The organism is Pseudomonas sp. P1_A1 (assembly GCF_056406935.1).
The window spans coordinates 333,502-391,172 of sequence record NZ_JBFTZE010000004.1 but is presented as its reverse complement, the minus strand read 5'-3'; the positions used below and the strand labels follow the sequence as shown (position 1 = coordinate 391,172).

The following is a 57,671-nucleotide window of genomic DNA, read 5'->3' as shown; positions in this document are numbered from 1 at the left end:
CTGTTTATCAGCGCCTATGCGATTTACAGCCTGTGGATTAAAACCCGTCCGGCGCAATTGTCCGCCGGATGGGCGGTGCCGATGGGCACGGTGGGCGGGATGTTCGGGGCGCTGTTTGGCAGCGGCGGCTTTCTATATGCGATCTATTTGAACAGTCGGTTACCCAAGGACGAGGCCCGGGCCACCCAGAGTGCGCTGATCAGTTGCAGCACCGTGGTGCGCTTGAGCCTGTTTGCCGTCGCCGGTGTGTATGCCGAGCTACCCTTGTTGGTATTGGCGCTGTGTTTGTTGCCGGCGATGGCGCTGGGGCTGTGGATCGGCCGACGATTGACCATGAAATTCTCCCGTGAGGCCTTCGTGCGGCTAGTGACCTGGCTGGTGCTGGCCAGCGGRATTGCCTTGATCGGGCGTTATTTGAGTACTTGACCGGATTTCGTCAGGGATTAAGCTGCCGGCCGCCCTCACAATCGGCGCACCGCAGGAACATCCATTTGACGCAGTAGGCTTGCACCATGAATTCGCAAAGCATCATCGTCCCGAAAATCTCCACACTGCCGGTACACGAACCCCGGGCCCGGGCGGTCGTGCGGTGGCTGGTGCGCAAGAACATCATTAAGGAAGAGCTGACCACCTGTGGCCGCACCGGCAATCACATGGCCCATGCCATCGCCGATGGCGCCCGCGCCGTGGTGCTGCACCCTGAAGCGCTGCCGTTCGGCGAGCCGATCAATGGGCTGGAGATCATCACCAAGCGCTGCATCTATACACCGGCCAAGGGTTTCCTCGAAGAAGCCGGCTGCGCCGAGTGCCGCAAGGAGATCGGCGAAGCGCTGTTCGAAAGCCTGGAAGACTGGATGCCGGGGCGCACCGATAACTTCACCTGCCCTGAATGCGGGCATGAAGACGACATCAACGGCTTTCTGTTTTTGCAGGAATGCGGCTTTTCCAACCTGGGGTTCATCTTCAACAATTGGCTCGAGGCCGGGTTCAAGCAGGACTTTATCGATGAGTTTGCCGATTGGCTGGATCAGCCCGTGAGTTGGGTCAAAGTCGAGCTCTAACTGTCGACACCGGTCCCCCCGTAGGAGCTGCCGAAGGCTGCGATCTTTTGATCTTCGACGGCCTCACTGACGACAAAAAGTCAAAAAATCGCAGCCTTCGGCAGCTCCTACAGGGGACGTTGTTTCTCCGTATGTCAGTAATGCCAATAATAGACAGAGTTTTACATTGAACCCGAGGGGGTGTCTGACTATAATGGCGCGCTTCCATTTTCCCGCTCGGGAGCCCCCGCGATGCTGCGTATCAGCCAAGAAGCTCTGACATTCGACGACATTCTCCTAGTGCCCGGTTATTCCGAGGTGCTTCCTAACGAAGTCAGTCTCAAGACCCGCCTTACCCGTGGCATCGAGCTGAATATTCCACTGGTTTCCGCCGCTATGGACACCGTTACTGAAGCCCGTCTGGCAATCGCCATGGCTCAGGAAGGTGGCATCGGCATCATCCACAAGAACATGACCATCGAGCAGCAAGCTGCCGAAGTGCGCAAGGTCAAGCGTTACGAAGCCGGTGTGGTCAAGGACCCGATTACCATCGAGGCCGATGCCACGGTGCGTGAACTGTTCGAACTGACCCGCCTGCACAACATCTCCGGCGTTCCGGTACTGCACGATGGCGACCTGGTCGGCATCGTCACTTCCCGTGACGTACGCTTCGAGAACCGCATGGACGCCGCCGTTCGTGAAGTGATGACGCCTAAAGAGCGTCTGGTCACGGTCAAGGAAGGCGCCAACAAGAACGATGTGCGTGAATTGCTGCACAAGCACCGCATCGAGCGCGTGCTGATCGTCGACGACAAATTCGCCCTCAAAGGCATGATGACCGTCAACGATATCGAAAAAGCCAAGGCTTATCCGCTGGCCAGCAAGGACGATCAAGGTCGTCTGCGCGTTGGCGCTGCAGTCGGCACCGGCAAAGACACCGGTGACCGCGTAGCTGCCCTGGTCCATGCCGGCGTTGACGTGGTGGTGGTCGACACTGCCCACGGTCACTCCAAAGGCGTGATCGACCGCGTTCGCTGGGTCAAACAGAACTTCCCTGAAGTGCAGGTCATCGGCGGCAACATCGCCACCGGCGCTGCCGCCAAGGCCCTGGCCGAAGCCGGTGCTGACGCAGTCAAGGTCGGTATCGGCCCAGGCTCGATCTGCACCACCCGTATCGTCGCCGGTGTCGGCGTCCCGCAAATCAGCGCCATCGCCAACGTCGCCGCCGCCCTTGAAGGCACTGGCGTTCCGTTGATCGCCGACGGCGGCATCCGTTTCTCCGGTGACCTGTCCAAGGCCATCGTGGCCGGTGCCTCCTGCGTGATGATGGGCTCGATGTTCGCCGGTACTGAAGAAGCGCCAGGCGAGATCGAACTGTTCCAGGGCCGTTCGTACAAGGCTTACCGCGGCATGGGTTCGCTGGGCGCCATGTCCCAGGCTCAAGGTTCCTCCGACCGTTACTTCCAGGACTCCTCCGCGGGTGCCGAGAAGCTGGTTCCGGAAGGTATCGAAGGGCGTGTTCCTTACAAGGGCACCCTGAGCGCCATCATCCATCAACTGATGGGCGGCCTGCGTTCCTCGATGGGTTACACCGGCAGCGCCGACATCGAAGAAATGCGCACCAAGCCTGAGTTCGTGCGGATCACCGGCGCTGGCATGGCCGAGTCCCACGTCCACGACGTACAGATCACCAAAGAAGCGCCAAACTACCGCGTAGGTTGAGGCTTCAAGCAAATCGTTAAGCAACCGGGGCTGTTCTATTCAGCCCCGAGTTGTTTCTGAATCACGACTGTTTCTGAATTACTTAGACGAGACTGAATCATGGCCCTCGACATTCACGCTCACCGCATCCTGATCCTCGATTTCGGTTCCCAGTACACCCAACTGATCGCCCGCCGCGTGCGTGAAATCGGCGTTTACTGCGAACTGCATCCGTTCGACATGGACGAGGAAGCCATTCGCGAATTCGCTCCAAAAGGTGTGATCCTCGCCGGCGGCCCCGAGTCCGTGCACGAAGCCGACAGCCCTCGCTGCCCGCAAGCGGTGTTTGACCTGGGTGTGCCAGTCTTCGGTATCTGCTACGGCATGCAGACCATGGCCGAGCAACTGGGCGGCAAGGTTGAAGGTTCCGACCTGCGTGAGTTCGGTTACGCCCGTGTCGACGTGGTCGGCAAGAGCCGCCTGCTCGACGGCATCGAAGACCACATCGACGCCGATGGCCTGTTCGGCCTCGACGTATGGATGAGCCACGGTGACAAGGTCACCAAGATGCCGGAAGACTTCCACATCCTGGCCAGCACCCCGAGCTGCCCGATTGCCGGCATGTTCAACGATGACCGTGCCTACTACGGCGTGCAGTTCCACCCGGAAGTGACCCACACCAAGCAGGGCGGTCGCATCCTGTCGCGCTTCATCCTCGACATCTGTGGCTGTGAAGCCCTGTGGACGCCGTCGAAGATTGCCGAAGACGCCATCGCCCAGGTCCGTGCCCAGGTTGGCACCGACAACGTACTGCTCGGCCTGTCCGGCGGCGTGGACTCCTCGGTGGTTGCCGCGCTGCTGCACAAGGCCATTGGCGATCAGCTGACCTGCGTGTTCGTCGACAACGGCCTGCTGCGTCTGCACGAAGGCGAGCAAGTGATGGCCATGTTCGCCGAGAACATGGGGGTCAAAGTGATCCGCGCCAACGCCGAAGAACAGTTCCTCGGTAACCTGGCGGGCGAGTCGGACCCGGAGAAGAAGCGCAAGATCATCGGCCGTACCTTCATCGACGTGTTCGATGCCGAATCCTGCAAGCTGGACAACATCAAGTACCTGGCCCAGGGCACCATCTACCCGGACGTGATCGAGTCGGCTGGCGCGAAAAGCGGCAAGGCGCACGTGATCAAGTCGCACCACAACGTGGGTGGCCTGCCGGAAGAAATGAACCTCAAGCTGGTGGAGCCGCTGCGCGAGCTGTTCAAGGACGAAGTGCGTCGTCTGGGCCTGGAACTCGGCCTGCCGTACGACATGGTCTACCGTCACCCGTTCCCGGGCCCGGGCCTGGGCGTGCGGATCCTCGGTGAAGTGAAGAAGGAATACGCCGACCTGCTGCGTCGTGCCGACCACATCTTCATCGAAGAACTGCGCAAGGCCGACTGGTACCACAAAGTCAGCCAGGCCTTCGTGGTGTTCCAACCGGTGAAATCGGTTGGCGTGGTCGGCGATGGCCGTCGTTACGCCTGGGTCGTTGCCCTGCGTGCCGTGGAAACCATCGACTTCATGACCGCGCGTTGGGCACACCTGCCTTACGAACTGCTGGAAACCGTCAGCGGCCGGATCATCAACGAAATCGAAGGCATCTCCCGCGTTACTTACGACGTGTCGAGCAAGCCGCCAGCGACGATTGAGTGGGAATGATCCCGATCTGACTGATCGTCCGTAATAACCGAAAGGCCCCGTGAATGTGAGTTCACGGGGCCTTTTGCGTATCGCGGTACGGTGTTTTCCTACACTGGCAAGCGTCCTTCGAGTTTCATGCCCATGCGGGTGAGCGCGTGGGAAAGGCTGATCAGGTTGGGGTAGGTTTTTTGATGGATGTCAGTCCAGGCGGGGCGATTGACCAGGTATTGCCCATCGGCCGTTCGTTCAACCAGAGTCTCTGTGATCAGGCCGGTTCTGCTGCGATGGATCAATGTCCAGGTTCCGTCAGATTCCTTGAAAGTGAACATTCCCTGGCGGAACAGCAGTTGAGCGATTTCGTCCGTGGTTCGTTGCAGCATGGGCATCGGCACTTGCAGGTTGATATCGGCATACAAGGTGTCGAACTCTCCATGAAAGTTAACGGGGGGCGGGCTGGCATTGCGGCCCACCTCTATGCCGTGGTCTATCTCTATATGCAGGCTGCGCTCGGGAAGTACTTCCTCGATACGCAAGCCGATACCGCCATTCATTTCACTGAGGCCGGCAATGCCTCTAAAGGTATTGGTGTTTTCCTGGCCCGTCAGCACGACCCATTTACCTGATCTGCCAAGCGCTTCATTGGCACGCATGATCGTGGTGGTGAGGTAGTTTTTTATGGATTGTTCCTGAACATCAATCAAGGACGATTCTGGATATCGGTAACTTGCCAGACAGTCGGTCGCCTGGATCCGGATACCGTTCTCGCGAGCCACCTTGACGACCTCAAGAGGGGTGAACTGCCCGGCAGGATCGCTTTGTAACTGTTTCAAATACTTTTCGAGCATGCCGTCCATCTTTGCGCTTCTGCCGAAAATATTCAGATCCATTTGATTGAAGTCATTGAGCAGGCGATGCATATAGATCGTCTTGACGCCTTGCCTGGCCAACGTCTGCATGTTCTCGATAAGGAACCGCATGCTGGCAATACGATCCTGGCTTTCTCCAATCACTAATCCCGGCGAAGCATCGAATATTTCCTGAATGAGTTCCGGGACAGTCATCGACGGCGTGATGACGGGCTGTACCGGACGTGCCGGTAATGAGGCAAAAAAGTTTTCTTTGGAGAAGAAAGCACGAGCATCTCTCAATAGAGCTGTGCGATGTCCCGCGACGAACTCTTCATAGGGTGTCACCCCTTGTATGCGTCCGTTGGGGAGGTTGATTATTTTTATGTGCGTTTCTTTCTTACCTAGCCCCAGGAAGTTGAGCGACCGCCCATTGGAGGTGTCGTACTTCGTCGAGGGCACGCGAAATGCTTCCGGTGGTCGGACATGGTCGGGAAAGCGAGAAGGACCCGGAACAGCGGCGAGGTCGTCTTTGCCACCACCCTTCAAACCGGATTTCGGCGTCAACTCCCACTCGCCATCGGCGTTCAAACGCACGGGTATCGATCCTGAGGAAGCGTGAGGGTTTGCCGGGTCGATGATGGCCCAGGTGCCACCGCCATTGATGTCGGTTTCGTAACGCACGTAATAGGCTGCGTCGTTCATCATGATGGCAGTCGAGGGGGTGGAGTTGAGCGAGTAGATGCCCTGGAACTTGCCGCTGGTGGCAAGTGGTGCCTCGCTTTCCAGAATCTCGTTACTTTGCCAGTGCTCCGGTACTTCAAGGTTCTGTGCCGGCTCCGGCTTCAGCGGGATGAACTCTTGAATTTGAGTAACTGCGTTCTCTGAACCGTCGGACACCTCCGGTCCTTGCGCACTGATCGGCTCAGCAGGATTGGTGGCCTCCCGCAGCCTGGCCATTTCGGCAGCTTCGGCGGCCTCGGCCGAAGCGCCGACCTCCTCCAGAACATCGACCTCCTTGAGCAGCGGCAGGTTGAACAGAAGGTTGATGCCAGCCAGTACGGCGCCTTTTACGCCGGCCTTGCGCTCCGCCACCGTTTTGCCGTTCACGGCCTTGTCGATGTTCAAGCCCATTGAAGCGATGCTGGCGCCAATCACCGGCAGTGCAATCGGCCAGCCGAGCAGCGCCAGCGGCCCGAAGACGTGCAGGCCGGCGCTCAGGTAACCCAGCCACATGCCTTTACGCAGTTGTCCGTTGGTCACCAGAGACAGATCGGCCTCTTGCGACATTGCGCTCTGCACATTACGGCTCAACCAGGAAAACGCGTCACCGCTGATGGTGATGTTTTTTTGATTGATCAGATGGTGATCGTATTTGCCCCACGTGCCCACCAACTGGTTCATCAGGGGCGTAATGTTGTCGTGGATCTCCTGACGCACCGACAGCGGGAAGTGGGTCATGAATTCGGTATAACGCGCGTCATCATTCATTTGCAGCAGGATCCACCAATGCATGTCCGTCAACGTCGGGTGCACGTGGAACGCTTCTGTGGCCCCCGGGACATAGGTGATTTGCCGTCCGCTACCGTCATCGATACGCAGAATATCCGTGGCGACATGCCCGGCGACGTCCAGGGCGCACACCCGCAGATCGGTTGGTGCAGAGGTTTGCGCTCGCAAGGTCTCCTGGGAGATCGGCCAGCATTTGTCAGCGGCGACGGCCCGGATGACGGTCTGAAATTCTTGCTCCTGCAGCGTACCGTTTTCCCGTGCCTCGACGGCTTTACTCAGATAGTTGCATTTGGCCAGGGTCCGGTAGTCATCGAAATGCGCGCTCCAGTAGGTGTTCAGCTTGTCCCGGTAACGGTCGCTGAAGGTCTCGTGCCAGAAATCCTTGAGCACTGCGCTGGGGTACATCCGCACTTCGTTGGTTTCGTTGTAAATGCTGGCGGTTGCGTCGGCGGTGTAAAACCCGCCATAACAGTCCAGCTGATCGAAATAGTCCTGATCAGTGACGTAGTACCGATGAATCACCAGCTGCGTCAGGGTCATTGACTGACTGGGTTTAGGGTAGTGCTCCCAACCCAGGAAGGCCTGGGTGCTGCTGGCCGTGACATTGCCAAAACGATGCCACCAGACCTGATCCGGATCCAGGTCGGTAATGCCGTGTTTTTTCAGGATTTCTGTGGCCATCACATGGGCTTCTTCGTGCAAATCGGGACAGGCAGTCACGATGACGGGCGCGATGGTCAGAAGGTGTTGTTTGTTTGCGGTCTCGGGCAGCGTTTCACTTGTTTGATCGGTAGGCATGTTCTCGCTCCTTGAGAAATGGGCTGAGAGGATTGCCCATTTGCTCAAGGGAAGTGCACTACATAGTTATGTACAAACACGATTCCGGAACGTGTAGGGTCAGCGCCGTGCCACATCCGAAAAGTAGAACTTGTCGAGGGTATGCCGCGATTCGGTGTACTCGAACTGGCGGCCGTCCTGCAGGAAGGTCTGGTTACTGACCACGATCACATGGCTCTGGCCGTCGAGGTCCAGGTGTTGTTGGTCATCCTTGCTCCGGGGCACCGCTTCGATGGTGCGTTGGGCGTAAGCGATTTGCAGTTGCAGGGTCTGTTCGATGAAGGCGTAGATCGATTGCTCGGCAATGTCGCGGGTCAGGCCGGGAATCACGTCGCTGACGAAATGGTTGATGTCCAGGATCACCCGTTTGCCGTCGATCCGCCGTACGCGTTTGATCCGCGTGATCAGGCTGCCTTCTTCAGCCTTGATGTGGTCGAGCAGCGGGCCTTCGAGGGGGATTTGTGTGAACTCGACTACCTCGGTGCTGACGTCGTTGCCCAGTCGCGGGTAAGTCTCCTGGAAGCTGACGATGCCGCCGAGCTGAAACTCGATCGGGTTGGTCGACAGCACGAAGGTGCCTTTGCCGTGGACTTTCTGGGCGAAACCGCGCTCCTGCAATTGCTCGATGGCCTTGCGCACGGTGCCGCGACTGGCCTGGTAGCTGTCCATCAATTCGGTTTCGGAAGGCAACCGGGCGCCGCGTTCCAGACGTTCGGTGGTGATGCTGGCAAGCAGATCGCTGTAGATCTGGTTGTATTTACTCATGGGGATGGCTCTGTGCCGCGCTGTGCTCAAGGTTTTGAACCTTAAGGGCAGGGTAGGGGTTTGTCCATGCGGGTTTAGGTTTCTTTGACTTCGGAGGTAGGAAAAATCGCCGTTGGTCGGGTTCAGGATAAACAAAATCAAACTCGTCTGTACGAGTTGTTGCTTTAACTCGTACAGACGAGTACTTTTCGCTTCGGCGTGCTGCCAAAAACAAAAAACTACAGCGGAAGAAAAGCATGAGCCACGATTATCCGAACATCGCCAGCGAGCTGCTGCAAAGCCTCGGTGGCAGCGACAACCTCGAGCAGGCCGCGCACTGCGTCACACGCCTGCGCCTGGCCCTCAAGGACCCGAGCCTGGTCGACAGCGCCACGCTGAACCGGATCGATCTGGTCAAGGGTTCGTTCTATACCGGCGGCCTGTTCCAGGTGGTGATCGGCCCCGGCGAAGTGGAAAAGGTCTACGCCGAACTGCGCCGTCAAACCGGTCTGGCGGCTGCAACCATCGCCGACGTCAAACAAAAAAGCGCCGACAAGATCAACGCCATGCAGCGACTGGTGCGGGTGTTCTCCGACGTGTTCATGCCGATCCTGCCGGCGTTGATCATTGCGGGGCTGTTGATGGGCATCAACAACCTGATTGGCGCCAAGGGCATGTTCATTGAGGGCAAGACCCTGCTGGACGCCTATCCGACGCTTGACGGGCTCTGGAGCCTGATCAACCTGATGGCCAACACGTCCTTCGTGTTCCTCCCGGCGCTGGTGGGCTGGTCGGCGGCCAAGCGCTTTGGCGGCAGCGAAATCCTCGGCATTGTGCTCGGCCTGATGCTGGTGCACCCGGATCTGCTCAACGCCTGGAACTACGGCAAAGCGGTGGCCGGGCTTGAGGGGCAGAGCCTGCCGTACTTCGACATCCTCGGTGTGTTCCAGATCGAGAAAGTCGGTTATCRGGGCCAGATCCTGCCGATCCTGCTGGCGGCCTATGTGATGAGCGTCATCGAAAAGTGGTTGCGGGCACGGGTGCCGAACGCCATTCAACTGCTGGTGGTACCGATCACCACCATCGTCGTCACCGGTGTGCTGGCGCTGGCGGTAATTGGTCCCGTGACCCGCCATCTGGGGATTCTCATCACCGAAGGCGTCGTCACTCTGTTCGACCTGGCGCCGATGGTTGGCGGGGCGATTTTCGGCCTGCTCTACGCACCACTGGTGATCACCGGCATGCACCACATGTTTCTCGCGGTCGACCTGCAACTGATCTCCACCCAGGGCGGCACCTTCATCTGGCCGATGATCGTCATGTCCAACCTCGCCCAGGGCAGCGCGGCACTGGGGGTGTTCTACATGACCCGCAGTGTGCGGGACAAAAGCATGGCCTCGACCTCGGCGATTTCTGCCTACTTCGGCATCACCGAACCGGCGATGTTCGGGGTCAACCTGCGCTACAAGTTTCCGTTCTATGCGGCCCTGATCGGCTCGGCCTTGGGCTGCATCTTCCTGTCGCTGAACAAGGTCCAGGCCTCGGCGATCGGCGTTGGCGGCTTGCCCGGTTTCATCTCGATCATCCCGCAGTTCATCCCGATGTTCGTGATCGGGATGGTGATTGCCATGGTCGTGCCATTTGTTTTGACCTGCGGGTTGAGTATGAAGATTGTCCGGCCTGGGTATCGGGTCGCCTGATAGATCGCATTCGTCCGTAGGAGCAGCCTTCGGCAGCTCCTACAGGGCCAGTAAATATTCAAGAGGGAATTGCGCCATGCAAGACTGGCAACATTCGGTGATCTACCAGATCTACCCGAAGAGTTTTCACAGCCACGCCGGCAACCCCACGGGGGATTTGCTCGGCGTCGTGGCCAAGCTCGATTACCTGCACTGGCTGGGTGTCGATTGCCTGTGGATTACGCCGTTCCTGCGTTCGCCCCAGCGCGACAACGGTTACGACATCAGCGATTACTACGCCATCGACCCGAGCTACGGGACCATGGCCGATTGCGAATTGCTGATCGCCGAAGCCGCCAAGCGCGGGATCAAGCTGATGCTCGACATCGTGGTCAACCACACCTCGATCGAACACACCTGGTTCCAGCAGGCCCGCAGCAGCCTCGATAGCCCTTACCGCGACTTCTATATCTGGCGCGACCAGCCGAACAACTGGGAATCCAAGTTCGGCGGTTCGGCTTGGGAGTACGAAGCCCAGACCGGTCAGTATTACCTGCACTTGTTCGACCACACGCAGGCCGACCTGAACTGGGACAACCCCAAGGTGCGCGCTGAAGTCTTCAAGATGATGCGGTTCTGGCGCGACAAAGGTGTGGGCGGTTTCCGTCTGGATGTGATCAACCTGATTTCCAAACCGGCGGATTTCCCTGAGGACAACACTGACGGTCGACGCTTTTACACCGATGGCCCGAACGTCCACGAATACTTGCAGCAGATGCACCGCGAAGTGTTCGAAGGTCATGACCTGATCAACGTCGGCGAGATGTCGTCCACCAGTCTGGAACACTGCATTCGCTACTCGCGGCCGGAGTCGAAAGAGCTGTCGATGACCTTCAACTTTCATCACTTGAAGGTTGATTACCCGAACCTGCAAAAGTGGATTCGCGCCGATTTCGATTTCCTCGAGCTCAAGCGCATCCTCTCCGACTGGCAGACCGGCATGCAGGCCGGCGGTGGCTGGAACGCGCTGTTCTGGTGTAACCACGACCAGCCGCGGGTGGTTTCGCGGTTTGGTGATGACGGCGAGCATCGGGTAGTGTCGGCGAAGATGCTCGGCACCGCGCTGCATTTCCTCCAGGGCACGCCGTTTGTGTATCAAGGCGAAGAACTGGGCATGACCAATCCGGGGTTCGATCACATCGATCAGTATCGCGATGTCGAGACTCTGAACATCTTCCGGCTCAAGCGCGAGGCCGGTGCAAGCGACGCCGACAACATGGCGGCGATCATGCAGAAGTCCCGGGACAACAGTCGCACGCCGATGCACTGGAGCGCCGGACCGAACGCCGGTTTCAGCGCTGTCGAACCGTGGATCGGGGTGCCGGCCAATGCCGCGCAAATCAACGTCGCCCACCAACTCGACGACCCGGATTCGGTGCTGCATCACTACCGTCAGCTGATTGCCCTGCGCCGCAGTGAAGCGCTGATGTCCGATGGTGTGTACCGACAGTTGTTGCCTGAACACCCGCAAATCTGGGCGTACGTGCGTGAAGGCAATGGTGAGCGTTTGCTGGTGCTGAATAACTTTTATGGCACACCGTGCGAAGTTGAACTGCCGCCGGAGGTGATCAGCGAAGCGATGGCACAACGTCTGGTGATCAGCAATTACCCGGACTGTCCGCCACGACATCGGCAGGTCTTTTTACGGCCCTATGAGTCGTTCGTTCTGCACCTGGCCAACATTTAAAAGCACTGTTTCGAACAACACGCAGAACACTGCGCGGGGGAGTTTTGCGCGCCGGTTTTGCTGCATCACACAATAAAAATAATGAGGTGGTTCTTGAAAACAACAATAAATCGCAGTCTTGTAGCGGCGGGCGTGTGCCTGGCATTACCACTGTCAGCCCAGGCGCTGGAATTCGCCGGCTACTTGCGCAGCGGCGTCGGGACCTCGGTTAACAGCGGTAAACAGCAGTGTTTTCAACTGCCGGGAGCGCAGACCAAATACCGCTTGGGTAACGAATGTGAGCAGTACGCTGAACTTGAATTGCGCCAGGATCTGTACACCCTGGACGATGGTTCGGTGCTCAGCGTCGACGGCATGGCATCGCTGTATAACCAGTACGACAAGGGCCTGACGTTCAATGGTGACAACGGCTCGGTGCGCATGCCGCAGATGTACGCGCAATGGTCGAACATGCCCAGCCTCAATGGTGGTTCGCTGTGGGCCGGTCGGCGTTACTACAAACGTAACGACATCCATATTTCCGACTTCTACTACTGGAACCAGAGCGCCACCGGCGGCGGTATCGAAGACGTGCTGATCGGCGATCTGAAGTACAGCTACGCCTTCTCGCGCAAGGACAACCTGTACCAGAAGGACTACATCAACCGTCACGATTTCAACGTCGCCGGCTTCAACACCAACCCTGGCGGTGAGTTGGAGTTCGGTTTGAGTTACATCGATAAACCCGACAGTCGCGACGCTCACCGTGGCTGGGCGATCACCACCCAGCATGTGCAGAAGGGCTTTCTGGGCGGCAAGAACAAACTGGCCTTTCAGTACGGCGAAGGCCCCGGCACCGGGTTGGGCTATACCGGTAACGTGAAGCTGGACGACAGCAGCAAAAGCTACCGGGTGGTGGAGTTCTTCGACTGGCAAGTGACACCGCGTTTCGGCGGGCAGGTCGAGGCGGTCTATCAGAAGGACATTCGCCCGGACGGCGCCGACCAGAACTGGATTTCCCTCGGGATTCGCCCGGCCTATGCGATTACCGAGCAGTTCAAACTGGTGACCGAGCTGGGTCACGATCAAGTTGAAGCCACGGGTGGCACACGCAAGCTGAGCAAGTTCACCTTCGCTCCGACCTGGTCGCCCAAGGGGCCGGAATTCTGGGCGCGCCCCGAGGTGCGTCTGTATTACACCTATGCCAGCTGGAACGAGGCAGCCAAACGGGCGGCCAATGAACTGGCAGCGGGTTCGGCGTTGTCCGACACGGGCGCCTTCGGCACGGCGCGACACGGTTCGAACGTCGGATTGCAGGTCGAGTATTGGTGGAAATAAACGCATAACCCTGTAGGAGCTACCGAAGGCTGCGATCTTTTGATCTTCGACAGTCTCAAGGACGCCAAAAGATCGCAGCCTTCGGCAGCTCCTACGGGTATCGCAAGCGTCTTTCAAAAGAACAAAACAGCAGGTGACGTCATGGCCACATCCCAACAATTGCAGCTGCATGCGCCACTGTCCGGCGTATTGATGCCTTTGGACCTTGTCCCCGACCCGGTATTTTCCAGTCGGGTGATCGGCAATGGCCTGTGCATCGATCCAACTTCAACGACCTTGTGCGCGCCGCTGGCCGGGGTGGTCAGCAATGTGCAGGCCAGTGGGCATGCGATCAGCATCACCGACGACAACGGCGTGCAGGTGTTGATGCACATTGGCCTCGACACGGTGAATCTGGCGGGCAAGGGTTTCACCCGGTTGGTGGAGGAGGGCGAGAAGGTTGATGTCGGCCAGTCGCTGATCGAGTTCGATGCCGATTTTGTCGCGTTGAACGCCCGCAGCCTGCTGACGTTGATGCTGGTGGTCAGCGGTGAGCCGTTCACGTGGCTGGTGCCCGAATCGGGCATGGTGGGCTGCGGCCAGCCGTTGTTGGGTGTGCACACCACAGGGCAACCGGCGGATGAAGTGAGCGCGGAGGAAGGCGAGGCGCTGTTCTCCAAACCGGTGACCCTGGCCAACCCGAACGGCTTGCATGCGCGTCCGGCCGCAGTGTTTGCCCAGGCCGCCAAAAGATTTTCAGCGAGTATTTACCTGCATAAAAAGCAGGACAGCGTGAACGCGAAATCCCTGGTGGCGATCATGACATTACAGACCGCTCACGGTGACGTGGTGCAAGTCAGCGCGGCGGGTCCGGATGCTGAAGAGGCGATCAAGACCCTGGCCGAGTTGTTGGCGTCGGGCTGCGGTGAAGCGGTGACGCCGCCGGTTGAGGTGAGCGAGATCGAGGCTTTATCGCTGAAGGTGCTGCGTGGGGTTTGCGCATCGGCCGGATCAGCGTTTGGCCAAGTGGTGCAGATCACCGAACAGAAACTGGAGGTCATTGAACTCGGCACCACACCGCAGGCTGAGCGCGATCATTTGGCCCGGGGCTTGGCCGAGGCACTGGCGGCCCTGCAACAGTTGCGCGACAACGCCGTTGGCGACGCGCAGGCGGACATCTTCAAGGCGCATCAGGAACTGCTCGAAGACCCGAGTTTGCTGGAAGTGGCTCAGGTGCTGATCAACGAAGGCAAAAGCGCAGCGTTCGCCTGGCGCGCGGCCACCGAGTCGACGGCCACCCTGTTCAAAAGCATGGGCAATGCCCTGTTGGCCGAGCGTGCGGCAGACTTGGCGGATGTCGGTCAGCGGGTGCTTAAACAGATTCTGGGTGTGCAGGATCATGCAATCGATTTGCCGGAAAGCGCGATCCTGATCGCCGAACAACTGACACCGTCCCAGACCGCCGGACTCGATACCCGCAAGGTGCTGGGTTTCGCCACGGTCGGCGGTGGCGCCACCAGCCATGTCGCAATCCTGGCCCGTGCCGCAGGCTTGCCGGCGATCTGCGGCCTGCCGATTCAAGTGTTGGCGCTGGCCGATGGCACACAGGTGTTGCTCGATGCGGACAAGGGCGAGTTGCAGCTTGATCCGGATCTGGCGGCCATCGAACAACTGCGAGCCAACCGTCAGCAACAACAGAAACGCCATCAACATGAACTGGCCCATACCACGCTCGCCGCATGCACCCGCGACGGTCATCACATCGAAGTGACGGCCAACGTCGCCTCGCTGAGCGAAACCGAACAAGCAGTAACTTTGGGCGGCGAGGGCGTCGGTCTGTTGCGTTCGGAGTTTCTCTATCTGGATCGCAACCACGCGCCGAGCCATGACGAGCAGGCCTCCACCTACAGCGCTATCGCCCGCGCCTTGGGGCCGACGCGCAATCTGGTGGTGCGCACCCTGGATGTCGGCGGTGACAAACCGTTGGCCTACGTGCCGATGGAGCGCGAAACCAACCCGTTCCTGGGCATGCGCGGCATTCGTTTGTGCCTGGAGCGTCCGCAGTTGTTGCGCGATCAGTTCAAGGCGATTTTGAGCAGCGCCGGGCTGGCTCGCCTGCACATCATGCTGCCGATGGTCACGCAGTTGTCGGAATTGCGCCTGGCCCGTCAGCTGCTTGAAGAGGAAGCGCTGGCAGCAGGGCTCACAGAACTGCCGAAACTGGGGATCATGATCGAAGTTCCGGCAGCGGCGCTGATGGCGGATCTGTTTGCGCCCGAGGTGGATTTCTTCTCCATTGGCACCAACGACCTGACCCAATACACCTTGGCCATGGACCGCGATCACCCGCGACTGGCCAGTCAGGCTGATAGCTTTCATCCATCGGTGCTGCGCTTGATCGCCGGTACTGTGAAAGCTGCCCATGCCCATGGCAAATGGGTCGGTGTGTGCGGTGCCCTGGCTTCGGAACATCTGGCGGTGCCGTTGTTGCTGGGGCTTGGCGTGGATGAGTTGTCGGTGAGCGTGCCGCTGATTCCGGCGATCAAGGCGGCGGTTCGCGAAGTGGACCTGCTGGACTGTCAGGCCATCGCCCAGCAAGTGCTGGGGCTGGAAAGTGCCGGGCAAGTGCGCGAGGCATTACGCCTGCACCACGAGGCCACGGTCGATACTTCACTGGTTCTGGAGAACTGAGCATGTTCGAGAAAATGCAGCGGGCGTTCTGGAAAGCGTTGACCCCGGACCTGGTGGTGGATGAGCCGAAAGTAGTGGCTCAGCCTGTTTCGGGGTTGGCCGCGAATGTCGTGGCCGCCCTGGGCGGTGTGGATAACCTCAAATCCCATCAGCCGGTGGCGCTGACGCGAATGCGGGTGGAATTACGGGATGTGGCGCGGATGGATCGGCAGGCGTTGACGGCGGCGGGGGTGGCAGGTGTCATGATGCTGGACGGTGGGGTTGTTCACCTTTTGTTAGGGCTCGGGAGGTAAGCAAGCCCCAAAAGATCGCAGCCTTCGGCAGCTCCTACAGGGGGTACGCCGATCAACTGTAGGAGCTGCCGAAGGCTGCGATCTTTTAAAGGCCCACACCGCGAACTGCGTCCATCCGCCGCGTTGCCCTTACTGTTTCTCATCCGCAGGTGTATCGTATTCGCCTTTTGCAGGCACCGCGCCTGTGGCTGATACGTGAGGTAGTTGAGTTCATGTCCTTTACCCGTCGACAAATACTCGGTGGTCTGGCCGGTCTTGTGGTGGTTGGCGTGGGGGCCGGTGGCGCGTCGCGTTACTGGCTGGGCAAGATGGCCGACGCTGAGGCCGGCCATGACTATGAGCTGATCGCCGCACCGCTGGACGTCGAACTGGTGGCCGGGCACAAGACCCAGGCCTGGGCGTTCGGCCCATCGGCGCCGGGCACTGAATTGCGCGTACGTCAGGGCGAATGGCTGCGGGTGCGCTTCATCAACCACCTGCCGGTGGCGACCACCATTCACTGGCACGGTATCCGCCTGCCGCTGGAAATGGACGGAGTGCCCTACGTGTCGCAATTGCCGGTGCTGCCGGGCGAGTACTTCGACTACAAATTCCGCGTGCCCGACGCCGGCAGCTATTGGTATCACCCGCACGTGAACAGCAGCGAAGAGCTTGGTCGCGGTCTGGTCGGTCCGCTGATCATCGAAGAGCGCGAGCCCACCGGTTTCAAGTACGAAAAGACCTTGAGCCTCAAGAGCTGGCATGTCGATGAAGAAGGCGCTTTCGTGCCGTTCAGCATTCCTCGTGAAGCGGCCCGTGGCGGTACGGCCGGGCGCCTGTCGACCATCAATGGCGTCTCGCAAGCGGTGATCGACTTGCCTGCCGGGCAGATCACCCGCGTACGCCTGCTCAACCTCGACAACACCCTGACTTATCGCCTCAACATCCCCGGCGTCGAAGCGCAGATCTATGCGCTGGATGGTAATCCCATCGAACCGCGCCCACTGGGCAAGGAATACTGGCTCGGCCCGGGCATGCGCATTTGCCTGGCCATCAAGGCTCCGCCGGCCGGCGAAGAACTGTCCTTGCGCAACGGTCCGGTACGCCTGGGCACCTTGCGCTCAGTGGCCAATACCGACGCGCCGACCGAGTGGCCGCCGGCACTGCCCGCCAACCCGGTGGCCGAGCCAGACCTGGCCAATGCCGAGAAACTCAACTTCAATTTTGAATGGGTGGGTTCGGTGTCGGTCAACGTCGACAATGGCAAGCCGCCCAGCCTGTGGCAGATCAACGGTAAGGCTTGGGACATCACCGACAAGACCTGTGCCGACCGACCGATTGCCAAGCTCGAAAAGGGCAAAAGCTATATTTTCGAATTGAAGAACATGACTCAGTATCAGCACCCGATCCATTTGCATGGCATGAGCTTCAAAGTCATTGCCTCGAACCGGCACAAGGTTATCCCGTATTTCACCGACACTTACCTGTTGGGCAAGAACGAGCGCGCGCAAGTGGCGCTGGTGGCGGATAACCCGGGCGTCTGGATGTTCCACTGCCATGTGATCGACCACATGGAAACCGGCCTGATGGCCGCCATCGAGGTGGCGTGATGCGGCAGATACGCCCCGCAGCGATTATCGACCGCAGCCGTGATCGTGATTTCATGCGCGAAGCCCTGGCCCTCGCCGCCCAAGGCGCGGCGCTGGGTGAAGTGCCGGTGGGTGCTGTGCTGGTGCAGGACGGTGAAATCATCGGGCGCGGTTTCAATTGCCCGATCAGCGGCAATGACCCCAGCGCCCACGCCGAGATGGTCGCGATCCGCGCCGCCGCCCAGGCCGCCAGCAACTATCGCCTGCCGGGCAGTACGCTATACGTGACGCTGGAGCCGTGCAGCATGTGCGCCGGGCTGATCGTGCATTCGCGGATTGCACGGGTGGTGTATGGCGCGCTGGAGCCCAAGGCCGGAATTGTGCAGAGCCAGGGGCAGTTTTTTAGCCAGGGCTTTCTCAATCATCGGGTGTTGGTCGAAGGCGGGATTTTGGCCGAAGAGTGTGGCGCGGTATTGAGCGAGTTTTTCAAGGCCCGGAGAGCAAGTCGAGAGTGATATCGAAAAGATCGCAGCCTTCGGCAGCGCCTACAGAGGTACGCGATTCCTGTAGGCGCTGCCGAAGGCTGCGATCTTTTGCATTTACTTGCGAGCGACTATTACGGTACGCATCGGCGCCGGCAGCCCTTCGATCGTTTTGCTGTGATCATCCGGATCAAGGAAATCGCTCAACGACTGATACTTCATCCATTCCGTCCCGCGTTGTTCCTCGACCGTGGTCATGCTCACATCCACGCAACGCACATCGCTGAACCCGGCGCGACGCAGCCATAGCTCCAGCGCCGGCACCGACGGCAGGAACCAGACATTGCGCATCTGTGCGTAACGGTCTTCCGGCACCAATACCTGCTGTTGATCGCCTTCGATCACCAGCGTCTCCAGCACCAGTTCACCGCCCTTGACCAGGCAATCCTTCAGCGCCAGCAAATGCTCGATCGGCGAACGGCGGTGGTAAAACACGCCCATGGAAAACACGGTGTCGAACCCTTCCAGATTCGGCGGCAGGTCTTCAAAAGGGAACGGCAAGTGCCAGGCATTGGGCTCGGACAGGTAACGCTGCACCGCCTGGAACTGGCAGAAGAACAACCAGTTGGGGTCGACGCCGATTACGCTGTCGGCCCCGGCGCCGAGCATGCGCCACATGTAATAGCCGTTGCCGCAGCCGACATCGAGGATGCGTTTGCCCTTCAGGTCCAGATGTGGAGCCACCCGGGACCACTTCCAGTCCGAGCGCCATTCGGTGTCGACATGCACGCCGAACAGGTCAAACGGCCCTTTACGCCAAGGTGACAAGCCCATCAGCGCGGTGCGCATTTGCGCGCGGGTTTCATCGTCGCAATCGGTGTCCAGCTTAAGGCCGTTCAACAAGTCGACTTCGCTCGGCTGGATCTTCGGCAACGCATCCAGAGCGCTCTGCCAGCGCTCCAGATCGCCGTGACCTTTTTCCATTTTCTTGTCGAGTTGCACTTGCAGGGTGTTGGCCCATTCGGCCAGCGGAGTACCGGCCAGACGGCGGGCGAGGGGGGACAAATCAATCATGGCAAGGCAATCAACGAGGCAAAGTTAAGACACTGGAACCACGGCACGACTTTCGAGAACCCGGCGGCCAACAGGCGTTCGCGGTGTTCTTCGAGGCTGTCGGGCTTCATGACGTTTTCGATGGCACTGCGCTTCTGGGCGATTTCCAGTTCGCTGTAGCCATTGGCGCGTTTGAAGGCCACGTGCAGGTCAGTGAGCAGCGCGTGTTCTTCGGGGTCATTGAAGCGCAGCTTCTCCGAGAGAATCAGCGCGCCACCGGGCAACAACGATTGGCGGATGCGCGCGAGCAGCGCGGTGCGCTGGTCCGGGGCGATGAATTGCAGGGTGAAGTTCAGTGCCACCACCGAGGCTGGCTGAAATTCCAGGGCAAGGATGTCGCCTTCGATCACTTCCACCGGCAGCAACTCCTGGAACATCGAGTCCTGGCCGTTGAGGTATTCGCGGCAACGCTCGACCATGGCCGCGGAGTTATCCACAGCAATGACGCGGCAGCCGTCGGTGCGCACGTGGCGGCGCAAGGCCTGGGTCACGGCGCCCAGCGACGAACCCAAATCGTAGAGCACGCTGTTTGGCTGAGCGAATTGTGCGGCGAGCACGCCGAGGTTTTCAACGATGGTCGGATAACCCGGCACCGAGCGCTTGATCATGTCCGGGAATACCCGCACCACGTCCTCGTTAAAGGCGAAGTCAGGCACCTGGGCCAAAGGCTGGGCGAAAAGGCGATCGGATTCTTTGCTCACGGCGGTTCCAGCGGCGTAGGTGGAAAAGGCCGGCATTTTAGCCAAGTTGGCGCGGGGATGCGCGGGTTGTCTGATAAACCGGCAAATCAAAAGATCGCAGCCTTCGGCGACTCCAACATTGATCGTGTTCGTCGCGATATATGCGGATGAACACGCCCCTGTAGGAGCTGCCGAAGGCTGCGATCTTTTTTCTCAGGTTGAACGCGGTTTCTGGGGGAACGCCGACGCCGCAATCCCCCATTGCCCCAGCCAGTAACTCAGAATGATCACGTAAGGCGCGGCATGAAATGGCATCACAAACCGGTTAATGCCAATCACGCTGTCAGAAAACACAAACGCCACCGCGCCCGCCGCTGCCAGCAGCGCCGAGCGTTTGGGCACATCGGTGCCGAGTCGGGCCAGGGCGCGCCAGAGCATGGCGCTGATGGCCAGACCATAGACGATCACCGGGATCAGCAGCGGCCCCAAGCCATTGGAAATCAGAATCCCCAGCAGCACGGCACCCACGCCAAAGGCGAGGATCAGCGGCAACACAGCCAGACGCCGGCAATCGCTCAAATAGGCCTTCAGATACGCCAGATGCGCGAGCAAAAATGCTCCAAGGCCAAACACGAACAAGTCTTGCGGCCATGCCAGCAACACGTCGCCGACCAAGGAGAAAATCAAACCCAGGCTGATCCAGCGCCGATACTCGCTGGGCGGTGCATCGTGCAACCAGCCGAGCAGGGCCAGCACAGGCATCGGTTTGACCAGCAGGCAGAGCAGCGCGGCATGCACGCTCAGGCCATACACAAAGGTCACCGCACCCATCAGCGCCAGAATCAGCCAGCCCACGATCAGTTAACTGCGATGGCACAGTCGAAGGTTTGCACCGCCGGTACTTCCGGTGCCCACGGTTGTGAGTAAGTCAGCCGCAGGCGGCCAGTGCCGGTGGCGAAGGCCTGGAAGCGCCAGGTCGAGACGCCGGCACTGCCGACGATCCCGGCGTCTTCCGGGTTGCTGTAAACCTCGGGGCTGAGCGCCCGCAACACACCACCGGCTGAATCCTGGATCGCCCAGCGGTAACCCGTGGTCGGGTTGCTTGGCAGCGTCAGGATCAGGGTTTGCCCGTTGTGCAGTTTCGCCGGGCATTCGCTTTGTTTTTCCACGGTCAGGTTCTGTTTCGGTTGCGAGGCGCAAGCGCTCAGCAGAGCAAGGGCGAGGGGGACTAACAGGCGAGTGGGGGACATAGGATCAGCGACTCCGGCGTTCACGACGAACGGCGAGCATAACTGAAGATGAGACAAATTGTGACGGTGCCGGCGGTCTGGCTCTTTGTGTGCGAGCCTGCCCGCGATGCACGCAACGCGGTCGTTCAGATAGACCGCGTTGACCCCTTCGCAAACAAGCCCGCTGCCAGCGGGTTTAGAGTGTGCCGAAAACTTTCTTCGCCAAACTGGTCGCCGCTGCCGCAGGGTTCTTGCGAATGGTTTCTTCCTGTTTGCCAATCATCTCGAACAACCCGTTCAACGCCTGCTCGGTGACGTAGCTTTCGATGTTGGCATTTTTCGCATCCAGCACACCCAGCGTCGCGGCTTGCCCGGCGAACGCGTTGTATTGCTGAGCCAAACCCACCTGATCGGTGGCTTGCTTGACGATCGGCAAGAACTTGGTGCGGATCTGTTCGCGGCTGGTTTTGCTCAGGTACTGAGTGGCTGAATCCTGGCCGCCGCTGAGAATCCCCTTGGCATCTTCCACGGTCATCTTCTTCACCGCATCCACCAGAATCGGCTGAGCCTGAGTTACCGCCGCTTCAGCTGCCTTGTTCATGCTGGTTTCCAGTTGATCGACCTGATCGCCCATGCCGAACTGTTTCATTTTCTTGGCGACCTTGCCCAGTTTTCCCGGCAGTTCGATTTTCACGTCCGGGTTGTTGCTGAAGCCGCCGGGTGTGCCCAGCTGTTTAACGGCCAGCTGCGCGCCTTGGCTCAGGGCGTCCTTGAGCCCGCCGGTGGCGTCTTGTTGCGACAGGTCACTGAGTGACAGTGCCAGGGCGTTGGCGCACATCATCAAACCTGCGCACAGGCCGGCGAAGCGAAGGGTAGGGCGGAGCATGGTGGCTTCCTTGTTCGTAAATAAGGTTGGGAAGGATTGAAATTTAGTCGGTTTGCGCCGCCGTCGCGACTTGGTCCGCCGCATCTTCACTGCGTTGCAGTGCCACCTGACGGATCGACAAGCGAATCTCCGCTGGCAACACCCGTTTGGCCGCGCCTTCGGCCAGTTCACCCAGCAGTTCGTGGTAGCTCAGCTTGCCGGCCTCGTCCCGCTTGAGTACATCGAGATCCAGCATCGTCTGGATGAAGTGCCGGAACAGGCTCTTGTCGAAGAACTCCGGGGCGTTCAGGCCGTGGAGGATCGACAGGCGCTGGGCCATGACGGTGCACAGGTCTTCCAGTTCTTCGGCGCTGATGCTGTTCTGGCCGCTGTTGAGCAGCAGGGAAACGGTCATGTAGAAGCGCTGCAAGGTCTGGGCGATGCTTTTCGACAACAGCGTCAGCAATACGAAATGCCGCGAACTCGGCGCCGGGCGCAGGTACACGTCCTTCTCGAAACGCAGCAGGCCTTGCTCGACGAAGGCTTCGAGCCACTGATCGATCACGCCATCGAGTTCGTCCAGCGTCCAGCGAATGAACAGTTCCGATTGCAAGTACGGGTACAGCGCACGGGTGTAGCGCAGGATCTGCTCGCGGCTCATGCGCGACGCACTCTGGAAGAAACTCGCCAGCAGCGACGGCAACGCGAAAATGTGCAGCACGTTGTTGCGGTAGTAGGTCATCAGGACGGCGTTCTGTTCGTCCAGGTACAGAATCTTGCCCAGCGCATCATTCTGCTCAGACAGCAGGTTCATGTCCTTCACATGCTCGATCAGCGCGCGGCCGTCACCGTCCGGCAAGGTGGTGTGCGGCGAGTAGGGAACCTTGCGCAACAGCGCCAGATACAAATCCAGCACTCGCGCCATGGCGCGATCGTCCAGCGCCAGGCGGCTGGTGGACAGCAGCGCCAGGGCTACCAGATTCACCGGGTTGATCGCCGCCGCTTCGTTCAAGTGCTGCGCGACTTTCTCGCCGAGGCGGTTGGTGGTTTCGTTGAGCCAGGCCGGTTTGAATTGCGGGCCGTGTGCCTGTTGGCGCCAGTCTGGCTGTTCGCTGTCGAGGAACTCCGCCAGTTTGATCGGCTCACCGAAGTTGACCGCGACCTGACCGAAGCGCTGTTTGAGCGCGCCGATGACTTTGAAGATGTCGAAGATCGATTCTTTCTTCTTGCTCGCGCCACGCAATTCGCCGAGGTAGGTACGGCCTTCCAGCACGCGCTCGTAACCGATATACACCGGCACGAACACGATCGGCATGCGCGACGAACGCAGGAAGCTACGCAACGTGATCGCGAGCATCCCGGTTTTCGGTTGCAGCATGCGCCCGGTGCGCGAACGGCCGCCTTCGACGAAGTACTCGACCGGGAAGCCTTTGGTGAACAGGGTGTGCAGGTATTCGTTGAACACCGAGGTATAGAGCGGGTTGCCCTTGAAGGTGCGGCGCATGAAGAACGCACCGCCACGCCGCAGCAGGCTGCCGATCACCGGCATGTTGAGGTTGATCCCGGCGGCGATGTGCGGCGGGGTCAGGCCATTGCGGAACAGCAAATAGGACAGCAGCAGATAGTCGATGTGGCTGCGGTGGCACGGCACATAGATCACTTCGTGACCCTGGGCGACCTTCTGCACGCCTTCGATGTGGTTGACCTTGATCCCGTCGTAGATCTTGTTCCAGAACCAGCTCAGCACCACTTCCAGAAAGCGGATGGCGGTGTAGGTGTAGTCCGAGGCGATCTCGTTGCCATAGCGCAAGGCCTGGGCCTTGGCTTTTTCCGCGGAAATGTTCTCGCGCTCGGCTTCGTCGAGGATCGCTTGCTTGACCAGCGGCTGGTTGAGCAGGCCTTTGACCAGGTTGCGCCGGTGGGAAATGTCCGGGCCGATCACCGCGGCTTTCAGATTGCGGAAGTGCACCCGCAGAATCCGCTGGGCCATGCGCACGGTGCGTTCGTGGCCCTTGTTGTGTTCGATCAGTTCACGCAGATGAATCGGCGCCGAGAACTGCACCCGGGTCTTGCGCCCCAGCACGATGATGCTCAGCAACCGGCGCAACCGCCCGGTGACTGCCCAGCTGTCGGCGAACAGCAGCTTCCATGGGCTCGACTCGCTGTCTGGCGACTGGCCCCAGAACACGCTGACCGGGATGATCTGCGCGTCTTCGGCGGCGTTCTGGCTCAGGGCGCTGACCAGACGGGTCAGGGTTGGCGGCGCACCGCGTTTGTCCTGACGGCCGAGCCAGTCGGGGTCCGGTGTCAGGTAAAAGAACGCTGCGGGCTCCAACAGCGCACCCACCGATACCGGCAACACCGGGCGGGGCAGGCCGGCCTTGCTGCATTCGGTATCGACCACGGCAAGGTCGGTCAGTGAAGGATTTTGCAGGACGTAGAACACCGGCCGGCTGCGGTCGAGGTTGAGGGTGAACGACGACTGGTTGATCGTCTCTGAGCGAACCCAGAGGTACAGCAGTCGGCGCAGGGTGCCAAACACAAGACGGCGGAACGGGGAACGGGTCATACGGCTTCTGCGTGAGTGAATAAAACCGAGCAGTTGCTCGGGCGGGCGATAGTGTGCCGTATTCGCTGAAAATCGGCAAAAAAGCAGCGAAGTAAACTCCTGTTGAGAGTTTTTGCGCCTGTCATATACTCGGCGAGCCCGCACTGGCCAGACAGTGGCACCTTTCAGTGCAAGCGATGTTCCCGAGGCTTTCCTGCGAAAAGCCCGATCAATAATAAAAGAGGAGTATGAACAGATGGCAACACGCGAAACCGGCAACGTGAAGTGGTTCAACGACGCCAAGGGTTATGGCTTCATTCAGCGCCAGGACGGGGTGGACGTGTTCGTGCACTACCGCGCGATTCGCGGCGAAGGGCATCGCTCGCTGACTGAAGGTCAGCAGGTTGAGTATGCGGTGGTGGAAGGGCAGAAGGGGTTGCAGGCTGAGGATGTTGTAGGTCTGTAAACCTTAAGATCAAAAGATCGCAGCCTTCGGCAGCTCCTACAGGGGTACACAAAACTCTGTAGGAGAGCTGCCGAAGGCTGCGATCTTTTTCGTTTTACGCGGTTTTCCAGGTGATCTCTTCTTCGCCATCGACGCTGATGCGAATCCAGCGATCTGCCGTTTCCTCACCTTCTTCCTCGACCCAGCTACCCGGCGCGCAACGCACTTCGACGTTCAGTGCGGCAAATGCGGTGCGGGCGCAAGCGATGTCGTCTTCCCATGGGGTCTGGTCGCTTTCCAGGTACAGGCTGTTCCATTTTCCGACGGCTTTGGGCAGCCAGGTCACTGGCACGCTACCAGCCTTGCACTTGTAGGTCTGGCCTTTCTGAACCCAGTCAGTGCACGGGCCTAGAGCCGCGCCGAGCCAGGCCGCGATGGCTTTGTGATCGACGTCGGCGTCTTTCAGGTAAATCTCGATGTCCGGTTGGCGCATGGATGTCCTCACTGCGGGTCTGAAAAATCCATTCGCGGATTTAGCCGGCCTTGAGCCTTTACTCAAGACCAAAAATTAAAGTTGTTCTCTAACTACTACTACTGCAGAACGAAATAATCGTAGCGCATCGAAACGGTGACCTCGAACGGTTCCACTTGTTCAATGACTGCTGTCCGGCGTTCGGCACTGGCGCGCCAGCCGTGAGGTGTCATCGCCAAGAGGTTCGCGCGATCCTGACCATTGACCAGCGTCAGTTTGAACTCCAGGGTTTCGCTGTGTTGCAACGCCATGCCTTCCGGCACCAACGCCAGGTGCTTGTCGTCGGTGTACTCGCGCACTTCGTCGTACAGCCGCTCGCGCAATTCCATCAGATGGCCGCTGGTCGGCCCGACTTTCATCAAGCCGCCACCGGGGCTGAGCAGACGCTTGGCTTCTTCCCAGTCCAGCGGGCTGAACACGCTGGCCAGAAACTGGCAACTGCCCGAGGCCAATGGCACCCGGGCCATACTGGCGATCAACCAGGTCAGCGCGGGGTTGCGTTTGCAGGCGCGTTTGACCGCTTCCCGGGAAATGTCCAGGGCGTAGCCATCGGCGTTGGGCAAGGCTTCGGCGATTTGCGCGGTGTAATAACCCTCGCCACAGCCTATGTCCAGCCAGCGCTGGGGTGCATAACCGGCCGCCAGTTCCGCCAGACGCTTGGCCACCGGCGCGTAATGGCCGGCGTTCAGAAAGTCGCGACGGGCTTCGACCATCGCCTGGTTATCCCCAGGGTCACGGCTGTTCTTGTGTTGCACCGGCAGCAGGTTCAGGTAGCCCTGGCGCGCACGGTCGAAACGGTGCCCGGCGGGGCAGGCCACGCCGTTGTCCACCGCGTTCAGCGGTTCGCTGCAGATCGGGCAGGCGAGCATCAGGCGAGCAACTTGATCAGGGTTTGGTAGTAGATTTCGGTCAGCACGTCGAGGTCGGCCGCCAGTACACGCTCGTTGACCTGGTGGATCGTCGCGTTGACCGGGCCCAGTTCGACCACTTGGGTGCCCATGGTCGCGATGAAGCGCCCATCGGAAGTGCCGCCGCTGGTGGAGGCCTTGGTGTCACGACCGGTGATGTCCTTGATGCTCGCCGACACCGCGTCGAGCAGCGCGCCCGGCTCGGTGAGGAACGGCAGGCCGGACAGCGCCCAGTCGATGTGCCAGTCCAGAGCATGTTTGTCGAGAATGTCGGCGACGCGCTTTTGCAGGCCTTCGACGGTGGACTCGGTGGAGAAGCGGAAGTTGAACACCGCCACCAGATCACCCGGAATCACGTTGGTCGCGCCGGTGCCGGAATTGACGTTTGAGATCTGGAAACTGGTCGGCGGGAAGAAATCGTTGCCGTGGTCCCAGTGCTCGGCGGCCAGTTCGGCGAGCGCCGGGGCGGCGAGGTGGATCGGGTTCTTCGCCAGGTGCGGATACGCCACGTGGCCCTGCACACCGCGCACGGTCAATTTGGCGCCGAGGGAGCCGCGACGGCCGTTCTTGACCACGTCACCCACCAAGGTCGTGCTCGACGGCTCGCCGACGATGCACCAGTCCAGACGTTCCTTGCGGGCGGCAAGGCGCTCGACCACAGCCTTGGTGCCGTGATGGGCCGGGCCTTCTTCGTCACTGGTAATCAGGAACGCGACCTTGCCCTTGTGATCCGGATAGTCGGCGACGAAACGCTCGGCTGCCACGGTCATGGACGCAAGGCTGCCTTTCATGTCTGCCGCACCACGACCGCAGAGCATGCCGTGTTCGTCGATCACCGCATTGAACGGATCGATCTGCCAGGCCGCCACCGGACCGGTCGGCACCACGTCGGTGTGACCGGCGAAGCACAGCACCGGACCGTCATGTTTGCCGTGGGTCGCCCAAAAGTTATCCACATCTTCGATGCGCATCGGTTCCAGCATAAAACCGGCATCGCCCAGGCGCTGCATCATCTGCTTCTGGCAATCGGCGTCGACCGGCGTCACGGATGGACGGCGGATCAGGTCGATGGCGAGTTGAAGTGTCGGCGAAAGGTCGGCGTGGGCCGTCATGTAAGAACTCCGAGGTGCGCACGGTAAACATGTAGGAGCTGCCGAAGCAGCTCCTACCGAGTTTGTTGGCATTGAAAAAGGCGATCATTCTAAAGCAAAACGGCGGCCCGAAGGCCGCCGTTTGACGTTATCTAATAACGGATTACGCCGGTACCGGCGCAGCTTCCACCGAAGGTTTGGGCAGCGACGACAGGAACGCCATGATCAGCGCTGCCAGGTACGGCAGCGACTGCACCAGCAACATGGTCACCCAGAAGCGCATGTCGTTGCTGGGTATACCCTGCACCAGGAAGATCCCCAGTGCCGCGCCCCACAGCAGCAGCATGATGAACAGCTCTTCGCGAGCCTCCGAAATCGCCACCCAGAAGCCGTGGTTATCGGCATTCTTCGGTGTGCGGAAGAACGGAATGCTGCTGGTGAAGAAACCGTACAGCACCGCTTTGGCAATGGTGTGCGACAACGCCAGCCCGGCCAGCGCGGCGCAGAAGGCGTCTTTCAGGTTGACCCCGACCGCGCGGCGGTACAGGAAGATGATCTTGCCCACCTTGAACACGAACAGCGCCAATGGCGGGATCGCGAAAATCAGCAGCGGTGGATCGACCCGTTGCGGCACGATGATCATCGCCGCCGACCACAACAGCGCGCCGACGGTGAAGAAGATGTTCATGCCGTCCGCCACCCACGGCAGCCAGCCCGCGAGGAAGTGGTAGCGCTGGCCACGGGTCAACTCGGTGTCCTTGCCGCGCAGCAGGCTGGCGGTGTGACGCTTGATGATCTGAATCGCGCCATAGGCCCAGCGGAAACGCTGTTTCTTGAAGTCGATAAAGGTATCGGGCATCAGGCCTTTGCCGTAGCTGGTGTGGTAGTACGCCGCCGACAGACCTTTTTCGAACACACGCAGGCCCAGTTCGGCGTCTTCACAGATACACCAGTCGGCCCAGCCCAGTTCCTCGAGCACTGAGCGTCGGGTCATGGTCATGGTGCCGTGCTGGATGATCGCGTCACGGTCGTTGCGGGTGACCATGCCGATATGGAAGAAGCCTTTGTATTCGGCGTAGCAGAGCTTCTTGAAGGTGCTTTCGTTCTGGTCGCGGTAATCCTGCGGCGATTGCACCACGGCGATTTTCGGGTCGGCGAAGTGGGGCACCATGTGCTTGAGCCAGTTCGGGTCGACGCAGTAGTCCGAGTCGATCACCGCAATCACTTCGGCATCTTTGGCGGTATGCGGAATCAGATAGTTCAGCGCCCCACCCTTGAAGCCGGCCAGTGGCGCGACGTGGAAGAACTTGAAGCGCGGGCCGAGGGTTTCGCAATAATCACGCACCGGCTCCCAGACCGCCGGGTCCTTGGTGTTGTTGTCGATGATCAGGACTTCGAAGTCCGGATAGTCGAGATTGGCCAAGGCGTTGAGGGTCTGTTTGACCATCTCCGGCGGCTCGTTGTAGCAAGGAACGTGAATTGACACCTTCGGCCGGTAGTCCGATTCGCCCACGACCGGCAGGAATTCACGCCGGCGTTTGTGGGTCCAGACCGCTTCGGCCAGTTCATGGGCTTCCGTCAGCAGAACGATGAACACCCCGAGTGCACCGAGGGCGAGCAGGAAACCCACCGTCAGGCTGAACCAGGTGCTGTATTGCTGGCTGTAGTCGTAACCGATCCACACCAGCACCGAACCGCACAGGAACGCGATAAAGGTCAGGAAGGTACGGCCACGTTGGCGCAGGGCCGAGCCGTCGATCATCAGCAAGGTCAGGGACAGCAGGGCCAACACGGCCGAGCCGATCGCCAGCACACGCCATTGCGGGATCGCGACCACCGGGCCTTCGAAGTTGAATTTCTGCTGGCGCGCGGCGTTGAACACGCCCCAGTACGCACCCACCGAGCCTTCGTCAGTGGCCTTCCACGGCTGGTCAAACGCTTCGATCACGAAGTAGTTGAAGCCTTGGCGGTTGAGCTTGTTGACCAAGGTGCGCAGGTAGATCGCCTGATCCGCCGGCGACGCATCGGCGCCACCGCGCATGCGGCCGTTGCTCGGCCAGCCGACTTCGGAGAGCAGCAGCGGTTTTTTCGGGAACATCTTTTTCAGGTCACGGGCGCGGTCGAGAACGAACTGACCGGCCTTGTCCACCGGGATGAACTCCCAGTAGGGCAGAACGTGAGCCGCGATCAGGTCGACGTGCTTGGCCAGGCTCGGGTTTTCTTCCCAGACGTGCCACTGTTCGGAGGTGGTGACCGGAACCTTAACGGCCGCGCGCACGCGATCCAGGATCACGCTCAGCTCGGCAGCAGTGATTTCCTTGCGGAAGATCGCCTCGTTACCGACCACGACGCGAACCACGCTGCGGGAGGTGTTGGCCAGTTCGATGGCGCGCAGGATCTCGCGCTCGTTGCGTTCCTGGTCCGGGCTGATCCAGATCCCCAGGGTCACCCGCAGGCCGAATTCTTCCGCCAGTTTGGGAATGTCCTCCAGCGTGCCGTCGACCGAGTAGGTCCGGATGTTGTCCGTCAGCTTGCTCATGATCTCCAGGTCGCGACGCATTTCATCGTCGGTCGGATACTGGTCTTTCTGCGGGTACTGGCCTTGTTGAAACGGCGAGTACGAGAAGCCAGAGATCTGTTCAGGCCAGTTGGGGGCGGAGACCGGGCGATTGATCAGCGCCCAGAAGCCGGTAAACAAGGCTGCGATGGCGAGCACCACGACCAGGTTGAGTCCAAATTTACGCGATGACATAGCTTTTTCGGGTTCCAAAGGCTGTGGAACGAAGGAACGGTTGGCGGCCGGCTGCCAGGTGGCAGGGGCGCGCATCCTACACTGGAGGTTCTCTGACCGTACAGCGAACAGGGAAACGCCCGACATTGGGCAATCCAGGTCGACTTAAGTTCTTCGACCGGGATGATGTAGCCCAATTCCAATAAATTTGTAGTCAATTGAAGCCGTCAGTCTGCCGTCCATAGCACCAAAGGTGCTCTTGACCGCCGACAGCCCTATAATGCGCGCCGGTTTTTGGGGTAATGGTCATGAGTACAGAAGATCCACGGTTTGCTGGTATCGCCCGCTTGTATGGCATTGAAGGCATGGAGCGCTTGCGCGCGGCCCATGTGGCGATCGTCGGCATCGGTGGTGTCGGTTCCTGGGCGGCGGAAGCGGTTGCCCGGTGTGGCGTGGGCGAGATATCGCTGTTCGACCTGGACGACGTCTGCGTCAGCAACGTCAACCGTCAGCTGCATGCGTTGGACAGCACCGTCGGCAAGCCCAAGGTCGAGGTGATGGCCGAGCGCCTGCGAGGGATCAACCCGGACTGCACGGTGCATGCGGTGGCGGATTTCGTTACCCGCGAAACCATGGCCGAATACATCACGCCGAACATCGATTGCGTGATTGACTGCATCGACAGCGTCAACGCCAAGGCGGCGCTGATTGCCTGGTGCAAGCGGCGCAAGATCCAGATCATCACCACCGGCGGCGCTGGAGGGCAGATCGACCCGACGCTGATCCAGGTCTGCGACCTGAACCGCACGTTCAATGATCCACTGGCGTCGAAAGTGCGCTCTACATTGCGCCGCGACTATGGCTTCTCCCGTACCGTGACCCGTCACTACAGCGTGCCGTGCGTGTTTTCCACCGAGCAACTGCGCTATCCGAAACCCGATGGCAGCATTTGCCTGCAGAAGAGTTTTGTCGGGGACGGCGTGAAGCTCGACTGCGCCGGGGGCTTTGGCGCGGTGATGATGGTGACGGCGACGTTTGGCATGGTCGCGGCGACCAAGGCTGTGGATAAGATATTGTGGCGGGCGTGCGGCGTCCGGCGGATCGGGTCAAGCCGGAGGTTTAAAGGCCGACGAAGACCCTTGTAGGAGCTGCCGAAGGCTGCGATCTTTTGATCTTCGGCGTAGGTGCTCCCGCTAAAGATCAAAAGATCGCAGCCTTCGGCAGCTCCTACACGTCGCTCAGGCTCCGCATCCGCTGGAGCACGGCATTGAGGCCATTGCTGCGCGATGACGAGAGCTGCCGGCTCAGTCCAAGCTGACTGAACCAATCCGCCAAATCCACCTGTTGCAACTCAACTGCGGACAACCCGTTGACCCGCGCCAGCAGCAACGCCACCAACCCGCGAATCAACCGCGCGTCGCTGCTGGCGCTGAATTGCCAGTGCCCGTCCTGCAACGTGCCGACCAGCCAGACCTGGCTTTCACAACCATGCACGCGGTTGGCGTCGACTTTATCCACATCGCTCAACGCTGGCAGACGGTCGCCCCACTGCATCAACAGCCGCGCCCGCTGTTCCCAGCTCGCCGCCTGCTGAAACGTGTCCAGCGCTGTAATGGCATCGACGGGCAAGGTCATCGCAACAACTCCAGGGCCTGATCCAGTGCTTCGAAAAAGCGCTCAAGGTCTTCTGAATTGTTGTACAGCGCCAACGACACCCGAATCGCCCCGGCCAGTTCAAAGCTTTTGAGCAACGGCATGGCGCAATGATGACCGGCGCGCACGGCGATGCCCTGTTCGGTCAGCAAATGCGCCAAATCAGAATTATGCACACCCTCGACGACAAAACTGGCCAGCGCCAGTTGCGGTTTGCCCAGCAGGCGAATGCCGTTGCGCGCTTCCAGGCCTTTGAGTAAATAGTCATGCAGCGCCGCTTCGTGGGCGGACGCGGCGTCCTGATCCAGCCCGGTCAGGTAGTCCAGCGTTGCGCCCAGGCCGATCACACTGGCGATCGGCGGCGTACCGGCCTCGAACCCCAGCGGTGCGGACCGAAAGCGAGCATCGTGGTAGTTGGCGTCCAGCACCATTTCGCCGCCGAACTGCCAGGGGCGCAGCTGTTGCAGCGCTTCGTTGCGCCCGAACAGCACGCCCAGGCCATCGGGGCCGTAGAGTTTGTGGCTGGAAAACACGTAGAAGTCGCAGCCCAGTGCCTGCACGTCGTGCCGACCATGAACCACGCCTTGGGCGCCATCGACCACGGTCAGCGCGTTGTGTGCCTGGGCCATCGCCAACAGCGCGGGCAACGGTTGCCAGGCGCCCAGCACGTTGGACAGCTGACTGACCGCCAGCAAACGGGTGCGCGGACCGATCAACTGCGCGGCGACATCCAGGTCGATCAAACCATCGACATTCAGCGGCAGGATCACCAGTTTCAGGTCGCGACGGTGGGCCAGTTGCTGCCACGGCAACAGGTTGGCGTGATGCTCCAGAGCGCTGATGACAATTTCATCGCCCGGATTGAAAAGGTGTTCCAGGCCATAGGCCAGGAGGTTCAGCGCGGAAGTCGCACCGTGGGTAAAGATAATCTGTCCGCAATCGCCGGCATTGAGCCATTGTGCAACTTTGCGGCGGCTGTCCTCGAAGGCCTGGGTGGCATGGGCGCCGGGCAAGTGTTGCGCCCGATGCACGTTGGCCGCGCCGTTGGCGTAGTAATGCGCCAGGGCATCCAGCAGGGCTTGAGGTTTTTGCGTGGTGGCGGCGTTGTCCAGATAGGTCTGGTCTTGCCGTTGCAGTGCGGCGATGGCCGGAAAATCGGCGCGCCAGGGAGAAGGAATCATCATGTTGTTCGGCCCTGGTGACATGGGCGGGTGTACGCCTGACCTTGTAGGAGCGAGCGATGCGGCGCTCCTACAAGGTGATCGTTTGACGCTCTGCTTAGTTGTGAGCGTGCAGCGCTTCGTTCAGTTCGATAGCCGACTTGTGGGTTTTGCACTCCACGGCACCGGTTTCCGAATTGCGGCGGAACAACAGGTCAGGTTGACCGGCCAGTTCACGGGCTTTAACCACTTTGACCAGTTTGTTGTGCTCGTCCAGCAGCGCAACCTTGGTACCGGCTGTCACGTACAGGCCCGACTCAACGGTGTTGCGATCGCCCAACGGGATACCGATACCGGCGTTGGCGCCGATCAGGCAGCCTTCGCCGACCTTGATCACGATGTTGCCGCCGCCCGACAGAGTGCCCATGGTCGAGCAACCGCCGCCCAGGTCCGAACCCTTGCCGACGAACACGCCAGCCGACACGCGGCCTTCGATCATGCCCGGGCCTTCGGTGCCAGCGTTGAAGTTAACGAAACCTTCGTGCATCACGGTGGTGCCTTCGCCCACGTAGGCGCCCAGACGAATACGTGCCGCGTCAGCGATACGCACGCCGGCCGGTACCACGTAGTCGGTCATTTTCGGGAACTTGTCCACCGAGAACACTTCCAGCAGCTCGCCGCGCAGACGGGCTTCCAGTTGATGCTCAGCTAGTTCGGACAGGTCGATCGCACCCTGGCTGGTCCAGGCCACGTTCGGCAGCAGCGGGAAGATCCCGGCCAGATTCAGGCCATGCGGCTTGACCAGACGGTGGGACAGCAGGTGCAGCTTGAGGTAAGCCTCAGGCGTGGAAGTCAGTTGAGCGTCTTCGGCCAGCAATGTGGCAACCAGCGGCTTGTGGCTCTCGGCCAGACGGGTCAGCAGCGCAGCTTGTGCGGCGTCGACGCTTTTCAGCGCTTCAGCCAGTTGCGACGCCTGGGCGGTGCTGAAGGCGATGGCCTGATTGCCTTCGGTGTAGCCCAGAACCGGCGCAATGGCAGCGACCAGTTCGGCTGACGGGTTGAGCAGCGGCTGCGCGTAAAACACTTCCAGCCATGCGCCTTGACGGTTTTGAGTGCCGACACCAAAGGCCAGGCTGAACAGGGTAGTGGACATGTTGATACCTCTAACAAAATGGAACGGGCTGCCTTACTTGAGTGCGGCCGCGTAGATATCTGGCTTGAAGCCAATCAGGGTTCTGTCACCGAGATCGAGCACCGGGCGCTTGATCATCGAGGGTTGTGCGAGCATCAGTTCGATGGCTTTCGGCTGATCGAGATCGGCTTTGCGTTCGTCGTCGAGCTTGCGAAAGGTCGTGCCTGCGCGGTTCAACACCACTTGCCAGCCGTGCTCGTCGCACCATTGGGTCAGGTGTTCACGGTCGATTCCTACCGTTTTGTAATCATGAAAGTCATAGCTCACAGCGTGTTCATCGAGCCAGGTGCGCGCCTTTTTCATGGTGTCGCAGGCTTTGATGCCGAAAAGGTGCAACGTTTTGCTTGAAACGGTCAAGGAATTGCCCCCTTTGCAGGTGCTGAAAATAAAAGGTGACGGATTATGCCATGACCGGACGGTTTCGCGTCGGCTGTGGTCGGGTTTGTCTTTTTGTCTCGGGTATCCGCCGGTTGACATGGGGGGGCAGCGGTCAGTCTGCGGCTCAAGCGCCTGATAGGGCACTTCAATCTGTCCGCAGGGCATTGCGCGGTGCGGACATTGTTAATGAGGCTCGATAATGGTGAGGGTGTCGACTGGTTTATTTTGGGTAGAGTAATTTCATCAAGCGTTTGTCTTTTTTACTGATCTTGCGGTTGATCGAGACTTCCCAGTCGCCCACCGTCAATGTATTCGCCACCGGGTGGTGCATGATGGATTTTCTGTCGTAGGAGGTATAAATCGCATCCACTGCATTGAATGGCGCGAACAGGTTTCTGTCCACTTCTTCCCGAGTAAGCGGGTTCATCTCGCGGTTCTGGTAAAACTCATACACTTTCGGCTTGTCCCAAGGGATGTTTGCCTGTGGATGCTGGTGCTCATGCATCGCCCCCAGAGCATGCCCGAACTCGTGAATCACAATCACCTCGAAGTCCTCATGTTCGGGTTTGACGCCCAGGTTCATGGTGGGCCAGTCGGGGTGAATCAACAACGCGTCGGTGCCCAGCATTGAGCTGTTGTCGTTGTTCCTGGTGGCGATCCGAATGTCGCCTTGCAAGTCATCGACAAAATCAAAGCTCACGTTGATATACGGCAACCATTGGCTGGCTGCGTCGATGATTTTCTGCTTATGGTCGCCCTCGGGACTGTCCATGAAGGCGATTTTCAAAGTACGACCGTTGGCCCACAGTTTTGAGTAGTTGAACACCGAGCGTTTGCGGCGGGTACCGGTGGTGATACTTGCATTAGCAGGGTTTTCAGTAACTGCTGCCTCATAAGCTGCTTGGTCGTCTGGCCACTGAATCAGCCTGCAGTGTAGAAGATCATTCATCGTTACTTCTTCCTTGAAGTTAATGATAAGGATGTATTTAGGCGCAACGAGATGCGCTGCCACCAGACTAATGTCCGGCCGGCAGGCGTGTGAGGTATAAAGTTATATGAACTGTAACTTGATATGAGAAATGCCCGCGCCAGATTGCCTGGCACGGGCATATACGGGTTACTTATGGCGGGTAATGAACGCGCGAATCCGTTCAGCCGCTTCCACGCACTCCGCCAGCGGTGCAACCAGTGCCATTCGCACGCGACCAGCGCCCGGATTGACGCCGTCCACATCACGGGAAAGGTACGAACCCGGCACCACGGTCACGTGTTCTTCGGCAAACAGATCCCGGCAGAACGCCGCGTCGTCGCCATTTACGTTCGGCCACAGGTAGAAGCCGCCGTCCGGACGCTGCACGTCCATCACCGGGCTGAGGATTTCCAGCACGGCATCGTACTTTTCACGGTACAGCGCGCGGTTGGCCCGTACATGCACTTCGTCATTCCACGCGGCAGCGCTGGCCAGTTGCGTTTGTACCGGCATTGCACAGCCGTGGTAGGTGCGGTACAGCAGGAAGCCCTTGAGGATGTCGGCGTCACCGGCGACAAAACCGGAGCGCAGGCCCGGCAGGTTGGAGCGCTTCGACAAGCTGTGGAACACCACACAACGTTTGAAATCCTTGCGACCCAGTTCGACGCAGGCGCTGAGCAGGCCCGGCGGTGGGGTTTGTTCGTCGAAGTACAACTCGCTGTAGCATTCGTCCGCGGCAATCACGAAGTCGTATTCGTCGGCCAGGGCGATCAGTTTTTTCAGGGTTTCAACCGGGATCAACGCGCCGGTCGGGTTGCCCGGCGAGCACAGGAACAGGATCTGGCAACGCTTCCAGATGTCTGGCGAAACAGCGTCGAAATCCGGGTTGAAGCCGTTTTCGTCAAGGCATGGCAGGTAATGCGGCTTGGCTCCGGCGAGGAACGCCGCGCCTTCGTAGATCTGATAGAACGGGTTCGGGCTGACCACCAAGGCGTCATCGCCTCGATTGACCACGGTCTGGGTGAAGGCGAACAGCGCTTCACGGGTGCCGTTGACCGGCAGCACGTTGCGCGCCGGGTCGAGCCAGCCATTTGGAACGCTGAAACGGCGTTCGCACCATGCGGCGATCGCTTCACGCAGGGCCGGGATGCCGAGGGTGGTCGGGTACACGGCCATCTGATCCAGATTGCTTGCCAGGGCTTCGGCGACAAAGCTTGGCGAGCGATGCTTCGGTTCGCCGATGGACAACGCGATGGCGCGTTTGTCCGGGTTTGGCGTGACGCTGCCGAGCAGGGCGCGGAGCTTTTCGAACGGGTAGGGCTGCAACTGGTTCAGAGCGTTGTTCATGGGGGCCTCGTTCAATGTGGGAGCGGGCCTGTGGCGAGGGGGCTTGCCCCGTTGGGCTGCTAAGCAGCCCCAAATTCTCTGATGCACCAAAGATTTTGTGAGTGCTACGCACTCAAACGGGGGCAGGCCCCCTCGCCACAGGCGCTCCCACAGGGGGAAATTGTTGATTCAGATGCTGATGCGCGAATGTTTGATATCGGGTTCCTGGTTGACGCTCAGCTGTTTGACGATTGCATCCTGCAAACGGCTGCACAGCAACGGGTCGGACAGCGGCTGATTGTTGGCGTCGGTGATGAAGAACACGTCTTCCACGCGCTCGCCCAAGGTGGCGATCTTGGCGTTCTGCAGCGACAGGTCGAACTCGAGGAAGATCGTGCCGATCCGCGCCAGCAACCCAGGACGGTCGGGTGCGCTGAGTTCCAGTACGGTCACCGGACGCTGGGCATCGTTGTGGATCGTCACCTGTGGCGCAAAGGCAAAATGTTTGAGCTGACGCGGCACCCGACGCTGGATAATCGTTGGGTAGTTGTCCGGATTGCGCAGGGCTTCGGTCAGGCCATCACGAATCTGCTTGACCCGCGCCGGATTGTCGCCGATCGAGTCGCCGTCGGTGTCGAGCACGATATAGGTGTCGAGGGTGAACTGGCTGCTGGAGGTGATGACCCGGGCGTCGTGAATGTTCAGGTTGAGCTGGTCCATCGCCGCCACGGTCACGGCGAAGAAGTCGTGCTGGTCCGGCGCATAAATGAAGATCTGCGTACCGCCCTCGAACTCGCGCTGGGTGGTTTCCTTGATCAGCACCAGCGGGCCGCCGTCGGCCGGCTGCTGCAAGATTGCATCAGTGTGCCAGGCCACGTCGCCGGCGGTGTGACGCAAGAAGTAGTCATCGCCCAGTTGTGCCCACAACTGCTCGACGTCGTCTGGGTCGGTGCCACCGCGTACCAGAATGTCCAACGCAGCGCTTTGGGTCTGGCGGATCTGCTCTTCGCGATCCACCGGGTTTTCCAGGCCGCGACGCAAGGCGCGCTTGGTCTCGGTGTAAAGCTGGCGCAACAGGCTCGCGCGCCAGGAGTTCCACAGCGTCGGGTTGGTCGCGTTGATGTCGGCGACGGTCAGCACGTACAGATAATCGAGGCGGGTTTCATCGCCGACAATCTGCGCGAAATCGTGGATCACATGCGGGTCGGACAAATCCTTACGCTGGGCGGTGGTCGACATCACCAGGTGGTTTTGCACCAGCCAGACGATCAGGCGGCTGTCCCAGATCGGCAACTGATGGCGTTGGCAAAAGGCTTCGGCATCCACTGCGCCGATTTCCGAGTGGTCGCCATGCCGGCCCTTGCCGATGTCGTGGTACAGGCCGGCCAGGTAAATCAACTCCGGCTTGGGCAGTTTGGCCATGAGTTTGCTGGCCAGCGGGAATTTTTCCGACACCTGGGTGTACTGCAACTTACGCAGGTGCTTGATCAGGTTCAGGGTGTGCGCATCGACCGTATAGATGTGAAACAGGTCGTGCTGCATCTGCCCGACAATAAAGCCGAACTCCGGCAGATAACGCCCAAGGATCCCGTAACGGTTCATCCGCCGCAGGTTGCGGTGGACGCCGATCTTGCACTTGAACAATTCGATGAACAGGCTGGTATTGCGAATATCGTTGCGAAAGTCGTCGTCGATCAAATGACGGTTCTCGCGCAACAGGCGGATGGTGTCGGCGCGTACGCCTTTGATCTCCGGCTGCTGGGCCATCAGCACGAAGATTTCGAGCATGGCGAACGGCGTGCGACGGAACACATTGTTGTTGCGCGCCTCGATGTAGCCGTCGTGCAGCTGGAATCGCGAGTTGATTGGCTGCGGTGGTGCTTCGTCTTCGGGGGCGAGGATCACTTCTTCGAAGTGCTGGATGATCAAGTCGCTGAGCTGGGCAATACTCATGACTACCCGGTAGTACTGCTGCATGAAGTTTTCGATGGCGTGCTTGGCGTCATTGCCGACGAAACCCAGCAGGCCGGCAATCGTGCGCTGGTGATCGAACAGCAGGCGGTCTTCGGCGCGGCCGGCGAGCATGTGCAGCGCATAACGCACTTTCCACAGAAACTCCTGGGACGAAGCCAGCAGGGCGTTCTCGCTCTCCACCAGGAAACCTTCGCCGGCCAGGGCCCGCAGATTGAGGGTGCCGTACTCACGACGGGCAACCCACAGAATCGTCTGGATATCCCGCAGGCCACCGGGCGAGCCCTTGACGTTGGGTTCCAGGTTGTACTCGGTGTCGTTGTATTTGTGGTGACGGGCTTTCTGCTCGGCGCGCTTGGCCAGGAAGAACTCCTTGCTGGGCCACATGTGCGCGGTGCTGGTCACGTCCAGCATGCGCTGGCGCAGGCGCTCGGGACCGGCAATGGTGCGGCTTTCCATCAGGTTGGTGATCACCGTCAGGTCGGCGCGGGCTTCCTCGGCGCATTCGTCCACCGAGCGAACGCTCTGGCCGACTTCCAGGCCGATGTCCCACAGCAACGTCAGAAAACGCTCGATCGAATCACGGAAAATTTCGTGGTCGGCGCCGTCCAGCAGGATCAGCAGGTCGATGTCGGAGTAGGGGTGCAACTCGCCACGACCGTAGCCGCCGACCGCGACCAGCGCGATGTCGGCTTCGAAGTTCCAGTTGAATTGCTCCCAGGCCTTTTGCAGGATGTTATCGACGAACCAGGCACGATCCTCGATCAACCGGCGAATCTCCCGGCCGCTGCGAAACCGCTCGTCGAGCACTTCGCGGGCCTGACGGATCGCCTTCTTGAAAGCAGCGATAGGGCTTGCCTTCAGGGCCAGTTCAGCCTGGAACTGGCCACGGTCGAAGAGTTCGGGATCCACCTGCGGCATCGATTGGCTTTCCTTTCTATAAGGCTGGGAACGGAGCGGGCGGGATCAGGCCGAAACGCGCGGGATGGTATCGTCGCTGCGCAGGGTGAAGATCTCGTAGCCGGTATCGGTCACCAGCAGGGTGTGTTCCCATTGCGCCGACAACTTGCGGTCCTTGGTGATCGCGGTCCAGCCATCGCCCAGCACCTTGGTGTCGGCCTTGCCCTGGTTGATCATCGGCTCGATGGTGAAGGTCATGCCGGCTTTCAGTTCCATGCCGGTGCCGGCGCGGCCGTAGTGCAGGATCTGCGGTTCTTCGTGGAACACCTTGCCAATGCCGTGGCCGCAGAACTCGCGAACCACCGAGAAACCGTTCTTTTCCGCGTGCTTCTGGATCACTTCACCGATATCGCCCAGGCGGCAGCCGGGTTTGACCAGTTCGATGGCCTTGTACATGCATTCCTGCGTCACCTGGGACAGACGCTCGGCCCAGACTGGCACGGTGCCAACGTGGAACATGCGGCTGGTGTCGCCGTGGTAGCCGTCCTTGATCACTGTGACGTCGATGTTCAGCGTGTCGCCATCCTTCAACGGCTTCTCGTTCGGGATGCCGTGGCAGACCACGTGGTTGATCGAGGTGCAGATCGACTTCGGAAAGCCCTTGTAGTTGAGCGGGGCAGGAATGGCTTTCTGCTCGTTGACGATGTAGTCGTGGCAGATGCGGTCCAGCTCTTCGGTGGTAACGCCCGGCTTGACATAATCGGCAATCATTTCCAGCACATCGGCGGCCAATTTGCCGGCGATCCGCATTTTTGCGATGTCCTCTGGGGTTTTGAGGGTGACGGTCATACAGGCTCTCTCTGCGCTCAATGGCGCCTTCTAAAACGAAATGGGCACTGCGCGAACGATTGTCGCGGCCCTGAAAAACGCGATTCTACCAGACGATCAGGGCAAATCTGAGCTTCTGTGCATCGCTTCTCTCTATAGGATGGCGCATTCTTGGGGGATTCCAAGGGTGGGATCAAAAGCATTCGCCAGGTTTTCAGAATCCGGGTTCCGTTTTTTCCGGCCTTGTGATATAAAATGCGCCGCTTTCCGGGGATGCCCTGGAAGCTTAAATCCACACACGTGTCGACACGATGACCTGGGTGCCTTCAGCTGATGCTGCTGGTTGGTCATTGGGATACGTGGAGGCCAAACCCGACTTATTAAGGAACTATCATGTCCCAAGTCAATATGCGCGATATGCTGAAGGCCGGTGTGCACTTCGGTCACCAAACCCGTTACTGGAATCCGAAAATGGGTAAGTACATTTTCGGCGCGCGTAACAAGATTCACATCATCAACCTTGAAAAAACCCTGCCAATGTTCAACGAAGCTCTGACTTTCGTAGAGCGTCTGGCCCAGGGCAAAAACAAGATTCTGTTCGTCGGCACCAAGCGTTCCGCTGGCAAGATCGTTGCTGAAGAAGCAGCACGTTGCGGTTCGCCGTACGTCGATCACCGCTGGTTGGGCGGCATGCTGACCAACTTCAAAACCATCCGTGCTTCCATCAAGCGTCTGCGTGACCTTGAAGTGCAAGCCGAAGACGGTACTTTCGCCAAGCTGACCAAGAAAGAAGCGCTGATGCGCACTCGCGATCTTGAGAAGCTGGATCGTTCCCTGGGTGGTATCAAGGACATGGGCGGTCTGCCAGACGCTCTGTTCGTTATCGACGTTGATCACGAGCGCATCGCGATCACCGAAGCCAACAAACTGGGCATCCCGGTTATCGGCGTAGTCGATACCAACAGCAGCCCGGAAGGCGTTGACTACATCATCCCAGGCAACGATGACGCAATCCGCGCTATCCAGCTGTACATGGGTTCGATGGCTGACGCAGTTATCCGTGGTCGCAACAATGTTGCTGGCGGCACTGTAGAATTCGTAGCTGAAGAAACTCAGGCTGCAGCTGAGTAATTGACGCCCTGGCGTTGACTCAGTAAGCAAAAAGGGGGCTTGGCCCCCTTTTTGCCACCTCGAAAACCATTTGTCGGCGCCCACTGCTTTATCTGTAACGTGCGGCAGCTAACAAGGGTGGTTCGGGAAGAATTGATCGCCCGTTCGATCGGGTGGAATGGTTGAAAACCTATCCAAGAGGAATTTGAAAATGGCAGAGATTACTGCAGCGTTGGTCAAAGAACTGCGCGAGCGTACCGGCGAAGGCATGATGGACTGCAAAAAGGCCTTGACCAAGGCTGGCGGCGACATCGAAAAAGCCATTGATGACATGCGCGCTTCGGGCGCCATCAAGGCTGCCAAGAAAGCCGGCAACGTTGCCGCTGAAGGCGCAATCGCTCTCAAGGAAGACGGTAAATCCGCCGTCCTGCTGGAAGTGAACTCGCAGACCGACTTCCTGGCTCTGCAGGACGACTTTAAGGCATTCGTTGCTAAAAGCGTTGAACAGGCTTTTGCTGACAAACTGACCGATGCTGCTCCGCTGATCGAAGCGCGTGAAGCTGATCGTCTGGTTCTGGTTGGCAAGGTTGGCGAAAACGTCAACATTCGTCGCCTGGCTCGCGTTGAAGGCGATGTTGTTGGTGGCTACCTGCACGGCAACAAGATTGGTGTTGCGGTTGTTCTCAAGGGCGGCAACGTTGAGTTGGCCAAAGACATCGCTATGCACGTAGCGGCGACCAACCCTGAATTCCTGCTGCCATCGGAAGTTTCCGCTGAAGCGATCGAGCGCGAGAAAGGCGTGTTCCTGACCCTCAACGCTGACAAGATCGCCGGCAAGCCAGAAAACATCGTTGAAAACATGGTCAAAGGCCGTATCAGCAAGTTCCTGGCTGAAGCGAGCCTGGTTGAGCAGGCGTTCGTCAAGAACCCTGAAATCAAGGTCGGCGAGCTGGCCAAGAAAGCCGGTGCTGAAATCGTTTCTTTCACCTACTTCAAAGTAGGCGAAGGCATCGAGAAGCCAGTAGACAACTTCGCAGAAGAAGTTGCTGCTCAGCTGGCTGCCAGCAAGCAATAAGACGGTTTTTTAACTGTCGCCCTGAAGAGGCTGCCCGCTTACGCGCGCAGCCTCTTTTCAGATGGGGTTGCCAATTTTATTTGGTTTCCTTTTGGAACTGGCTTACAAAGCCATGTTCCGATGGCGCTGAAGCAGCGCCAAGCTAGAGTGAACGCCAGCTGTAAACAGCTCGCAAAGAATTTTTAAAATACGCCGCAGGAGAGATTCGCAATGGCTCAGCAGGGCAGTGGTTATCAGGCTCGCTATAAACGCATTCTACTCAAGCTTAGCGGCGAGGCCCTGATGGGCTCGGAAGAGTTCGGGATCGATCCGAAAGTTCTGGATCGCATGGCACTGGAAGTTGGCCAACTGGTTGGCATCGGTGTTCAGGTCGGTCTGGTGATCGGCGGGGGGAACCTGTTCCGCGGTGCAGCGCTCAGCGCGGCCGGCATGGATCGGGTCACTGGCGACCACATGGGCATGCTGGCCACTGTGATGAACGCCCTGGCGATGCGCGATGCGTTGGAACGTGCCAATATCTCGGCCATCGTGATGTCGGCCATTTCCATGGTTGGCGTGACCGATCACTATGATCGCCGCAAAGCCATGCGCCACCTGAACTCCAAGGAAGTCGTGATTTTCGCGGCCGGTACCGGCAACCCGTTCTTCACTACGGACTCGGCTGCCTGCCTGCGTGCAATCGAAATCGATGCCGATGTGGTGCTCAAGGCAACGAAGGTTGATGGCGTCTACACCGCTGACCCGTTCAAAGACCCGCATGCCGAGAAGTTCGATCATCTGACCTACGATGAAGTGCTGGATCGCAAGCTGGGTGTGATGGATCTGACGGCCATTTGCCTGTGCCGCGACCACAAGATGCCGCTGCGCGTGTTTAATATGAACAAACCCGGTGCCCTGTTGAATATCGTACATGGCGGCGCTGAAGGAACCCTGATCGAGGAAGTTCAACAATGATCAACGAAATCAAGAAAGACGCCAAAGAGCGCATGCAGAAATCCGTGGAATCGCTGGCGCACAACTTCGGGCGTATCCGTACCGGCCAGGCGCACCCAAGCATTCTGGAAGGCGTGATGGTTCCGTACTACGGCGCTGACACTCCGATCAAGCAAGTGGCGAACATCACCGTTAAAGACGCCCGTACCCTGCAAGTCGTTGCCTTCGAGCGCAACATGCTGGGCGCGGTCGACAAGGCTATCGGTAGCGCTGGCCTGAATCTCAACCCGACCAACCTGGGTGAGTTGCTGCTGATCTCCATGCCAGCCCTGACTGAAGAAACCCGCCGGGGCTTCACCAAGCAGGCTCGTGATGTCGCTGAGGATGCTCGTGTTGCCGTGCGCAACATCCGTCGCGATGCAAACAGCTCGCTGAAGGACCTGGTCAAGGAAAAGGAAATCAGCGAAGACGAAGAGCGTCGTGCCACCGGCGAGATCGACGATCTGACCAAGAAATTCGTGGCTGAAATCGACGCTAAGTTGGCGGAAAAAGAAAAAGACCTGATGGCCGTATAAGGGTCGAGTTTCAAATGGACAAGACCAAGCAGACTGCGCCGTCCGCGGTGCCGCGCCATGTCGCGATCATCATGGATGGTAATAATCGTTGGGCGAAAAAACGCTTTATGCCGGGTGTTGCCGGGCATAAAGCGGGTGTGGATGCTGTTCGTGCGGTCATCGAGGTGTGTGCGGAGTCCGGGGTTGAGGTATTGACCCTGTTTGCATTCTCCAGTGAGAACTGGCAACGTCCGGCCGATGAGGTCAGTGCCTTGATGGATCTGTTCTTCAGGGCGCTGCGTCGCGAGGCCAAGCGCCTGAACGACAACAACATCAGTTTGCGCATCATCGGCGACCGTTCGCGTTTTCATCCGGAGCTTCAAGCTGCCATGCGTGAAGCCGAGGCGATGACTGCCGGCGCCAATCGTTTTATCCTGCAGATCGCCGCCAACTACGGTGGTCAGTGGGACATCGCGCAAGCTGCGCAACGTCTGGCGCGCGAAGTTCAGGCCGGGCATCTGCGCCCTGAAGACATCACTCCCGAGCTGTTGCAAACCTGTCTGGCGACCGGCGATCTGCCGTTGCCGGACTTGTGCATCCGTACCGGTGGCGAGCATCGCATCAGCAACTTCCTGCTGTGGCAGCTGGCTTACGCCGAGTTGTACTTCTCCGACCTGTTCTGGCCGGACTTCAAACACGACGCCATGCGCAATGCGCTGGCCGATTTCGCTTCTCGCCAGCGTCGCTTCGGTAAAACGAGCGAGCAGGTCGAGTCTGGAGCCCGGGTTTAATGCTTAAACAACGAATCATCACGGCATTGGTTCTGCTGCCGATTGCCCTGTGCGGGTTTTTCCTGCTTGAAGGGTCCGGTTTTGCGCTGTTTATCGGGCTGGTGGTGACGCTGGGGGCATGGGAATGGGCACGCCTGGCAGGTTTTGCTGGCCAGGCGATCCGTGTTGCTTTTGCGGCTGTGGTCGCGCTGATGCTGTTTGTCATGCACATCCTGCCGGGGCTCGCGCCTTGGGTGCTGGGCGCCTCGGTGCTCTGGTGGGGCGTGGCCACCTATCTGGTGCTGACTTATCCACGGTCCAGCGAACACTGGGCCAGCGCTGCCTGCAAACTGGCGATCGGTTTGTTGATTCTGTTGCCGGCCTGGCAAGGTCTGATCCTGATCAAGCAAGAGCCCTTGGGCAACTGGCTGATCATGGCCGTTATGGTGCTGGTCTGGGGCGCCGATATCGGTGCGTACTTTTCCGGCCGAGCCTTCGGCAAGCGCAAGCTGGCACCACAGGTCAGCCCTGGCAAGAGCTGGGAGGGCGTGTACGGCGGCTTGCTGCTGAGCCTGGTGATCACGGCAATCGTCGGTTTTGCGCGGGACTGGAGTTTCGCTCAGATGCTGATGGGCCTGTTCGGTGCCGCGATCATCGTGTTCATTTCGGTGGTGGGCGACCTCACCGAAAGTATGTTCAAGCGCCAGTCGGGGATCAAGGACAGCAGTAATCTGCTGCCGGGCCACGGCGGTGTGCTGGACCGCATCGACAGTCTGACAGCGGCGATTCCGGTGTTCGCTGTGCTGCTGTGGATGGCGGCATCGTGAGCCGCCCACAACAGATTACCGTGCTGGGGGCGACCGGCTCGATTGGTCTGAGCACTCTGGACGTCATCGCCCGTCACCCCGAACGCTATCAGGTATTCGCCTTGAGCGGTTTCACTCGTTTGAGTGAGCTGCTGGCGCTTTGCGTGCGTCATGCGCCACGTTTCGCGGTCGTGCCGGAATCTGGCGCTGCCCGAGGCTTGCAGGACGAATTGCAGGCGGCTGGCCTGTCGACCCGTGTTCTGGTGGGAGAGGAGGGCTTGTGTCAGATCGCCTCGGATCCAGAAGTCGATGCGGTAATGGCGGCGATCGTCGGGGCGGCGGGTTTGCGTCCGACCCTGGCGGCGGTCGAGGCCGGCAAAAAGATTCTTTTGGCCAATAAAGAAGCGCTGGTGATGTCCGGTGCGCTGTTCATGCAGGCCGTGCGTAAAAGTGGTTCGGTACTGCTGCCGATCGACAGCGAACACAACGCGATTTTCCAGTGCATGCCGCAGGATTTCTCCCGTGGTTTGGGCGCGGTCGGTGTACGTCGGATTTTACTGACAGCCTCTGGTGGCCCTTTCCGGCAGACGCCCCTGGCCGAACTGGCGCATGTTACCCCCGAGCAAGCGTGTGCTCACCCGAATTGGTCCATGGGGCGCAAGATTTCGGTGGATTCAGCCAGCATGATGAACAAAGGGCTCGAGCTGATCGAGGCCTGCTGGCTGTTCGACGCTACGCCCTCTCAGGTCGAAGTGGTGATTCACCCGCAAAGCGTGATTCATTCGCTGGTCGACTATGTCGATGGTTCGGTGCTGGCGCAGTTGGGTAATCCGGATATGCGCACACCGATTGCCAATGCCTTGGCCTGGCCGGAGCGGATCGATTCGGGTGTTGCGCCGTTGGACCTGTTCGCCATCGCTCGCCTGGATTTCCAGGCACCCGATGAAGAGCGTTTCCCTTGCCTGCGCCTTGCGCGTCAAGCCGCCGAGGCTGGTAACAGCGCACCGGCCATGCTCAATGCCGCGAATGAAGTGGCTGTGGCGGCCTTTCTCGACGGACGGGTTCGCTATCTGGAAATCGCGAGTATTATCGAGGAAGTGTTGAACCTCGAGCCTGTAGTTGCGGTTGATGATCTCGAGGCAGTGTTTACGGCCGATGCGAAAGCACGGGTACTGGCCGGGCAATGGTTGAGTCGTCACGGCCGATAAGTGCTGCAATACGTTGGCCCATGCAGCACCGATAGGATTGCGGAGAAAGTAGATGAGCGCGCTCTATATGATTGTCGGCACCCTGGTAGCGCTGGGCGTGCTGGTCACCTTCCACGAATTCGGCCATTTCTGGGTCGCACGTCGCTGTGGGGTCAAGGTGCTGCGTTTCTCCGTGGGCTTCGGCATGCCGCTGCTGCGCTGGCACGACAGTAAAGGCACTGAATTCGTGGTTGCCGCCATCCCGCTGGGTGGCTACGTGAAAATGCTCGACGAGCGCGAAGGTGAGGTGCCGGCCGATCAGCTCGATCACGCCTTCAATCGCAAGTCCGTCCGTCAGCGTATTGCCATCGTGGCGGCCGGTCCGATTGCCAACTTTCTATTGGCGATGGTGTTTTTCTGGGCATTGGCGATGCTGGGCAGCGAGCAGGTGCGCCCGGTTATCGGCGCGGTCGAATCCGGCAGTATCGCCTCCAGGGCAGGTTTGAGCCCGGGGCAGGAAATTATTGCCATCGATGGCGAGCTAACTTCCGGCTGGGCTGCGGTGAACCTGCAACTGGTCCGCCGCCTGGGCGAGAGCGGTTCCCTGCAAGTGCTGGTCCGCGAACAGGGCTCCACCGTTGATTCGCCTCGTGAGCTGGTGCTGGACAAGTGGCTCAAGGGGGCTAACGAGCCGGATCCTATTCACTCGCTGGGGATTCGCCCCTGGCGTCCGGCATTGCCGCCGGTGCTGGCCGAAATTGACCCGAAAGGGCCAGCAAAGGCTGCGGGTCTGAAGGCCGGTGACCGTCTGTTGGCCCTTGATGGCAAGGCGCTGGATGACTGGCAGCAAGTAGTCGACATCGTCCGTTTGCATCCGGATACCAAAATCATACTGCGCGTTGAGCGCGACGGTGCTCAAATCGACGTCCCTGTGACGCTGGCCGCGCGCGGCGAGAGCAAGGCACCCAGTGGCTATCTGGGCGCAGGGGTGAAAGCGGTCGATTGGCCACCAGAGATGATTCGCGAAGTCAGTTTCGGTCCGGTGGCCGCGATTGGGGAGGGTGCCCGACGCACCTGGACCATGAGCGTACTGACCCTCGACTCGCTCAAGAAAATGTTGTTCGGCGAGCTCTCGGTAAAAAACTTGAGTGGACCGATAACCATTGCTAAAGTGGCGGGCGCTTCTGCCCAGTCGGGCATCGCTGATTTCCTGAATTTCCTTGCTTATCTGAGTATTAGCCTGGGTGTTCTGAATTTGCTGCCCATTCCTGTACTGGATGGGGGGCATTTGTTGTTTTGTCTGATCGAGTGGGCGCGTGGTCGTCCCTTGTCGGATCGGGTGCAAGGTTGGGGGATACAGATCGGTATCAGTTTGGTGGTCGGGGTGATGTTGCTTGCTCTGGTCAATGATCTGGGTCGACTGTAACGCTTCGCTGAATTGCGAATCTGCCGCATTTTGCGGCAGTTTTTATTGCCAGTTGGAATAAGAAAGGACTTCATGAAACGTCTGCTGCTAACTGCGGTTCTCACCGTATTGATGATCGCCGAAGTTCACGCCGAGTCCTTCACTATCTCTGATATTCGCGTCAATGGCCTCCAGCGGGTCTCCGCGGGTAGCGTCTTTGGTGCCTTGCCGTTGAACGTCGGCGAGCAGGCGGATGATCGTCGCCTGGTGGAATCCACTCGTGCGCTGTTCAAAACCGGGTTCTTTCAAGATATCCAGCTGGGCCGTGAAGGCAACGTCCTAGTCATCACTGTAGTCGAGCGTCCGTCGGTCGCCAGTATCGAGATCGAAGGCAACAAGGCGATCTCCACTGAAGACCTGATGAAGGGCCTCAAACAGTCCGGTCTGGCCGAAGGCGAGATCTTCCAGCGCGCGACCCTCGAAGGTGTGCGTAACGAACTGCAGCGTCAATACGTCGCTCAGGGCCGCTACTCGGCTACCGTCGACACCGAAGTGGTGCCGCAGCCGCGTAACCGCGTTGCCCTGAAGGTCAACATCAACGAAGGCACCGTAGCGGCGATCCAGCACATCAACGTGGTTGGCAACACTGTCTTTCCTGATGAAGACCTGATCGACCTGTTCGAACTCAAGACCAGCAACTGGCTGTCGTTCTTCAAGAACGATGACAAGTACGCCCGTGAAAAGCTCTCCGGTGACCTGGAGCGTCTGCGCTCCTATTACCTGGACCGTGGCTATATCAATATGGATATCGCTTCGACCCAGGTGTCGATCACCCCGGACAAGAAACACGTCTATATCACCGTCAACGTCAACGAAGGCGAGAAGTACACCGTTCGTGACGTGAAACTCAGTGGCGACCTGAAAGTGCCTGAAGACCAGGTCAAGTCCCTGCTGCTGGTTCAGAAAGGCCAGGTGTTCTCGCGCAAGCTGATGACCACCACCTCCGAACTGATCACCCGCCGCCTGGGTAACGAGGGTTACACCTTCGCTAACGTCAACGGCGTGCCTCAGCCTCACGATGAAGACCACACGGTCGATATCACGTTCGCTGTCGATCCGGGCAAGCGTGCTTACGTGAACCGCATCAACTTCCGTGGCAACACCAAGTCCGAAGACGAAGTGCTGCGTCGTGAAATGCGTCAGATGGAAGGCGGCTGGGCTTCGACCTACCTGATCGACCAATCCAAGACCCGCCTGGAACGTCTGGGCTTCTTCAAGGAAGTCAACGTCGAAACGCCGGCCGTGCCGGGTGTCGATGATCAGGTTGACGTGAACTACAGCGTTGAAGAGCAGGCTTCCGGTTCGATTACCGCCAGCGTCGGTTTCGCCCAGAGCGCCGGTCTGATCCTTGGTGGTTCGATCACTCAGAACAACTTCCTGGGTACCGGTAACAAGGTCAGCATTGGCTTGACTCGCAGTCAGTATCAAAGCCGTTACAACTTCGGTTATGTCGACCCCTACTGGACAGCTGACGGTGTGAGCCTGGGTTACAACGCTTTCTATCGTACGACCGACTACAAAGACCTCGACGTCGATGTAGCCAGCTATGCCGTAGACAGCCTGGGTGCGGGCGTGAGCGTCGGTTACCCGATCAGCGAGACTTCGCGTCTGACCTTCGGTCTGTCTGCACAGCAAGACAAGATCAAGACTGGCCAGTACACCGTTGACGAGATCTTTGACTTCGTTAACAAGGAAGGCGACAGCTACCTGAACTTCAAGGCCTCGGCCGGTTGGTCCGAGTCCACCCTGAACAAGGGCGTACTGGCGACCCGTGGTCATTCCCAGAGTCTGACCCTGGAAACCACGACGCCTGGCAGCGACCTGTCGTTCTTCAAACTTGACTATCGTGGCCAGCTGTTCCAGCCATTGACCGAAAACTACACCATGCGCCTGCACACCGAGCTGGGCTATGGCGACGGTTACGGTTCGACCGATGGCTTGCCGTTCTATGAAAACTATTACGCAGGTGGTTTCAACTCGGTTCGTGGCTTCAAGGACAGTACTTTGGGGCCGCGTAGTACCCCTAGCCGCGGCGCGGCAGTGACGGGTAACACGGGCACACTGGCTGACCCGGATCAGGACCCGCTGCCATTCGGTGGTAACGTGTTGATCCAGGGCGGTGTCGAAGTTCTGTTCCCGCTGCCATTCGTCAAGGATCAACGTTCCCTGCGTACTTCGGTATTCTGGGACGTCGGTAACGTATTCGACTCCAAATGCGACAAGACGACGAATGCCAATACCAGTTCGAGTGCTTCGACACAGTGCAACGACATCAGTCTGAGCAACATGGCCAGTTCCGTCGGTGTCGGCGTGACCTGGGTCACTGCGCTGGGTCCTTTGAGCTTTGCATTGGCCATGCCGGTCAAGAAACCGGATAACGCTGAGACTCAAGTGTTCCAATTCTCCCTCGGCCAGACGTTCTAAGCGTCTGACCCAAGATAATGACAATGGATTTTGTAGGAGTGCATCGTGCGTAAGTTGACTCAATTGGTTCTCCTGGCGACCGTGCTGGTTGCAGGTCCGGCTTTTGCCGACATGAAAATCGCCGTTCTGAACTATCAGATGGCATTGCTGGAATCCGATGCGGCGAAGAAATACGCCGTGGATGCCGAGAAAAAATTCGGCCCGCAACTGACCAAGCTCAAGAGCCTGGAAAGCAGCGCCAAGGGTATCCAGGACCGTTTGATGGCCGGTGGCGACAAGATGCAGCAAGGCGAGCGTGAACGTCTGGAGCTCGAGTTCAAGCAAAAGGCCCGTGATTTCCAGTTCCAGTCCAAGGAGCTGAACGAAGCCAAAGCCGTTGCCGACCGTGAAATGCTCAAGCAGCTCAAGCCGAAACTGGACAGCGCTGTGGAAGAAGTCATCAAGAAAGGTGCTTATGACCTGGTCTTCGAGCGTGGCGCAGTGATTGATGTCAAGCCTCAGTACGACATCACTCGCCAGGTTATCGAGCGCATGAATCAGCTGAAGTAACCCATGACAGCGACTATAAAGCTCGGCCAGYTGGCCGAGTTCCTCGGCGCCACCTTACGTGGCGACCCGGAGAAAGAAATTACTGGGCTGGCCACTTTGCAAGAGGCTGGCCCAGCTCAGTTGAGCTTTCTGGCAAATCCTCAATACCGTAAATACCTGGCTGACAGTCAGGCCGCAGCCGTGCTGCTGAAGGCCGCTGACGCTGAAGGTTTTGCCGGTGATGCGCTGGTGGTGGCTGATCCGTATGTGGCTTATGCGCGCATTTCCCATCTGTTCGATCCCAAGCCCAAGGCGCCGGCCGGTATTCATCCGACAGCGGTAGTGGCAGCGGATGCGGTGGTCGATCCGGCGGCGAGCATCGGTGCCTTTGCGGTCATCGAAAGTGCAGCGCGTATTGGCGCCGGTGTGACCGTTGGTGCGCATTGCTTCATCGGTGCACGCTGCGAAATTGGCGAGGGCGGCTGGTTGGCCCCGCGGGTCACGCTGTATCACGACGTGCGCATCGGCAAACGGGTGGTGATTCAATCCGGTGCCGTGCTCGGTGGTGAAGGCTTCGGTTTTGCCAACGAGAAAGGTGTCTGGCAGAAAATTGCCCAGATCGGCGGCGTCTCGATCGGAGACGACGTGGAAATAGGCGTAAATACCGCTATCGATCGTGGCGCGCTGGCCGATACCGTCATTGGTAATGGTGTGAAGCTCGACAACCAGATTCAGATTGCCCACAACGTCCAGGTTGGTGACCACACGGCCATGGCCGCGTGCGTGGGAATTTCCGGCAGCACCAAAATCGGCAAGCATTGCATGCTCGCCGGTGGCGTAGGGCTGGTGGGGCATATCGACATTTGCGACAACGTTTTCCTGACCGGGATGACCATGGTGACTCACTCGATTACCGAGCCGGGTTCCTATTCTTCCGGTACGGCGATGCAACCGGCAGCCGAATGGCGCAAAAGCGCGGCACGTATCCGTCAGCTCGATGACATCGCGCGTCGTCTGCGACAGCTGGAAAAGCGTGTAGGGGACGTGACCCCTGACGGTAATGCTTCATCAGATGGCTGATACCATTTCCATATCAAGTGTGCACAGCCGCTAGACTGCCTCCCTTGATTTGCTAGAGGAGTGCGCGTCAGTCGCGCGCTCCCAATCTTTACATAGGCTTCCCCCCGAAATGATGGACATCAACGAGATTCGCGAATACCTGCCTCACCGTTACCCGTTCCTGCTGGTGGACCGGGTCGTGGATCTGGATGTGGAAGGCAAGCGCATTCGCGCCTACAAGAATGTCAGCATCAACGAACCGTTCTTCAATGGTCACTTCCCTGCGCATCCAATCATGCCGGGCGTACTGATCATCGAAGCGATGGCTCAGGCTGCCGGGATCCTTGGTTTCAAAATGCTCGACGTGAAACCGGCCGATGGCACCCTTTACTACTTCGTCGGCTCCGACAAACTGCGCTTCCGTCAGCCTGTGCTGCCGGGCGATCAGCTGATCCTTGAAGCCAAGTTCATCAGCTGCAAGCGTCAGATCTGGAAGTTCGAATGCCAGGCTTCGGTCGATGGCAAGCCAGTCTGCTCCGCTGAAATCATCTGTGCGGAACGCAAACTATGAGTTTGATTGACCCTCGCGCAATCATCGATCCGACGGCCATCCTGGCCGACGACGTCGAAGTCGGCCCTTGGTCGATTGTCGGCGCAGGTGTGGAAATCGGCGAGGGGACAGTGATTGGGCCGCATGTGATTCTCAAGGGCCCGACCCGAATCGGTAAGCACAACCGCATCTACCAGTTTTCTTCGGTAGGTGAGGACACGCCCGATCTGAAATACAAGGGCGAGGAAACCCGTCTGGTCATCGGTGACCACAACGTCATCCGTGAAGGTGTGACGATTCACCGCGGGACCATTCAGGACCGTTCGGAAACGACCCTGGGCGATCACAACCTGATCATGGCCTATGCCCACATCGGTCACGACAGCGTTATCGGCAATCATTGCATTCTGGTCAACAACACCGCGTTGGCGGGGCATGTGCACGTTGATGACTGGGCGATCCTGTCCGGCTTCACCCTGGTTCACCAGTATTGCCACATTGGCGCCCACAGCTTTTCCGGCATGGGCACTGCCATTGGCAAAGACGTTCCAGCGTACGTCACGGTATTCGGCAACCCCGCCGAAGCTCGCAGCATGAACTTCGAAGGCATGCGCCGTCGCGGTTTCAGCGAAGAGGCGATCCACGCGTTGCGTCGTGCCTACAAGGTGGTTTACCGCCAGGGCCTGACAGTCGAGCAAGCGCTCGCCGAGCTGGCCGAACCCTCGCTGCAATTCCCGGAAGTCGCGGTGTTCCGTGATTCCATCCAGTCTTCGACCCGCGGCATCACCCGCTAATCATGGCCAATCTGCGTATTGCGCTGGTGGCGGGTGAGGCTTCCGGTGACATTCTGGGCGCGGGTCTCATGCGTGCGCTCAAGGCACAGCATCCGGCGGTCGAATTCATTGGTGTCGGCGGTCCGCTGATGCAGGCCGAAGGCCTGACTTCTTATTTCCCGATGGAACGCCTTTCTGTCATGGGGCTGGTGGAAGTGCTGGGCCGATTGCGCGAGCTGTTGGCCCGTCGCAAGAAGCTGGTTGCCGATCTGATCGCCGCAAAGCCGGACGTGTTCATCGGTATCGATGCCCCGGACTTCAACCTCAATATCGAACTCAAGCTGCGTCAGGCCGGGATCAAGACCGTGCATTACGTCAGCCCGTCGGTCTGGGCCTGGCGACAGAAGCGGGTGCTGAAGATTCGCGAAGGTTGCGACCTGATGCTGACGCTGTTCCCGTTCGAAGCTAAATTTTATGAAGAGAAGGGCGTGCCGGTACGGTTTGTCGGGCATTCCCTGGCCGATGCGATCCCGCTTGAGGCCGATCGCGCCGCTGCGCGAGCCGAACTCGGTTTGCCGGACGGGCCGCTGGTCGCCCTGATGCCGGGCAGCCGCGGCGGTGAAGTCGGGCGCCTCGGTGCGTTGTTCCTCGACACCGCCCAGCGCCTGCGAGCCATGCGTCCGGGCGTGCGGTTCGTCATGCCGTGCGCCAGCGCGGAACGCCGGGCCCAGCTTGAAGAACTGCTGGCCGGTCGCGATTTGCCGCTGACCTTGCTCGACGGCAAATCCCATCTGGCGCTGGCGGCGTGCGACGCGGTGTTGATCGCTTCGGGCACCGCCACCCTGGAAGCATTGCTGTACAAGCGGCCGATGGTGGTCGCTTATCGCCTGGCACCGCTGACGTTCTGGATTCTCAAACGGATGGTGAAGAGTCCCTACGTCTCGTTGCCGAATTTGCTGGCCCAGCGCCTGCTGGTGCCAGAGTTGTTGCAGGACGATGCGACAGTCGAAGCCCTGGCCCAGACTCTGTCGCCGCTGATCGAAGGTGGCGAGGAGCAGACCCGAGGCTTTGACGAAATCCACCGAACCCTGCGACTGGACGCCTCCAATCAGGCAGCGGACGCGGTACTGAACCTGATTGGCAGAGCATAATGAGCAAAGCAAGCAAGCAGCTGGGCCTGGATTTTATGCTGGTCGATGAAGTTGAAGATCTGGTGGCGGGTGTCGATGAAGTCGGTCGCGGCCCGCTGTGCGGTGCCGTAGTGACGGCGGCGGTGATCCTCGACCCGAGCCGGCCGATCCTTGGCCTCAACGATTCGAAGAAGCTCACCGAAGCCCGTCGCGAAGCGCTTTACGATGAAATCTGCGAAAAAGCCCTGAGCTGGTGCATCGCTCGTGCCGAAGTCGAAGAAATCGACGAGTTGAACATTCTCCATGCCACCATGCTGGCTATGCAGCGTGCGGTCGAAGGGCTACACATTCAGCCGAAACTGGCGATGATTGATGGCAATCGGTGCCCGAAACTTTCGATGCGCGCCGAAGCGGTGATTCAGGGTGATGGCAAGGTCCCGGCCATTGCGGCGGCGTCAATTCTGGCCAAGGTCAGCCGTGACCGTGAAATGGCGGCGTTCGAACTGATTTATCCCGGTTACGGTATCGGTGGCCACAAAGGCTACCCGACGCCCGTTCATCTGGAGGCGCTGACGCGTCTGGGGCCGACACCGATTCACCGCCGCTCGTTCGCCCCGGTACGCCTGGCGTATGAAGCGCGGGAAAACCTGATCGAGGGTTAGTCGCAGGCTGATGTTTTACTCAAGGCCCGGTACAATCCGGGCCTTGTTGTCTTCACGTTTCTAGTTTCTAGACAGGATCACTATGCCGGCTTCATTCGTTCATCTACGCCTGCACACTGAATATTCCCTGGTCGACGGTCTGGTGCGGATCAAACCGCTGGTCAAGACCCTGGTCGGCATGAACATGCCTGCCGTGGCGGTCACTGACCAGAACAACATGTGTTCCCTGGTCAAATTCTATAAAGCCGCCATGGGCGCCGGGATCAAGCCGATCTGTGGCGCCGACCTGTGGCTGTCGAACAAGGATCCGGACAACCCCTTGAGCCGGATCAGCCTGCTGGCGATGAACGCCACGGGTTATCGCAACCTCACCGAACTGATCTCCCGCGGTTTCATCGACGGCCAGCGCAATGGTTCGATCATCATCGAGCGCGAGTGGGTGGCCGAAGCCAGCGAAGGCTTGATCATGCTGTCGGCGGCGAAAGAGGGCGAAATCGGTCTGGCGATGCTCGGCGGCAACCCGGACGAAGCCGAAACCCTGGCTCGCGAGTGGATGGCGGTGTTCCCGGATCGTTTCTACCTGGAAATCCAGCGCACCAATCGCCCCAACGACGAAGAGCAGCTGCACGGCGCAGTGGCCCTGGCCGAGAAAATCGGCGCGCCGCTGGTGGCGACCAACGACGTGCGCTTCATCAAGCAGGAAGACTTCGAAGCCCACGAAACTCGCGTTTGCATCGGTGAAGGCCGCGCCCTCGACGATCCGCGGCGTTCGAAGAATTACAGCGATCAGCAATACCTCAAAAGCGCCGAGGAGATGGCCGAGCTGTTCAGCGATCTGCCTGAGGCGCTGGAAAACACGGTCGAGATCGCCAAGCGCTGCAACATCGAAGTGAAGCTGGGCAAGCACTTCCTGCCCAACTTCCCGATTCCCGATGGCATGACCATCGACGAGTATTTCCGCAAGGTTTCCTTCGACGGTCTGGAAGAGCGCCTCGCGGTTCTGCTGCCCAAAGACACCACCGAAGACTACGAAGCCAAGCGTCAGGTCTATGTCGACCGGCTGAATTTCGAGCTGGATATCATCATCCAGATGGGCTTCCCCGGTTACTTCCTGATCGTGATGGACTTTATCCAGTGGGCCAAGAACAACGGCGTACCGGTGGGGCCTGGCCGTGGGTCGGGTGCCGGGTCGCTGGTGGCCTATGTGCAGAAGATCACTGACCTTGACCCGCTGGAATATGACCTGCTGTTCGAACGTTTCCTTAACCCGGAACGGGTTTCCATGCCCGACTTCGACGTCGACTTCTGCATGGACGGTCGCGACCGCGTGATCGATTACGTGGCCGAGAAATACGGCCGTAACGCGGTGAGCCAGATCATCACCTTCGGTTCCATGGCAGCCAAGGCTGTGGTCCGTGACGTGGCGCGGGTGCAGGGCAAGTCCTACGGCCTGGCGGATCGTCTGTCGAAGATGATTCCGTTCGAAGTCGGCATGACCCTGGAAAAAGCCTACGAACAGGAAGAAATCCTGCGCGACTTCATCAAGGTCGATGAAGAAGCCGCGGAAATCTGGGAAATGGCGCGCAAGCTCGAAGGCGTTGTGCGTAACGTCGGTAAACACGCCGGTGGTGTGGTCATCGCGCCGACCAAGCTGACCGACTTCTCGCCGATCTATTGCGACGAAGCGGGCGACGGTCTGGTAACCCAGTTCGACAAGGATGACGTTGAGGCTGCCGGTCTGGTGAAGTTCGACTTCCTGGGGCTTCGGACCCTGACGATCATCGACTGGGCACTGAAAACCATCAACCGCGACCGCGCCAAGGTCAACGAACCGCCGCTGGACATCGCGTTCATCCCGCTGGACGACAAACCGACTTACACACTGCTGCAAAAAGCCGAAACCACCGCGGTGTTCCAGCTCGAGTCGCGTGGCATGAAAGAGCTGATCAAAAAGCTCAAGCCCGACTGCCTGGAAGACTTGATCGCACTGGTGGCCCTGTTCCGTCCGGG

At 59.3% G+C, this 57,671-nt stretch carries 49 protein-coding genes (2 of these 49 only partly in view); 29 read left to right on the top strand and 20 right to left on the bottom strand.

Translation table 11 applies throughout. The features are described 5' to 3' along the window. The 4 genes from AC1D2Q_RS08750 to guaA all read left to right on the top strand — a co-directional run. A protein-coding gene (locus tag AC1D2Q_RS08750; RefSeq protein WP_477812938.1) for a sulfite exporter TauE/SafE family protein crosses the window boundary here: on the top strand, positions 1-426 show its 3' portion. Its footprint begins 342 nt before the window's first position; 426 of the gene's 768 nt are visible here — the last part of the coding sequence; its start codon lies beyond the left edge, outside the window; its stop codon occupies positions 424-426. Positions 427-512: 86 nt separating this feature from the next. Next, on the top strand, positions 513-1,061 hold the full coding sequence (locus tag AC1D2Q_RS08745) for a hypothetical protein (RefSeq protein ID WP_018927051.1): 549 nt from the start codon (positions 513-515) through the stop codon (positions 1,059-1,061). A gap of 231 nt (positions 1,062-1,292) precedes the next feature. Continuing rightward, on the top strand, positions 1,293-2,762 hold the full coding sequence (gene guaB, locus AC1D2Q_RS08740) for an IMP dehydrogenase (protein ID WP_095632439.1): 1,470 nt from the start codon (positions 1,293-1,295) through the stop codon (positions 2,760-2,762). A 99-nt stretch (positions 2,763-2,861) separates the two neighbouring features. Beyond that, positions 2,862-4,439 (top strand): glutamine-hydrolyzing GMP synthase, encoded by a 1,578-nt coding sequence (gene guaA, locus AC1D2Q_RS08735; protein WP_064620114.1) that lies wholly within the window; start codon positions 2,862-2,864, stop codon positions 4,437-4,439. Between the two features lie 89 nt (positions 4,440-4,528). Here guaA and AC1D2Q_RS08730 read toward each other — a convergent pair whose 3' ends face one another. Together AC1D2Q_RS08730 and treR are read right to left on the bottom strand one after the other, a co-directional pair. After that, on the bottom strand, positions 4,529-7,576 hold the full coding sequence (locus AC1D2Q_RS08730) for a membrane-targeted effector domain-containing toxin (protein WP_477812937.1): 3,048 nt from the start codon (positions 7,574-7,576) through the stop codon (positions 4,529-4,531). A 99-nt stretch (positions 7,577-7,675) separates the two neighbouring features. Continuing rightward, entirely contained in the window at positions 7,676-8,380 is a 705-nt protein-coding gene (gene treR, locus AC1D2Q_RS08725; protein ID WP_064620099.1) for a trehalose operon repressor, read from the bottom strand. 236 nt (positions 8,381-8,616) lie between these two features. On the opposite strand from treR, the gene treP reads away from it, so the two are divergent. From treP to tadA, 7 genes are all read left to right on the top strand, one after another. Beyond that, on the top strand, positions 8,617-10,059 hold the full coding sequence (gene treP, locus AC1D2Q_RS08720; RefSeq protein ID WP_477812936.1) for a PTS system trehalose-specific EIIBC component: 1,443 nt from the start codon (positions 8,617-8,619) through the stop codon (positions 10,057-10,059). Between the two features lie 76 nt (positions 10,060-10,135). Further along, the gene (gene treC / locus AC1D2Q_RS08715) at positions 10,136-11,785 is read left to right on the top strand and encodes an alpha,alpha-phosphotrehalase (protein ID WP_477812935.1); all 1,650 of its coding nucleotides are present in this window, start codon (positions 10,136-10,138) and stop codon (positions 11,783-11,785) included. A gap of 93 nt (positions 11,786-11,878) precedes the next feature. After that, the gene (locus AC1D2Q_RS08710) at positions 11,879-13,102 is read left to right on the top strand and encodes a carbohydrate porin (RefSeq protein ID WP_477812934.1); all 1,224 of its coding nucleotides are present in this window, start codon (positions 11,879-11,881) and stop codon (positions 13,100-13,102) included. Positions 13,103-13,243: 141 nt separating this feature from the next. Next, positions 13,244-15,772, top strand: coding sequence for a phosphoenolpyruvate--protein phosphotransferase (ptsP, locus tag AC1D2Q_RS08705; protein ID WP_477812933.1), 2,529 nt, complete (start codon positions 13,244-13,246; stop codon positions 15,770-15,772). 2 nt (positions 15,773-15,774) lie between these two features. Then, positions 15,775-16,065: a PTS sugar transporter subunit IIB gene (locus tag AC1D2Q_RS08700; RefSeq protein WP_477812932.1), complete on the top strand. Its 291-nt coding sequence runs from the start codon at positions 15,775-15,777 to the stop codon at positions 16,063-16,065. A gap of 212 nt (positions 16,066-16,277) precedes the next feature. Further along, positions 16,278-17,654 (top strand): multicopper oxidase family protein, encoded by a 1,377-nt coding sequence (locus AC1D2Q_RS08695; RefSeq protein ID WP_477812931.1) that lies wholly within the window; start codon positions 16,278-16,280, stop codon positions 17,652-17,654. Next, entirely contained in the window at positions 17,654-18,148 is a 495-nt protein-coding gene (tadA, locus tag AC1D2Q_RS08690; protein ID WP_477812930.1) for a tRNA adenosine(34) deaminase TadA, read from the top strand. Before AC1D2Q_RS08695 ends, tadA begins: the two co-directional genes overlap by 1 nt. Before the next feature lie 84 nt (positions 18,149-18,232). Here tadA and cmoB read toward each other — a convergent pair whose 3' ends face one another. The 6 genes from cmoB to plsB form a co-directional block, all read right to left on the bottom strand. Then, positions 18,233-19,189 carry a tRNA 5-methoxyuridine(34)/uridine 5-oxyacetic acid(34) synthase CmoB gene (gene cmoB, locus AC1D2Q_RS08685; protein ID WP_477812929.1) on the bottom strand — a complete coding sequence of 319 codons (957 nt, stop codon included), beginning with the start codon at positions 19,187-19,189 and terminating at the stop codon, positions 18,233-18,235. Beyond that, the gene (gene cmoA / locus AC1D2Q_RS08680) at positions 19,186-19,965 is read right to left on the bottom strand and encodes a carboxy-S-adenosyl-L-methionine synthase CmoA (RefSeq protein WP_019647788.1); all 780 of its coding nucleotides are present in this window, start codon (positions 19,963-19,965) and stop codon (positions 19,186-19,188) included. Before cmoA ends, cmoB begins: the two co-directional genes overlap by 4 nt. 156 nt (positions 19,966-20,121) lie before the next feature. Further along, positions 20,122-20,763: a lysoplasmalogenase gene (locus AC1D2Q_RS08675; RefSeq protein WP_477812928.1), complete on the bottom strand. Its 642-nt coding sequence runs from the start codon at positions 20,761-20,763 to the stop codon at positions 20,122-20,124. 2 nt (positions 20,764-20,765) lie between these two features. After that, on the bottom strand, positions 20,766-21,158 hold the full coding sequence (locus AC1D2Q_RS08670; protein ID WP_477812927.1) for a protease inhibitor I42 family protein: 393 nt from the start codon (positions 21,156-21,158) through the stop codon (positions 20,766-20,768). 175 nt (positions 21,159-21,333) lie between these two features. After that, positions 21,334-22,023 carry a DUF4197 domain-containing protein gene (locus AC1D2Q_RS08665; RefSeq protein WP_477812926.1) on the bottom strand — a complete coding sequence of 230 codons (690 nt, stop codon included), beginning with the start codon at positions 22,021-22,023 and terminating at the stop codon, positions 21,334-21,336. A gap of 43 nt (positions 22,024-22,066) precedes the next feature. Continuing rightward, complete coding sequence (gene plsB / locus AC1D2Q_RS08660) at positions 22,067-24,571, bottom strand: glycerol-3-phosphate 1-O-acyltransferase PlsB (protein ID WP_477812925.1); 2,505 nt, start codon at positions 24,569-24,571, stop codon at positions 22,067-22,069. A 235-nt stretch (positions 24,572-24,806) separates the two neighbouring features. On the opposite strand from plsB, the gene AC1D2Q_RS08655 reads away from it, so the two are divergent. Beyond that, positions 24,807-25,016, top strand: coding sequence for a cold shock domain-containing protein (locus AC1D2Q_RS08655; RefSeq protein WP_007940478.1), 210 nt, complete (start codon positions 24,807-24,809; stop codon positions 25,014-25,016). A gap of 94 nt (positions 25,017-25,110) precedes the next feature. Here AC1D2Q_RS08655 and AC1D2Q_RS08650 read toward each other — a convergent pair whose 3' ends face one another. From AC1D2Q_RS08650 to AC1D2Q_RS08635, 4 genes are all read right to left on the bottom strand, one after another. Then, a complete protein-coding gene (locus AC1D2Q_RS08650) occupies positions 25,111-25,488 on the bottom strand; it encodes a hypothetical protein (RefSeq protein WP_477812924.1) in 378 nt (125 codons plus the stop codon). 98 nt (positions 25,489-25,586) lie between these two features. Beyond that, positions 25,587-26,396, bottom strand: a complete 810-nt coding sequence (locus tag AC1D2Q_RS08645; protein WP_018927030.1) for a putative RNA methyltransferase — start codon at positions 26,394-26,396, stop codon at positions 25,587-25,589. Further along, a complete protein-coding gene (dapE, locus tag AC1D2Q_RS08640) occupies positions 26,396-27,547 on the bottom strand; it encodes a succinyl-diaminopimelate desuccinylase (RefSeq protein WP_477812923.1) in 1,152 nt (383 codons plus the stop codon). Before dapE ends, AC1D2Q_RS08645 begins: the two co-directional genes overlap by 1 nt. A gap of 142 nt (positions 27,548-27,689) precedes the next feature. Next, complete coding sequence (locus AC1D2Q_RS08635; protein WP_477812922.1) at positions 27,690-30,278, bottom strand: glycosyltransferase; 2,589 nt, start codon at positions 30,276-30,278, stop codon at positions 27,690-27,692. Between the two features lie 287 nt (positions 30,279-30,565). On the opposite strand from AC1D2Q_RS08635, the gene tcdA reads away from it, so the two are divergent. Continuing rightward, positions 30,566-31,402, top strand: a complete 837-nt coding sequence (gene tcdA, locus AC1D2Q_RS08630; RefSeq protein ID WP_477812921.1) for a tRNA cyclic N6-threonylcarbamoyladenosine(37) synthase TcdA — start codon at positions 30,566-30,568, stop codon at positions 31,400-31,402. An 82-nt stretch (positions 31,403-31,484) separates the two neighbouring features. Here tcdA and AC1D2Q_RS08625 read toward each other — a convergent pair whose 3' ends face one another. From AC1D2Q_RS08625 to map, 8 genes are all read right to left on the bottom strand, one after another. Then, positions 31,485-31,892, bottom strand: a complete 408-nt coding sequence (locus AC1D2Q_RS08625) for a SufE family protein (RefSeq protein WP_477812920.1) — start codon at positions 31,890-31,892, stop codon at positions 31,485-31,487. Continuing rightward, positions 31,889-33,094, bottom strand: coding sequence for an aminotransferase class V-fold PLP-dependent enzyme (locus AC1D2Q_RS08620; RefSeq protein ID WP_477812919.1), 1,206 nt, complete (start codon positions 33,092-33,094; stop codon positions 31,889-31,891). The genes AC1D2Q_RS08625 and AC1D2Q_RS08620 overlap by 4 nt, the downstream gene beginning before the upstream one ends. A gap of 94 nt (positions 33,095-33,188) precedes the next feature. Further along, a complete protein-coding gene (gene dapD, locus AC1D2Q_RS08615; protein ID WP_477812918.1) occupies positions 33,189-34,223 on the bottom strand; it encodes a 2,3,4,5-tetrahydropyridine-2,6-dicarboxylate N-succinyltransferase in 1,035 nt (344 codons plus the stop codon). 33 nt (positions 34,224-34,256) lie between these two features. Then, entirely contained in the window at positions 34,257-34,619 is a 363-nt protein-coding gene (locus AC1D2Q_RS08610; protein WP_207203057.1) for an ArsC family reductase, read from the bottom strand. Positions 34,620-34,860: 241 nt separating this feature from the next. After that, the gene (locus tag AC1D2Q_RS08605; protein ID WP_477812917.1) at positions 34,861-35,652 is read right to left on the bottom strand and encodes a M12 family metallopeptidase; all 792 of its coding nucleotides are present in this window, start codon (positions 35,650-35,652) and stop codon (positions 34,861-34,863) included. A gap of 105 nt (positions 35,653-35,757) precedes the next feature. Further along, positions 35,758-36,957, bottom strand: coding sequence for a succinyldiaminopimelate transaminase (dapC, locus tag AC1D2Q_RS08600; protein ID WP_477812916.1), 1,200 nt, complete (start codon positions 36,955-36,957; stop codon positions 35,758-35,760). A gap of 168 nt (positions 36,958-37,125) precedes the next feature. Further along, complete coding sequence (locus AC1D2Q_RS08595; RefSeq protein ID WP_477812915.1) at positions 37,126-39,828, bottom strand: [protein-PII] uridylyltransferase; 2,703 nt, start codon at positions 39,826-39,828, stop codon at positions 37,126-37,128. Positions 39,829-39,873: 45 nt separating this feature from the next. Next, the gene (gene map, locus AC1D2Q_RS08590) at positions 39,874-40,656 is read right to left on the bottom strand and encodes a type I methionyl aminopeptidase (RefSeq protein ID WP_018927020.1); all 783 of its coding nucleotides are present in this window, start codon (positions 40,654-40,656) and stop codon (positions 39,874-39,876) included. Between the two features lie 372 nt (positions 40,657-41,028). Between map and rpsB the strand changes: the two genes are divergently transcribed. From rpsB to dnaE, 16 genes are all read left to right on the top strand, one after another. Further along, complete coding sequence (gene rpsB / locus AC1D2Q_RS08585; protein WP_018927019.1) at positions 41,029-41,766, top strand: 30S ribosomal protein S2; 738 nt, start codon at positions 41,029-41,031, stop codon at positions 41,764-41,766. Positions 41,767-41,956: 190 nt separating this feature from the next. Then, complete coding sequence (gene tsf, locus AC1D2Q_RS08580; protein ID WP_477812914.1) at positions 41,957-42,820, top strand: translation elongation factor Ts; 864 nt, start codon at positions 41,957-41,959, stop codon at positions 42,818-42,820. A 210-nt stretch (positions 42,821-43,030) separates the two neighbouring features. Further along, positions 43,031-43,774 (top strand): UMP kinase, encoded by a 744-nt coding sequence (pyrH, locus tag AC1D2Q_RS08575; protein ID WP_003198235.1) that lies wholly within the window; start codon positions 43,031-43,033, stop codon positions 43,772-43,774. After that, the gene (frr, locus tag AC1D2Q_RS08570) at positions 43,771-44,328 is read left to right on the top strand and encodes a ribosome recycling factor (protein WP_007940501.1); all 558 of its coding nucleotides are present in this window, start codon (positions 43,771-43,773) and stop codon (positions 44,326-44,328) included. The genes pyrH and frr overlap by 4 nt, the downstream gene beginning before the upstream one ends. Before the next feature lie 14 nt (positions 44,329-44,342). Further along, positions 44,343-45,098 carry a polyprenyl diphosphate synthase gene (gene uppS, locus AC1D2Q_RS08565; protein ID WP_007940503.1) on the top strand — a complete coding sequence of 252 codons (756 nt, stop codon included), beginning with the start codon at positions 44,343-44,345 and terminating at the stop codon, positions 45,096-45,098. After that, entirely contained in the window at positions 45,098-45,904 is an 807-nt protein-coding gene (locus tag AC1D2Q_RS08560) for a phosphatidate cytidylyltransferase (RefSeq protein ID WP_477812913.1), read from the top strand. The genes uppS and AC1D2Q_RS08560 overlap by 1 nt, the downstream gene beginning before the upstream one ends. Next, positions 45,901-47,091 carry a 1-deoxy-D-xylulose-5-phosphate reductoisomerase gene (ispC, locus tag AC1D2Q_RS08555; RefSeq protein ID WP_477812912.1) on the top strand — a complete coding sequence of 397 codons (1,191 nt, stop codon included), beginning with the start codon at positions 45,901-45,903 and terminating at the stop codon, positions 47,089-47,091. The genes AC1D2Q_RS08560 and ispC overlap by 4 nt, the downstream gene beginning before the upstream one ends. A gap of 52 nt (positions 47,092-47,143) precedes the next feature. Further along, complete coding sequence (rseP, locus tag AC1D2Q_RS08550; protein ID WP_477812911.1) at positions 47,144-48,496, top strand: RIP metalloprotease RseP; 1,353 nt, start codon at positions 47,144-47,146, stop codon at positions 48,494-48,496. Between the two features lie 72 nt (positions 48,497-48,568). Further along, a complete protein-coding gene (gene bamA, locus AC1D2Q_RS08545; protein ID WP_477812910.1) occupies positions 48,569-50,959 on the top strand; it encodes an outer membrane protein assembly factor BamA in 2,391 nt (796 codons plus the stop codon). Positions 50,960-51,004: 45 nt separating this feature from the next. Continuing rightward, positions 51,005-51,508, top strand: coding sequence for an OmpH/Skp family outer membrane protein (locus tag AC1D2Q_RS08540; protein WP_007940508.1), 504 nt, complete (start codon positions 51,005-51,007; stop codon positions 51,506-51,508). 3 nt (positions 51,509-51,511) lie between these two features. Further along, positions 51,512-52,567, top strand: coding sequence for a UDP-3-O-(3-hydroxymyristoyl)glucosamine N-acyltransferase (gene lpxD, locus AC1D2Q_RS08535; RefSeq protein ID WP_305410034.1), 1,056 nt, complete (start codon positions 51,512-51,514; stop codon positions 52,565-52,567). Positions 52,568-52,676: 109 nt separating this feature from the next. Then, positions 52,677-53,117 (top strand): 3-hydroxyacyl-ACP dehydratase FabZ, encoded by a 441-nt coding sequence (fabZ, locus tag AC1D2Q_RS08530; RefSeq protein ID WP_007940511.1) that lies wholly within the window; start codon positions 52,677-52,679, stop codon positions 53,115-53,117. After that, positions 53,114-53,890, top strand: a complete 777-nt coding sequence (gene lpxA / locus AC1D2Q_RS08525) for an acyl-ACP--UDP-N-acetylglucosamine O-acyltransferase (RefSeq protein ID WP_477812909.1) — start codon at positions 53,114-53,116, stop codon at positions 53,888-53,890. The genes fabZ and lpxA overlap by 4 nt, the downstream gene beginning before the upstream one ends. A gap of 2 nt (positions 53,891-53,892) precedes the next feature. Further along, complete coding sequence (lpxB, locus tag AC1D2Q_RS08520; protein ID WP_305410032.1) at positions 53,893-55,020, top strand: lipid-A-disaccharide synthase; 1,128 nt, start codon at positions 53,893-53,895, stop codon at positions 55,018-55,020. Next, entirely contained in the window at positions 55,020-55,661 is a 642-nt protein-coding gene (gene rnhB, locus AC1D2Q_RS08515) for a ribonuclease HII (RefSeq protein WP_019581018.1), read from the top strand. Before lpxB ends, rnhB begins: the two co-directional genes overlap by 1 nt. A gap of 82 nt (positions 55,662-55,743) precedes the next feature. Beyond that, positions 55,744-57,671: the 5' portion of a DNA polymerase III subunit alpha gene (gene dnaE / locus AC1D2Q_RS08510; RefSeq protein WP_477812908.1), read on the top strand. The gene runs 1,594 nt beyond the window's last position; only the first 1,928 of its 3,522 coding nucleotides appear in the window; it begins with the start codon at positions 55,744-55,746; the stop codon falls past the right edge of the window.

Coding starts and splice junctions, on each gene's coding strand:
- plsB (WP_477812925.1), bottom strand. CDS start 24,571: ATGACCCGTTCCCCGTTCCGCCGTCTTGTGTTTGGCACCCTGCGCCGA.
- AC1D2Q_RS08560 (WP_477812913.1), top strand. CDS start 45,098: ATGCTTAAACAACGAATCATCACGGCATTGGTTCTGCTGCCGATTGCC.
- tsf (WP_477812914.1), top strand. CDS start 41,957: ATGGCAGAGATTACTGCAGCGTTGGTCAAAGAACTGCGCGAGCGTACC.
- guaA (WP_064620114.1), top strand. CDS start 2,862: ATGGCCCTCGACATTCACGCTCACCGCATCCTGATCCTCGATTTCGGT.
- uppS (WP_007940503.1), top strand. CDS start 44,343: ATGGACAAGACCAAGCAGACTGCGCCGTCCGCGGTGCCGCGCCATGTC.
- AC1D2Q_RS08625 (WP_477812920.1), bottom strand. CDS start 31,892: ATGACCTTGCCCGTCGATGCCATTACAGCGCTGGACACGTTTCAGCAG.
- AC1D2Q_RS08620 (WP_477812919.1), bottom strand. CDS start 33,094: ATGATGATTCCTTCTCCCTGGCGCGCCGATTTTCCGGCCATCGCCGCA.
- lpxA (WP_477812909.1), top strand. CDS start 53,114: ATGAGTTTGATTGACCCTCGCGCAATCATCGATCCGACGGCCATCCTG.
- cmoB (WP_477812929.1), bottom strand. CDS start 19,189: ATGATTGATTTGTCCCCCCTCGCCCGCCGTCTGGCCGGTACTCCGCTG.
- pyrH (WP_003198235.1), top strand. CDS start 43,031: ATGGCTCAGCAGGGCAGTGGTTATCAGGCTCGCTATAAACGCATTCTA.
- rpsB (WP_018927019.1), top strand. CDS start 41,029: ATGTCCCAAGTCAATATGCGCGATATGCTGAAGGCCGGTGTGCACTTC.
- dapD (WP_477812918.1), bottom strand. CDS start 34,223: ATGTCCACTACCCTGTTCAGCCTGGCCTTTGGTGTCGGCACTCAAAAC.
- AC1D2Q_RS08730 (WP_477812937.1), bottom strand. CDS start 7,576: ATGCCTACCGATCAAACAAGTGAAACGCTGCCCGAGACCGCAAACAAA.
- guaB (WP_095632439.1), top strand. CDS start 1,293: ATGCTGCGTATCAGCCAAGAAGCTCTGACATTCGACGACATTCTCCTA.
- AC1D2Q_RS08700 (WP_477812932.1), top strand. CDS start 15,775: ATGTTCGAGAAAATGCAGCGGGCGTTCTGGAAAGCGTTGACCCCGGAC.
- AC1D2Q_RS08670 (WP_477812927.1), bottom strand. CDS start 21,158: ATGTCCCCCACTCGCCTGTTAGTCCCCCTCGCCCTTGCTCTGCTGAGC.
- AC1D2Q_RS08745 (WP_018927051.1), top strand. CDS start 513: ATGAATTCGCAAAGCATCATCGTCCCGAAAATCTCCACACTGCCGGTA.
- AC1D2Q_RS08695 (WP_477812931.1), top strand. CDS start 16,278: ATGTCCTTTACCCGTCGACAAATACTCGGTGGTCTGGCCGGTCTTGTG.
- lpxB (WP_305410032.1), top strand. CDS start 53,893: ATGGCCAATCTGCGTATTGCGCTGGTGGCGGGTGAGGCTTCCGGTGAC.
- AC1D2Q_RS08655 (WP_007940478.1), top strand. CDS start 24,807: ATGGCAACACGCGAAACCGGCAACGTGAAGTGGTTCAACGACGCCAAG.
- AC1D2Q_RS08635 (WP_477812922.1), bottom strand. CDS start 30,278: ATGTCATCGCGTAAATTTGGACTCAACCTGGTCGTGGTGCTCGCCATC.
- tcdA (WP_477812921.1), top strand. CDS start 30,566: ATGAGTACAGAAGATCCACGGTTTGCTGGTATCGCCCGCTTGTATGGC.
- treC (WP_477812935.1), top strand. CDS start 10,136: ATGCAAGACTGGCAACATTCGGTGATCTACCAGATCTACCCGAAGAGT.
- rnhB (WP_019581018.1), top strand. CDS start 55,020: ATGAGCAAAGCAAGCAAGCAGCTGGGCCTGGATTTTATGCTGGTCGAT.
- rseP (WP_477812911.1), top strand. CDS start 47,144: ATGAGCGCGCTCTATATGATTGTCGGCACCCTGGTAGCGCTGGGCGTG.
- AC1D2Q_RS08665 (WP_477812926.1), bottom strand. CDS start 22,023: ATGCTCCGCCCTACCCTTCGCTTCGCCGGCCTGTGCGCAGGTTTGATG.
- cmoA (WP_019647788.1), bottom strand. CDS start 19,965: ATGCCGGCCTTTTCCACCTACGCCGCTGGAACCGCCGTGAGCAAAGAA.
- treR (WP_064620099.1), bottom strand. CDS start 8,380: ATGAGTAAATACAACCAGATCTACAGCGATCTGCTTGCCAGCATCACC.
- ptsP (WP_477812933.1), top strand. CDS start 13,244: ATGGCCACATCCCAACAATTGCAGCTGCATGCGCCACTGTCCGGCGTA.
- dapC (WP_477812916.1), bottom strand. CDS start 36,957: ATGAACAACGCTCTGAACCAGTTGCAGCCCTACCCGTTCGAAAAGCTC.
- bamA (WP_477812910.1), top strand. CDS start 48,569: ATGAAACGTCTGCTGCTAACTGCGGTTCTCACCGTATTGATGATCGCC.
- AC1D2Q_RS08650 (WP_477812924.1), bottom strand. CDS start 25,488: ATGCGCCAACCGGACATCGAGATTTACCTGAAAGACGCCGACGTCGAT.
- map (WP_018927020.1), bottom strand. CDS start 40,656: ATGACCGTCACCCTCAAAACCCCAGAGGACATCGCAAAAATGCGGATC.
- fabZ (WP_007940511.1), top strand. CDS start 52,677: ATGATGGACATCAACGAGATTCGCGAATACCTGCCTCACCGTTACCCG.
- tadA (WP_477812930.1), top strand. CDS start 17,654: ATGCGGCAGATACGCCCCGCAGCGATTATCGACCGCAGCCGTGATCGT.
- AC1D2Q_RS08645 (WP_018927030.1), bottom strand. CDS start 26,396: ATGCTCGCCTGCCCGATCTGCAGCGAACCGCTGAACGCGGTGGACAAC.
- frr (WP_007940501.1), top strand. CDS start 43,771: ATGATCAACGAAATCAAGAAAGACGCCAAAGAGCGCATGCAGAAATCC.
- dapE (WP_477812923.1), bottom strand. CDS start 27,547: ATGACGGCCCACGCCGACCTTTCGCCGACACTTCAACTCGCCATCGAC.
- AC1D2Q_RS08595 (WP_477812915.1), bottom strand. CDS start 39,828: ATGCCGCAGGTGGATCCCGAACTCTTCGACCGTGGCCAGTTCCAGGCT.